The 57671-nt window shown below is 43.5% G+C and carries 56 protein-coding genes, 2 pseudogenes and 1 riboswitch (2 of these 59 only partly in view); of the genes and pseudogenes, 3 read left to right on the top strand and 55 right to left on the bottom strand.

The window, feature by feature from the left end; all coding sequences use genetic code 11:
- From V6B33_RS04845 to V6B33_RS05060, 45 genes and pseudogenes are all read right to left on the bottom strand, one after another.
- On the bottom strand, positions 1-84 hold the beginning of the coding sequence (locus V6B33_RS04845) for a DUF1028 domain-containing protein (RefSeq protein WP_334216619.1). It extends 753 nt beyond the left edge of the window; 84 of the gene's 837 nt are visible here — the first part of the coding sequence; the start codon lies at positions 82-84; its stop codon lies off the left edge, out of view.
- A gap of 15 nt (positions 85-99) precedes the next feature.
- Complete coding sequence (locus V6B33_RS04850; RefSeq protein WP_334216620.1) at positions 100-1209, bottom strand: aminopeptidase; 1110 nt, start codon at positions 1207-1209, stop codon at positions 100-102.
- A gap of 115 nt (positions 1210-1324) precedes the next feature.
- Positions 1325-1903 (bottom strand): ribosome hibernation-promoting factor, HPF/YfiA family, encoded by a 579-nt coding sequence (hpf, locus tag V6B33_RS04855; protein ID WP_334216621.1) that lies wholly within the window; start codon positions 1901-1903, stop codon positions 1325-1327.
- A gap of 284 nt (positions 1904-2187) precedes the next feature.
- Positions 2188-2748 (bottom strand): transposase, encoded by a 561-nt coding sequence (locus tag V6B33_RS04860; protein ID WP_334216622.1) that lies wholly within the window; start codon positions 2746-2748, stop codon positions 2188-2190.
- Positions 2749-3023: 275 nt separating this feature from the next.
- On the bottom strand, positions 3024-3788 hold the full coding sequence (locus tag V6B33_RS04865; protein ID WP_334216623.1) for an ABC transporter permease: 765 nt from the start codon (positions 3786-3788) through the stop codon (positions 3024-3026).
- Between the two features lie 89 nt (positions 3789-3877).
- Positions 3878-4273: a hypothetical protein gene (locus tag V6B33_RS04870; protein ID WP_334216624.1), complete on the bottom strand. Its 396-nt coding sequence runs from the start codon at positions 4271-4273 to the stop codon at positions 3878-3880.
- 8 nt (positions 4274-4281) lie between these two features.
- Positions 4282-4629, bottom strand: a complete 348-nt coding sequence (locus tag V6B33_RS04875) for a flagellar protein FliT (RefSeq protein WP_334216625.1) — start codon at positions 4627-4629, stop codon at positions 4282-4284.
- Positions 4629-5033: a flagellar export chaperone FliS gene (gene fliS, locus V6B33_RS04880; RefSeq protein WP_334216626.1), complete on the bottom strand. Its 405-nt coding sequence runs from the start codon at positions 5031-5033 to the stop codon at positions 4629-4631. Before fliS ends, V6B33_RS04875 begins: the two co-directional genes overlap by 1 nt.
- 46 nt (positions 5034-5079) lie before the next feature.
- Positions 5080-6612 carry a flagellar hook-associated protein 2 gene (locus V6B33_RS04885; RefSeq protein ID WP_334216627.1) on the bottom strand — a complete coding sequence of 511 codons (1533 nt, stop codon included), beginning with the start codon at positions 6610-6612 and terminating at the stop codon, positions 5080-5082.
- A 16-nt stretch (positions 6613-6628) separates the two neighbouring features.
- Positions 6629-6988: a flagellar protein FlaG gene (gene flaG, locus V6B33_RS04890; RefSeq protein WP_334216628.1), complete on the bottom strand. Its 360-nt coding sequence runs from the start codon at positions 6986-6988 to the stop codon at positions 6629-6631.
- Positions 6989-7552: 564 nt separating this feature from the next.
- Positions 7553-7882 carry a hypothetical protein gene (locus tag V6B33_RS04895; protein ID WP_334216629.1) on the bottom strand — a complete coding sequence of 110 codons (330 nt, stop codon included), beginning with the start codon at positions 7880-7882 and terminating at the stop codon, positions 7553-7555.
- 283 nt (positions 7883-8165) lie between these two features.
- Positions 8166-8279: pseudogene (locus V6B33_RS04900) on the bottom strand (flagellin); the annotation flags it as partial.
- Between the two features lie 341 nt (positions 8280-8620).
- Positions 8621-9898 carry a flagellin N-terminal helical domain-containing protein gene (locus tag V6B33_RS04905; protein ID WP_334216630.1) on the bottom strand — a complete coding sequence of 426 codons (1278 nt, stop codon included), beginning with the start codon at positions 9896-9898 and terminating at the stop codon, positions 8621-8623.
- Between the two features lie 155 nt (positions 9899-10053).
- Positions 10054-10275 (bottom strand): carbon storage regulator CsrA, encoded by a 222-nt coding sequence (gene csrA / locus V6B33_RS04910; RefSeq protein ID WP_334216631.1) that lies wholly within the window; start codon positions 10273-10275, stop codon positions 10054-10056.
- Positions 10276-10279: 4 nt separating this feature from the next.
- The gene (gene fliW / locus V6B33_RS04915) at positions 10280-10726 is read right to left on the bottom strand and encodes a flagellar assembly protein FliW (RefSeq protein ID WP_334216632.1); all 447 of its coding nucleotides are present in this window, start codon (positions 10724-10726) and stop codon (positions 10280-10282) included.
- Between the two features lie 17 nt (positions 10727-10743).
- Entirely contained in the window at positions 10744-11334 is a 591-nt protein-coding gene (locus tag V6B33_RS04920; protein WP_334216633.1) for a DUF6470 family protein, read from the bottom strand.
- A gap of 79 nt (positions 11335-11413) precedes the next feature.
- Entirely contained in the window at positions 11414-12319 is a 906-nt protein-coding gene (gene flgL, locus V6B33_RS04925; protein ID WP_334216634.1) for a flagellar hook-associated protein FlgL, read from the bottom strand.
- A gap of 15 nt (positions 12320-12334) precedes the next feature.
- Positions 12335-13891: a flagellar hook-associated protein FlgK gene (gene flgK, locus V6B33_RS04930; protein WP_334216635.1), complete on the bottom strand. Its 1557-nt coding sequence runs from the start codon at positions 13889-13891 to the stop codon at positions 12335-12337.
- 23 nt (positions 13892-13914) lie between these two features.
- Positions 13915-14409, bottom strand: a complete 495-nt coding sequence (locus tag V6B33_RS04935) for a flagellar protein FlgN (protein ID WP_334216636.1) — start codon at positions 14407-14409, stop codon at positions 13915-13917.
- Positions 14410-14421: 12 nt separating this feature from the next.
- Positions 14422-14685: a flagellar biosynthesis anti-sigma factor FlgM gene (gene flgM / locus V6B33_RS04940; protein ID WP_334216637.1), complete on the bottom strand. Its 264-nt coding sequence runs from the start codon at positions 14683-14685 to the stop codon at positions 14422-14424.
- 113 nt (positions 14686-14798) lie between these two features.
- A complete protein-coding gene (locus tag V6B33_RS04945) occupies positions 14799-15206 on the bottom strand; it encodes a TIGR03826 family flagellar region protein (RefSeq protein WP_334216638.1) in 408 nt (135 codons plus the stop codon).
- A gap of 62 nt (positions 15207-15268) precedes the next feature.
- Complete coding sequence (locus V6B33_RS04950; protein WP_334216639.1) at positions 15269-15970, bottom strand: ComF family protein; 702 nt, start codon at positions 15968-15970, stop codon at positions 15269-15271.
- Complete coding sequence (locus tag V6B33_RS04955; RefSeq protein WP_334216640.1) at positions 15963-17447, bottom strand: DEAD/DEAH box helicase; 1485 nt, start codon at positions 17445-17447, stop codon at positions 15963-15965. The genes V6B33_RS04950 and V6B33_RS04955 overlap by 8 nt, the downstream gene beginning before the upstream one ends.
- A 152-nt stretch (positions 17448-17599) precedes the next feature.
- Positions 17600-17836, bottom strand: coding sequence for a hypothetical protein (locus tag V6B33_RS04960; RefSeq protein WP_334216641.1), 237 nt, complete (start codon positions 17834-17836; stop codon positions 17600-17602).
- Between the two features lie 24 nt (positions 17837-17860).
- Positions 17861-18145 (bottom strand): annotated as a pseudogene (locus tag V6B33_RS22045) (transposase); the annotation flags it as partial.
- A complete protein-coding gene (locus V6B33_RS04965; RefSeq protein WP_334216642.1) occupies positions 18040-18438 on the bottom strand; it encodes a hypothetical protein in 399 nt (132 codons plus the stop codon). The gene V6B33_RS04965 and the pseudogene V6B33_RS22045, both read right to left, overlap by 106 nt.
- A gap of 2 nt (positions 18439-18440) precedes the next feature.
- Positions 18441-19289, bottom strand: a complete 849-nt coding sequence (locus tag V6B33_RS04970) for a DegV family protein (RefSeq protein WP_334216643.1) — start codon at positions 19287-19289, stop codon at positions 18441-18443.
- 245 nt (positions 19290-19534) lie between these two features.
- On the bottom strand, positions 19535-19846 hold the full coding sequence (locus V6B33_RS04975) for an STAS domain-containing protein (RefSeq protein WP_334216644.1): 312 nt from the start codon (positions 19844-19846) through the stop codon (positions 19535-19537).
- Positions 19847-19868: 22 nt separating this feature from the next.
- Positions 19869-21920, bottom strand: a complete 2052-nt coding sequence (locus V6B33_RS04980) for a FapA family protein (RefSeq protein WP_334216645.1) — start codon at positions 21918-21920, stop codon at positions 19869-19871.
- 14 nt (positions 21921-21934) lie between these two features.
- Entirely contained in the window at positions 21935-22771 is an 837-nt protein-coding gene (locus tag V6B33_RS04985; protein ID WP_334217060.1) for a PP2C family protein-serine/threonine phosphatase, read from the bottom strand.
- A gap of 6 nt (positions 22772-22777) precedes the next feature.
- Entirely contained in the window at positions 22778-23098 is a 321-nt protein-coding gene (locus tag V6B33_RS04990; protein WP_334216646.1) for an STAS domain-containing protein, read from the bottom strand.
- Between the two features lie 13 nt (positions 23099-23111).
- A complete protein-coding gene (locus tag V6B33_RS04995; protein WP_334216647.1) occupies positions 23112-24683 on the bottom strand; it encodes a methyl-accepting chemotaxis protein in 1572 nt (523 codons plus the stop codon).
- Positions 24680-25777, bottom strand: a complete 1098-nt coding sequence (locus V6B33_RS05000) for an alpha/beta hydrolase (RefSeq protein WP_334216648.1) — start codon at positions 25775-25777, stop codon at positions 24680-24682. Before V6B33_RS05000 ends, V6B33_RS04995 begins: the two co-directional genes overlap by 4 nt.
- 46 nt (positions 25778-25823) lie before the next feature.
- Positions 25824-26759, bottom strand: a complete 936-nt coding sequence (locus tag V6B33_RS05005) for an ATP-binding protein (protein WP_334216649.1) — start codon at positions 26757-26759, stop codon at positions 25824-25826.
- 12 nt (positions 26760-26771) lie between these two features.
- Positions 26772-27473, bottom strand: coding sequence for an SDR family oxidoreductase (locus V6B33_RS05010; RefSeq protein WP_334216650.1), 702 nt, complete (start codon positions 27471-27473; stop codon positions 26772-26774).
- Positions 27463-28296 (bottom strand): 6-carboxytetrahydropterin synthase, encoded by an 834-nt coding sequence (locus tag V6B33_RS05015; protein ID WP_334216651.1) that lies wholly within the window; start codon positions 28294-28296, stop codon positions 27463-27465. Before V6B33_RS05015 ends, V6B33_RS05010 begins: the two co-directional genes overlap by 11 nt.
- Positions 28297-28310: 14 nt before the next feature.
- Positions 28311-28880, bottom strand: coding sequence for a GTP cyclohydrolase I FolE (gene folE / locus V6B33_RS05020; RefSeq protein WP_334216652.1), 570 nt, complete (start codon positions 28878-28880; stop codon positions 28311-28313).
- Between the two features lie 113 nt (positions 28881-28993).
- Positions 28994-29079, bottom strand: a riboswitch (cyclic di-GMP riboswitch).
- A 7-nt stretch (positions 29080-29086) separates the two neighbouring features.
- Positions 29087-29449, bottom strand: coding sequence for a PilZ domain-containing protein (locus V6B33_RS05025; protein WP_334216653.1), 363 nt, complete (start codon positions 29447-29449; stop codon positions 29087-29089).
- Complete coding sequence (locus V6B33_RS05030) at positions 29446-31173, bottom strand: sensor domain-containing protein (RefSeq protein ID WP_334216654.1); 1728 nt, start codon at positions 31171-31173, stop codon at positions 29446-29448. Before V6B33_RS05030 ends, V6B33_RS05025 begins: the two co-directional genes overlap by 4 nt.
- 66 nt (positions 31174-31239) lie before the next feature.
- Positions 31240-34785 carry an EAL domain-containing protein gene (locus V6B33_RS05035; RefSeq protein WP_334216655.1) on the bottom strand — a complete coding sequence of 1182 codons (3546 nt, stop codon included), beginning with the start codon at positions 34783-34785 and terminating at the stop codon, positions 31240-31242.
- Positions 34786-34837: 52 nt separating this feature from the next.
- Entirely contained in the window at positions 34838-35083 is a 246-nt protein-coding gene (locus tag V6B33_RS05040) for a hypothetical protein (RefSeq protein ID WP_334216656.1), read from the bottom strand.
- Positions 35084-35470: 387 nt separating this feature from the next.
- Complete coding sequence (locus tag V6B33_RS05045) at positions 35471-37609, bottom strand: LuxR C-terminal-related transcriptional regulator (RefSeq protein WP_334216657.1); 2139 nt, start codon at positions 37607-37609, stop codon at positions 35471-35473.
- Positions 37594-37848, bottom strand: a complete 255-nt coding sequence (locus V6B33_RS05050; protein WP_334216658.1) for a hypothetical protein — start codon at positions 37846-37848, stop codon at positions 37594-37596. Before V6B33_RS05050 ends, V6B33_RS05045 begins: the two co-directional genes overlap by 16 nt.
- 13 nt (positions 37849-37861) lie before the next feature.
- Complete coding sequence (locus V6B33_RS05055) at positions 37862-39289, bottom strand: ATPase domain-containing protein (RefSeq protein ID WP_334216659.1); 1428 nt, start codon at positions 39287-39289, stop codon at positions 37862-37864.
- 382 nt (positions 39290-39671) lie between these two features.
- Complete coding sequence (locus V6B33_RS05060; RefSeq protein WP_334216660.1) at positions 39672-40574, bottom strand: DMT family transporter; 903 nt, start codon at positions 40572-40574, stop codon at positions 39672-39674.
- A 258-nt stretch (positions 40575-40832) separates the two neighbouring features.
- Here V6B33_RS05060 and V6B33_RS05065 point away from each other — a divergent pair, with 258 nt between their 5' ends.
- Together V6B33_RS05065 and murB are read left to right on the top strand one after the other, a co-directional pair.
- Positions 40833-42905, top strand: a complete 2073-nt coding sequence (locus V6B33_RS05065; RefSeq protein ID WP_334216661.1) for a bifunctional 2',3'-cyclic-nucleotide 2'-phosphodiesterase/3'-nucleotidase — start codon at positions 40833-40835, stop codon at positions 42903-42905.
- Between the two features lie 174 nt (positions 42906-43079).
- Positions 43080-44000 carry a UDP-N-acetylmuramate dehydrogenase gene (gene murB / locus V6B33_RS05070; RefSeq protein ID WP_334216662.1) on the top strand — a complete coding sequence of 307 codons (921 nt, stop codon included), beginning with the start codon at positions 43080-43082 and terminating at the stop codon, positions 43998-44000.
- Between the two features lie 107 nt (positions 44001-44107).
- Here murB and V6B33_RS05075 read toward each other — a convergent pair whose 3' ends face one another.
- From V6B33_RS05075 to V6B33_RS05105, 7 genes are all read right to left on the bottom strand, one after another.
- Positions 44108-44233: a hypothetical protein gene (locus V6B33_RS05075; RefSeq protein ID WP_334216663.1), complete on the bottom strand. Its 126-nt coding sequence runs from the start codon at positions 44231-44233 to the stop codon at positions 44108-44110.
- A gap of 83 nt (positions 44234-44316) precedes the next feature.
- Positions 44317-44778 carry a hypothetical protein gene (locus V6B33_RS05080; RefSeq protein WP_334216664.1) on the bottom strand — a complete coding sequence of 154 codons (462 nt, stop codon included), beginning with the start codon at positions 44776-44778 and terminating at the stop codon, positions 44317-44319.
- A gap of 102 nt (positions 44779-44880) precedes the next feature.
- On the bottom strand, positions 44881-45780 hold the full coding sequence (locus V6B33_RS05085) for a helix-turn-helix domain-containing protein (protein WP_334216665.1): 900 nt from the start codon (positions 45778-45780) through the stop codon (positions 44881-44883).
- A 164-nt stretch (positions 45781-45944) separates the two neighbouring features.
- The gene (locus tag V6B33_RS05090; protein ID WP_334216666.1) at positions 45945-46886 is read right to left on the bottom strand and encodes a helix-turn-helix transcriptional regulator; all 942 of its coding nucleotides are present in this window, start codon (positions 46884-46886) and stop codon (positions 45945-45947) included.
- A gap of 653 nt (positions 46887-47539) precedes the next feature.
- Positions 47540-48469 (bottom strand): manganese-dependent inorganic pyrophosphatase, encoded by a 930-nt coding sequence (locus V6B33_RS05095; RefSeq protein WP_334216667.1) that lies wholly within the window; start codon positions 48467-48469, stop codon positions 47540-47542.
- Between the two features lie 826 nt (positions 48470-49295).
- The gene (locus tag V6B33_RS05100) at positions 49296-50360 is read right to left on the bottom strand and encodes an SDR family oxidoreductase (RefSeq protein ID WP_334216668.1); all 1065 of its coding nucleotides are present in this window, start codon (positions 50358-50360) and stop codon (positions 49296-49298) included.
- Positions 50361-50566: 206 nt separating this feature from the next.
- Positions 50567-52567, bottom strand: a complete 2001-nt coding sequence (locus tag V6B33_RS05105; protein ID WP_334216669.1) for a penicillin-binding transpeptidase domain-containing protein — start codon at positions 52565-52567, stop codon at positions 50567-50569.
- A 480-nt stretch (positions 52568-53047) separates the two neighbouring features.
- On the opposite strand from V6B33_RS05105, the gene trhO reads away from it, so the two are divergent.
- Positions 53048-54013, top strand: a complete 966-nt coding sequence (gene trhO, locus V6B33_RS05110; RefSeq protein ID WP_334216670.1) for an oxygen-dependent tRNA uridine(34) hydroxylase TrhO — start codon at positions 53048-53050, stop codon at positions 54011-54013.
- A 76-nt stretch (positions 54014-54089) separates the two neighbouring features.
- On the opposite strand, the gene V6B33_RS05115 is transcribed toward trhO, so the two are convergent.
- The 3 genes from V6B33_RS05115 to V6B33_RS05125 all read right to left on the bottom strand — a co-directional run.
- Positions 54090-55619 carry an AbgT family transporter gene (locus V6B33_RS05115; protein WP_334216671.1) on the bottom strand — a complete coding sequence of 510 codons (1530 nt, stop codon included), beginning with the start codon at positions 55617-55619 and terminating at the stop codon, positions 54090-54092.
- 571 nt (positions 55620-56190) lie between these two features.
- Positions 56191-57501 (bottom strand): hypothetical protein, encoded by a 1311-nt coding sequence (locus V6B33_RS05120; protein WP_334216672.1) that lies wholly within the window; start codon positions 57499-57501, stop codon positions 56191-56193.
- 3 nt (positions 57502-57504) lie between these two features.
- A protein-coding gene (locus V6B33_RS05125; protein WP_334216673.1) for a M20 family metallo-hydrolase crosses the window boundary here: on the bottom strand, positions 57505-57671 show its 3' end. 1069 nt of this gene lie beyond the right edge of the window; 167 of the gene's 1236 nt are visible here — the last part of the coding sequence; the start codon falls outside the window, past its right edge — the gene reads right to left on this strand; the stop codon is at positions 57505-57507.

A 57671-nucleotide genomic window follows, 5' to 3' on the forward strand; every position in this document is an offset into this window, starting at 1 on the left:
CGAACCGACTCCAAGAAACTTAGATTGAACTGCGATTCCCCATTCCTTCTCTTCAGGGTCATATCCGACAATGGAATATGTCATGGTGATGTCCTCCTTTTAAGTAAGAGCGTTAGGATTCAACCCTTTCAGCTCTTCTATTACAAATAACCCATCCTTGCGAATCAAAACATCGTCAAAGTATATTTCTCCTCCGCCGTACTCAGGCCTCTGGATGCAGACCATATCCCAGTGGACACTGGAACGGTTTCCGTTATCCGCCCCTTCATATGCCTGCCCTGGAGTGAAATGGAAGCTGCCGCTTATTTTTTCATCAAACAAAATATCCAGCATTGGCTCCTTGATCTTCGGGTTCACGCCTATCGCGAACTCCCCGATAAAACGTGCACCTTCATCGGTATCGAGAATCTCATTGAGTTCCTTCGTTTTATCGGCAGCCGCCTTCACGATCTTCCCGTTTTCAAACGTCAAGGAAATGCTGTCAAACGAAAATCCGCGGTACAGCGTCGGGGTGTTGTACGTAATCGTCCCATTCACGCTATCCTTGACCGGTGCCGTATACACTTCCCCGTCCGGAATATTTCTCTCTCCGAAACACATCACTGCAGGAATGTCTTTTATGGAAAAAGTAAGATCCGTCCCTTCACCGGTGATCCGCACTTTATCGGTGCGGTCCATCAACTCTTTGAGCGGCTTCTGTGCTTCCTCCATCTGTTTGTAATCGACGGTGCACACTTCCAATAGATAATCAAAGAATGTGTCGTAGCTCATCTTGGCTTTTTGGGCGAGAGATGGATTTGGATAGTTTAATAGAACCCACTTCTTCTTTTCTACCAGGTAATCATTTGATTCTTTTACGAGAGGCATGAGAAGCTGCCACTGCTCGCCGGGTACCTCACTCATCTCCGCGTCGTTCGGGTCGCTCGAGATACTGATGAACGCATCTAAATCCCGATATCTCTCCATATTCCATTTATTCTGAAGGATCATTTGCTCGGCATTTGCATGTGTGGCGATAACACGCATCAATTCCTGATCACCAAATTCGAAATACGGAATGACACCCAAATCATACGCTTTTCTTATCAGCTCTTTTACCAGCGGCTTTGTGGTATATTCACCTGTAATCAGGAGTTTTTCTCCTTCTTTCATTTTCAATGAATGTGTAAGCAGCACTTCTGCCAATTTCCCTAATCGCGGATCTCTCAATCTGGTTCCCCCTCTTTAATGTCTACTCTGAAAATTCGACAAAAATTGGAAAAATCCTTCCCTTAATTGGAAAAATCCTGCAGCCCGGAAGACTGCAGGATCTATAATTATTTAATCAGTTCGTTTCAATCAAGCCGTATTTTCCGTCACGACGCTTGTACACAATGTTTGTCGCATTGGTTTCTGCATCCGTGAATACGAAAAAGCTGTGGCCCAGCAGATCCATCTGAAGGATCGCTTCCTCACTGTCCATCGGTTTCAGATTGAACTGTTTGGTACGCACTACTTCTGATTCGTTTTCTTCTTCTACTTCAACAGCAGCTGCACCGTTCGGAGAAACGTGGTTCAAATCCTCCTGGGCGGCGAAGAACTCTTTCGGACTGCCTTTTTCACGCATTTTTCGGTTCACTCTTGTTTTATGCTTGCGAATTTGGCGTTCCAATTTATCTAGTATCAGATCAATGGCCGCATACATATCCGTGTGTCGTTCCTCTGCTCGAAGGACCAGGTGCGGCATTGGAATAGTCACTTCAACTTTAGTATTTTTATCAGGGTACACTTTCAGATTAACATGTACATTTGCGTCAGGAGTTTCATTAAAGTAACGATCTAACTTGCCAATCTTTTTCTCCACGTGTTCGCGAATCGCTGGAGTTACCTCAATGTTCTCGCCTCGAATGTTGTAATTCAACATGTAAACTCCTCCTTTTAAAAATAAAGCTATGTTTATATATTTCTCTATTCCCTTAAATATTCCTGCTTAAACTTTCGAAATTTTTTGTCATTTTAGGGAGTTTTTTGTCGGAGGAGTTTATAGGGTGTCAAGAGTGTCGGGGTTTAAGGGATTGTGTGTGATTCAGTTGGTGATTTATGACACAAATTCAGCTGGTGATATTTGAGAGATATTAACCAACTGAATATTATAATTCATTCACCTGATGAAAATATGTCTTAATTCACCAGGTGAATAAAAATATCTTAATAATGTTCCGCTCGATTATCAAATTGATGGAGTTTGGTTTCTGTATAAAATTTATAGTGAGTTTTTGAGTTATTCACACAAGCAAGGATCCTGTCCTGATTAACATGGATATTGTTGCGATTTGTTATGAAGCTCCGGTAACTGGACCACTGGTAACTTTCTGGTTCATTTCCAATGCCGGCTCTAACCGGATTCAGGTGGATGTAGCAGCTCGTGTCAATCAATTGTTTATTGTTTTTTATCAGAGTTGACCGGTAAGGTCCTTCAAACAAATGACCTTGAAATCCGTTCTTCTTGTTAAAATACCTTGCGTAACGGTAATGGATTTGATGAATGATTTTACCAGGGGGATCGTTTTCCGTTTGGAGTAAAAGATGGATGTGATTCGTCATGAGGCAATAGGAGTGGAGTATAAAGGGGTACTTTTGCTTTGCATCCTCTAAATAGTTCAAGTACATTAATCTGTCACCTTTGTTCCTGAAAATATTATATTTACGATTCCCCCGTGCCGTAATATGATACGTGAATCCAGGGGACCATTCTCTTTTCTTGTACATGACAACACCCTTTCAATTGGTATGTTTACATTATTCGACAAAATTACGGAATTTCCTGCTTTGCAACTCTATTCCTATATCACCTGCTTCCGGCTGTTCAGCAGGTGAATAAATCAAATTATTCACCTGTTGAATTCCTCACTTTATTCACCAGGTGATTGCCCCTCCCCGCCGGATCCCCATAATACGAACACATAACTACCAAACTACCATTATCTTTGTAAAAAAAGGTGCCAGGCTCAAAGTCGAGGCTTTGAGCCTGACACCACCAATACCTACACTTCCACATCTCTCTTACTAAAAACATACACCGATGCCAAACAGAAGACCGCCAGATAGATTACATTCACGATTACGGAAAATCCAAATGTCATTCCTTCAAAAGGGGGTGTGGCGAAGAAGTACTGCTGCAGGTCGGTATTTGCCAGCAGAAAGTATTTTCCCCATTCCTGGCCGCGTTCGCTGAGGAGGATCATCATTGTATTGGATGTAAAGGTGAGAAAGATCGTGAGTCCGATGGCAAACGCGCTGCTTCTTGTGAGGACTGAGAGTGTAAATGCCAGCGAGCAGATGAGGATCATTTCGATGAACCTCAACACGTAAGCCCCGGCGACTACAAAGAAATTGACTGAAAAATCGAAGAAACTATCATAAAACCAAATAATGCCGAGCAGAGACGAAAAGAGAAAATGAGCAGTTGTCAATAGAAGCGCCCATACAAGGACTGTTACATACTTGGACAGTAGGATGGCCTTTCTTTTAATCGGGCGGATCAGAAGCAGCTTGATCGTGCCTCCTGAAAATTCATTCGATACGATGTCCCCTGCAATGATCAGGCAAAAAATTTGGATCACGAGTAATAGATTCGAGCTGATCCTCATAAATTCCCAGAATGAAAATTGGACGCCGTCAAAGAGGATATACACAAAGAAGGATGACACTATGTTAATGAACAGGATAATCCCGAGTGACATCCAAGTCCGGGTGAGCGATGCTTGTTTAATGGTTTCGTTGGTGACGAGGTTGATCAAGGTTTGCATGTTTATCATCTCACTAGTAATTATTCGTTACCTAATCATAGCATGAAAATTTCCCTAAAAAAAAAAGCCCCGAAACCGGGGGCTCTTCCTTAATGATTCAATAGTGGTTTCATGACTTGGTCTATTTCCAATTTCCAGGCAGAGAATGCAGGTGAAAGCTTGCCTTTCACGATTTCCTCTTTCATGTTGCTTTCCTGGAAGTGACCGTTCAGCTCCATTGCCTGATCGATGACCGTCTCGAACTTTTCCAATACAATGATGAACTCAGGACGATCCCTGAACATATCCTTGAAAACCTTGTTGCTCTCGGAAACCTGCCCCAATGCCTCGAACACATCCGACAGCACCCGGCCGCCTTCTGTCTTTTCGATGTCTGCGAAGCTCGCTGTGACATAATCCAGTGCCTCTTCGATCGTCTCAAGCATATCAATATACTGCTGAATCAGTTCATATTGTCTTTCGTCGATCTTTACTGCGTTTGTCAAAGAATCACCTATTTCTTTTTATCGTAGAACATACCGTCGTGCTGCATGTTTTCATATGGATTTGTATACTTTTGAGCCGATGTTTTCTTCTTTGTCAGCCCGTTCATATCACGCTTGATTTCTGTCCGGAGAAGGATGAGTTTGCGGTCAATCTCCTGATTCCAGGCCATCATTTGCTTGCCAAGCACCTGCTCGTCTTCCGTAAAAGGAGGCTGGATACTGCCAAGAAGACTTTGTCTTTCCTTCAACAGATTATCAATCTTTTCAATGACATAATCGCGATTGCCGGCCGCCACCTCATCAACTGCCTCTTTCAGATGTTTGGTGATGGAGTGGCAAAGCATGACCGTGCTCATTATGCCTGCCCGCCTTGACCGGCATGCTGTTTTTGACGGTTGAGCTGGATGACCTGTTTCCATGTGTCGCGGAACTCTGTGATCATCCCTTCAATTTCTTCTAAAATAGCCCCGTCGTTTTTAACATTTGCTTCTGTTAAACGGCGGTTGATGTAATCATAGAGTGACATGAGTTTCTGGGAGATTTCCAGGTCTGTATTGAGCGTGACCATCAGTTCGCTGACGATGGCCTGAGCTTTTTGAATGTTGGTATTCTTCATTTCAATATTTTTATCTTCAATGGCTTTTTTGGCGATATGAATAAACTTCAGGCTTCCGTTATAAAGCATAAGCGTTAGTTCACCGGGCGACGCAGTGGTCACCGAGTTGTTCTGATATGCTGCATACGGGTTGTTGATGGCCATATTGACACTCCTTTTGTACTGCCTTTTGTACTGCTTTTATCAAAAATCACATGCCCCCGCCGAATTGCTGCATAAGGTACATGGATTGCTGATTGGACCGCTGAATCGCTTGCTCCATGGCAGTGAACTGACGCCAGTAGCGGTCCTCGACTTGAATCATGCGGTCCTCGAACCGGTCGATCTGATTGTCCATATTGTTCAACAGGCGTCCCAATGAGAAAGTATTATTCGTGCTTGAGGTTTTCCCTGCCTTCTTCTCGACACTGTCCATCGTATCTTTCAAAGTGTCACGCAGACGGCGGGCGATTCCCTGTTCACCGGATGTCGCACCGTCTTTCGCGAAAATTTCATAGATGGCGTTCGGATCCTTCGAAATCGCTTCCCGGAGCTTGGCTTCATCGATGATCAATTTCCCTCTTTCCAGATAGTTGCTGGAGGTCTTGATCCCGATTTGAGATAACTGGTCCGTTCCCGATGTCCCGCCGGATACCGGTGTGTAAAGGTCCACCCTCATCTTATTCATAGCAGAGGAAAGAACCGAATCGTTGCGAAGAGTCCCGCTGCGTGCCTTCTCTTCCCAAAGTTCAATTTCCTTCTCTTCCATCGCCTCTTTTTGTTCAGCCGTCAAAGGCTTGAAATCCCGGTAATTCTTTTCGTTGAGTTCCCCGTTTACCTTTTCAATCAATTTATTGTATTCGTCTACGAATTTGACGATTTTTTCAAGGATTTTGTCAGTGTCAGGCTGTGAACTGAACGACACATTGGTATTCGAAGCATTTTTCAGCGTCAATTCGAACCCGTTGATGGTAAATGTATTGGACGCGCGTTCCGTTTGCATTCCGTTATAGGTAAAAACAGCGTTCTCACCAACGGAACCTCTTCCTGCAGTTGAAGCTGCGTCATTATCTCCATCAAGTTTCAAATGTGTGCTGAACAACGTGCCTTGAAGTTCAATCTCTGCTCCCGTATCGTTGCTTCCTGTGTTCTGACTCATCACAGACATCTGTTTCGTATGTGAATCATAGAACATGGTGACACCGGTCTGGTCGTTTATTTTCGAAATGAGACTCTCCAGGCTTTCTTCTGCCGGGTCAAACTTTATTTCCGTGAAATCAGCTGCCATCGTACCGTCTTCCTGAATGGCCCTGACCTTGATCGATTGTTCGCCGGTCAAACCGAAAGACTCACTCAGTTTCTTCTTCGGGTTAAACGCGCTGCCGTCAGACTGAGTAATCGCCGCTGAGCTATACATCGTTGCCGCAGTGGCTAATGATTCCACCTTAATCGTCCCGGAAAAATCACCGGTAGCATTTATATTCTTCACCGAAACTTCATTCGGGTCCGAAATCGAGACAGATTTCTGTGTATATGTACCTTGCTTCATGACGCCATCGAAAATCAAATTACTGAAATCAAACATCATTTTATTCATATCCCGGTAATCATCACGCTGCCACTCGAGATACTGCTTCTTCTGCTCTATTTTATCAAGGGGAATACGCTCCGCTTTCATTAAATCCTTTATGATCTGATCGGTGTCCATACCACTGGCAAGCCCGCCAATTCGCATATCTGCCATCAGGAATCACCTTCCTTTAAATCTTTTTATCTACCATCAATCCCACAAATTCAGTCATCGCTGCGTACATATCGAGGATCTTCTTTGCAGGGATCTCCCTTACTACTTCTTTAGTCTGCTCATCTACAATCGTTACATAGTATTCTTGCAATTTCTCATGAAATTCAAATTTGAGGTGTGTATTCGAAGCATGCAAAAACTCATTCATCCCCTGAACGACATCTTGCATTTTTTCTTTCGTGACAGGTTCTTTGTTGGTGTTCTCTTCTTGCTGCCGTTCCTGTCCCTGGATGTATTTTACTGCTTCATTTTGATTGTTTTCCAGTTTGATAAATGATTGTGTGTTTGGGATACTGCCTGTCACTTTTTCAATCATTGGTTGATCCTCCTTGAGGGGTATATGGGTTATATCGGAAGAGTTTGGGGAAAGTTTAGATTCAGTTAGAAGAAAGAGTATACTAACGTTTCAATAACAAAATACGCTGAGTAAGCTTCTATAAAGTTTTCATACACAAACTTAGCTGCTAATTAACACCACCCCTTAGTTCCTTAGTCGGGATTGATTTAAGAATTGCGTGTGAAACTTCTTATATGGGCATTGATGAGATGTCTAAGAAACGAATACCGAAGTGGAAATCCACACTCCGCTTCCATTGATATCAATGCTATATCCATGGAAAACACCCCTTTCTTGTTCTAATGGACAAAAGATTGCAACTGCTGTTCTAAAGAATGAACTTTCATTTTCAAATTATTTAAACGACTATTCAACTCATTAACTTCTATAGGAGTAAGTACATGTTCGAGGACATAAACAACGATTGTTCTCATTTCATGAAGTTCTCTGTCCATTGATCCTAAAATACGACCTTGGTCCTTACACCACTCCACCTGTTCTTTGAGAAATTTTTTCTGATCTTCGTAACTTTCCATTACCATTTTATTTACCAAGATTGTCAATTAGCTCAAGTGATTTCTCATGAATGAAAATTGCAATTGAATGATTATCTTTATAATTCGGATAAGTTTTTTCTAATTGTTTAAAAATCCAATTAACTCTATCTCCTGCTAATATATTTGCTCCTAGTGGTAGTGAAAAAGAACTGTTAAAAACAACAATTGACCATTTATAACCACTCAAATCATTTTTCCAAGGATCAATTTGCTGTAAAATAAATTCAATATTTATTCCTTGATGATTATAATTCTTCCCTTTGTAAAATCCTTCCTGATCTAATTTTCTTATTTTAATATCATTGAATAGTGCCATGTGTAACTACCTACCATTCATTATAAGATTTGGCTGTTTCCTAAAAGATTGTTGCTTTACGTCCATTATCTAGGCGTTCGAATGAAGTGTGCGCCCGTGCTCTTTTCGAACTCAAGCTTAAATAAATTATGGACATACGATCCGAAAATACCCAAGTTCCGGTATTTTCTTGTGTGTAAAGCAACAAAGTATGCGAAAAGAGCCTAAGATTTAGTCTGAAAATACCATATTATAGTAAAAGAGACCCTAGCAGAACTAGAGTCCCTTTAAAAATTATCTATTATTAACGAAGAAGTTGTAAAACTCCTTGAGGCTGCTGGTTTGCTTGAGCTAGCATAGCTTGAGCAGCTTGAGAAAGAATAGAATTCTTTGTTTGGTTCATCATTTCTTTCGCCATCGTGCGAACATTTACTTTCATAAATGACTAGACTATATCTTCACCCTCTGGTTTCCAGTAGGGGTTGGGCACTTCGGATTCACAATGCTGATGACCATTGTTTCACCTACGGATTTCATCACCATAGCTTTCGCCTTAGATGGTCTATCCTAGTCGTTGAACCTTCTCCACTTTTTCAAGACAGGAGCTTGGCTGCTGATTGCCCAATCTTTCCTTTTATCAAGCCATCACGCTTGTCGTTTCCAACTACGTTGTGGCAAGAAAAGCTCTAAGGGGTTTCCAGCAATTCACCCAATTATGATCTCTGACCGTTACCAGTCAGGACGACTGTGCTTGTTGCTCTAGGCAGCTAAAGCATAATCTACGTCACGGATACGAGATTCCGCTGCAGTTAGGTTTTCAGAAGATGTTCCTAGGTTGTTGATAGTATGATCTAAACGGTTTTGGTATGCACCTAGTTTAGAACGCTCACTAGAAACAGACTTAATTGCAGCATCAATAGTAGTAATTGCATTCTTAGCCCCATTTTGCGAAGTTAAATCTAATTGATCTACTCCAAGTGCAGCTGCTCGCATATCTGCAATACCAATATTCATTTCTTGACCTTCATTTGCACCAATTTGCATATTCAAAGTTCCGTTTGAATCTACATCAATTGTTACTGCAGCTACTAAGTCAGCAGTTAAGTCAAAAGATAAGCCTTCAGCAGTACCATCCATAATTGTTATATGATTACCTTCTGCTGTGTATACAGGAGTACCTGTTATAGTTAAGGATGCATCTACACCTTCAGTTTGTGTTCCCATTCCAGTGAAATCCCCTGCAGTTCCTCCAACTGCAATTGTCATATCTGTTGCTGAGCCCTTATTTGTTGAAGTAAACTCTAACTCGTCTGATGTATTTAATGCTACTGTTGCTCCAACATTTGCATTATTAATTTGATCAATAGCATCTTGAACAGTATCAGTAGAATTAAATGAGAATTTAGTTCCATTAACAACAATTTCAGATAAACCTGAGAATGTAGCTGTAGCTGATGTAAATCCACCAGTTGAACTTGTTGCCACAACATCTGAAGTTGCAGCTGTTGCAGCAGTAATTGCAACCTGGCCACCAACTTGAGTTTCACCAGTACCAGTAATATTAGTAATTTTAGCAGTATCTACAGCCGTACCAACTGAGAAAGACGTGCCAACATTTGCAGAACCGTTCAATAACTTCTTCGTGTTGAATTCTGTAGTGTTTCCTATACGATCAACTTCATTTGTAAGCTGGTCAATTTCTTTTTGAATCTCTGCACGATCATCAGCAGTATTTGTATCATTCGCTGATTGAACAGATAGTTCACGCATCCGTTGTAAGATACTATGTGTTTCGTTCAAAGCACCTTCAGCAGTTTGAATTAAAGAAATACCATCTTGAGCATTCTTAGAAGCCATATCCAACCCACGAATCTGTCCACGCATTTTTTCAGAGATCGCTAAACCAGCTGCGTCATCTCCAGCACGGTTAATACGAAGACCAGAAGATAACTTCTCCATAGATTTTGATTGTCCAGCAGCTGCACTGTTCAACTGACGATAAGTATTAAGAGCCGCAATATTATGATTAATTCTCATAACAATAATTTCCTCCTTGAAAGTAAGTCCACATCCTTGTGAACTGTTTAGTATTTGGTTTACAAAGAACAGAAAGGTCGGCCGCCCTTTTCTTCCTTGCTTACATGGTTAATATCGGTCGATTTTACCAGTGTTTAATAGGTTACTCGAAAAAATTATTGTTTTTTCGGCAAAATGTTGAAGAGGTTGTCGATTCCTTTGGAGGCATCGGCGTTTTCTTCCTGGATGGTCAGGTAGATTTCTTTTCGGTGGATTTCGAAGTTCTTCGGCGCATTGATGCCGAGCTTTACCTGATCTCCTTTTACCGATACCACACTGATTTCGATATCTTCACCTATTTGAATGGCTTCTCCGGTTTTTCTCGTTAATACCAGCATCGTCTCACTCCTTACCAGCTTGCTCTGGTTGAGCAAAGAGCAGATGTTTTGTTTGATAGTTCGAATCATTCAGGATCACTTGTTTGGCTTTGTTGTTTGCCAGATTGATCACGATCGGAGCTTGCAGGTTGGCAGTCGAGTCATGAAGGGTTTCCTTCATTGTAAGGATGGTCAGTACTTTTACATTTTTCTCGTCAGTGAATCCCAGTGTATCAACGCTGCCTTGATCTAGTTCGAAGTCAAACTCTTTCGTGAATAGAAACGGATCGGTCACCACGAATCCGAGCTGGGGGGTGGAAACCGATTGCAGGATATGAAACAAGTCATTTTCCGGCAGAGGAAGCAGGACGAATTTTTTCTCAACGGCAAATCCGGGGATTCCCTGCTCAAAATTCAATACACCGTCCTCTTTGACGTCAATCTCTCCATGGTATTTCGTTTTTATCTTCATGTTCTCATCCCTTTTATTTAGATTTCCTGTTCGTAATTAATTCCGACATGTTTTAAATTCACAAAATCAATTTGTAAATCGGCATATTTTTGAAGGCTGATATCCACTTGTGCTTTCGATATGTTGATGTTCGGCTTCACTATCTGTGTATTGTTGATGACTTTCTGCGGCTCAAAATTCACGTTCACGTCACCGGGATCGTATTGTATCTTTACGCTCCCGGCTGAGGGGATCCAGCCGATGTTGAAGTCATAGATCGGGTCTTCACTGTTTCGTTTTGCCTGCTCGGCAATAGCGTTTCCGCCGTTTTCGATCCTCATCAGTTCATCCCCGTCCTGTGCCATCCGGGCGAGGCAGGTCAGCCAATCCTCATGTCCCTGCCTCGCAAAGTCTTCGATTCGTCTGCGCACTGATTTCAAATCCATGTCTGCTCTTGCTTCGGTTTGGTCAATCGTCAGCTTCGATGGTCTAAGTTCAATTTCCATCTTCGCTTTCGGCTGCTGGATGTCCAGTGCCGGCGGGGGTGTTTCGACTTCTAGTTTTCCGGGAGTCGTTTTGATCCCGATGGATGGTGGTGTGGATTGCAATCGTATTTGCGGAAAGTTCATATCCTTTCACCTCTACTAAAAAAGGAGACCGCCTTTAAGGTGACTAAACACCTTAAAGGGTTGGTCCCCTTGCTTTTTTTTATCTTAAAAAGTCCATTAATGTTGGCTGAATGATTCTTGCGCCTACACCAAGTGCCGCACGGTGGACACTTTCCTGGGTCTTAAGGTAGGTGATGACTCGTTCGATGTCTGCATCTTCATTGTCGGAAAGGATGCGGTTCGCCACTACTTCCTGCTGTCCTAAACGGTCGTCGATCATTTCCAGGCGGTTGTAGCGGGCGCCGAGTTCGGAGCGCTCCGCCGACAGGGTTTTCATGACATCGTCCAGGTTCCCTAATTCAGTATCAAGGGCATCAGTGTCTCCTGATTCCAAGGCTTTTTGAATGTTATGGACCGTGTCAAAAAGCTCTTGGCTGAATACGTTGCCCGGATTCACATTTGCCTTTAAAGAAACTCCCTGTGAAACTTCTACATTATAAGAACCAATCACTGCACTAGTCAGGTTATCTGCTACTTGCGGTGCACTGCCGTCTGCTGGAGTTCCGTCTTTGATAGGAGAATTCCCTATGTCGGTTCCATGAAAAATATAGCGGCCGGCCACCTTCGTTTCGGCAACTCCTACCAGGTCCTTCTTGATCTGTTCAATTTCTACAGCGACGGCTTTTTTGTCTTCTTCACTTAATGTTCCGTTCATTCCTTGAAGCGTCAGTTCACGGACCCGCTGCAAGCCTTGATTCGCCTGGTCGATTCCTGCTTCGGAGTTGTCCATCCACAGGTACAGCTCGGAAAGATTCCGCTTATACTGTTCGATGCTCGTCAAGTTGGAACGGTAGAACATCCCTTTCATCGCGACGACCGGATCGTCGGAAGGTTTGGTGATTTTTTTGCCGGTGGCGAGCTGTTCCTGCAACTGTCCCATGCGTGCATAGGAGGAGCTGAGGTTTCTCATTGAGTTATTGGTTAGCATGCTTTGTGTTACGCGCATTTACAATTCACCTTCCTATCTTCCTACGGTTCCCATGCCGTTGATAATCTTGTCGAGCATTTCGTCCTGGAGAGTGATCATCCGCGCAGAGGCGTTGTAGGCGTGCTGGAATTTGATCATATTCGTCATTTCTTCATCGAGCGAGACACCGCTCACGGACATGCGGCGCTCTTCAACCGCTGACCTCAGGACTCCGGAATTCTGGGTTAGTCTGAGAGATTCCTGTGATTCTACTGCCATGGCACCGATGACGGATTCAAAGTGGGCTCTGAATGTTGCCGGTTTTTCACCGTATGAAAGTTCGACAGACGTGATGATATCAGCAAGCGCGCTGACGTTGGCCGAATCACCAAGTGTAGGATTGTCTGCACTTGCAGTAGCGATCATGTCCAGGTTGCTCAGTTCATCCGCAATCTGCATGCGCTGTGCAAATCCTGCTTTATCGACGTTATCCAAGTCTGCAGAAGCATCGGCAGCATCCTGGAAGAACTTCGGTGTTTCAACGGACGGATCTTCCATTTCCGCTGGCGATACTCCTTCCTGATGCTGTTCATTAAAGGCTTTCGCGAATTCATACGCCATGTTGTCGAGTTCGTTCAGCATCGTAATGTAAGAGCCTTGTGCTGCACCGTTCTTGTCAGAGTAGCCGTATGTATCGATGAGTGCTCTTAATTTCCCTTCACCTTGGGATAGGAAGTCATTCACATCGAGAGTCTGGCTCCCGATCGTGACAGTATCGACCGTATCCTGCGGCCCTTCCATGGAAAGCTTCAGTTCGTTCGCTCCGCTTTTCCCAACAAGATTCACGGCAAAATTGCCGTCCTTGCCGACCAGGTTGACGGTCACCTGACCTTCTGCAATCGGAGAAGCTGCTCCGCCGCTTGATTGATAGCTTGTCTGGATGGAAACATGTGACGATAATTCGTCGATTAAGCGGTCTCGCTCATCATACAGGTCGTTCGGTAAATAGCCATGAGGCTCGACATCGGCGATCTGTTTGTTGATTTTATCGATTTGGCTAGTCAGTGAATTTATTTGTTTTTCAGTAACGGAAAGTTCATTTTTTAAATCACCGCGCACACCTGTCAGTGACGTGGACAAGTAATTGAATGTATTCGCCACTGCAATTCCGCGTTCGCGGACAACGGAACGTGCACCTGCGTTCGTCGGGTTCACCGCAAGATCCTGGAGCGACTGCCAGAACATGTCCATCGTCTTGGACAAGCCTGACTCTGATGGTTCGTTCATGACTTCCTCCATTTTCTTCATCGCTTCCATTTTCGATTCCCAATAGCCAAGCTTGTTATTTTCACCGCGGTATTGAACATCCAGGAACGAATCACGCACACGCTGAATGGACCCTGCCTCAACACCAGTTCCCATTTGACCGGGAATATCAGGACGGTTCATCGAAGGAGCCGGATATGGAGTTGTCTGTTCAAAGTTCACACGCTGACGGCTGTAGCCCGGTGTGTTGGCGTTGGAAATATTGTGGCCTGTTGTATATAGGGCGCCTTGCTGTGTGTACATGCCGCGCTTGGCGGTTTCAAGGCCGTGGAAAGTAGATCGCATGGTGGTGCCTCCGTTTCAGAAAATTAGGCTTGCGAATCAAAGATTGATCGCTGTGCCGGTGCTTTTTTTTCGCCGTTCGGACGACCGTAAGTCGATTGCTGGTCCTGCGGCTGCATCGCGGATAGATTCATATTCACAAATTGAAGAGATTGATAGATCAGCTTCTGATTCAGCTCATTCCGTTCCTTCAACTGAGAAACCAGATCTGTCAATTGTATTTGCCAGTCCCGAAGCACTTCTTGATCTCCTGGCGGGCTGTACTCGATGCATTGTGATAGGGTAGGCGGCTCTTCCGTCAGCAGATCCATGGTTTTCAAATAATCGGCTGATTCCCGCTGGCGTTCGTTTTCGACCATGTTGATGGCAGTAATATGCTTCTGCTCGTCTTTCAACAGATGATCAAGCCCTTCCATATCGCCGCTTTTGATTACATCGGTCTTCTTTGCGGAAAGGTCGAACAAACTTTTATTCAGCTTATATAGTTTTCCAAGCGTTGCGACTAATGCAGATGCGGACATGCTTGCTCTCCCCTAGCTTTGATAGAAATTCTTTAATCCTTGTGCGATGGCTTTCGGATCGATCGTATAATTTCCGTTCTGTACCTGATCCTTCAATGCCTCCACCTTCGCCTGGCGTTCCTTCATGAGCTTTGACGTCTCCTGCATTTCCTTGGCAGTGGACGAAATCTCGATTTTATCAGAAGGCGCTTTCCCGGACTTCGCCGCTGAATCCAGCTTGTTCATATTGCGCTGGTACGGATTGATATTCTGGTTCCCAATATTATTGATCTTCATATTGTTTCCCTCGCTTTCATCACGTTCAAAGTGTCTCTATTTAAGTATATCGGATAGAACACTTCAATGTTTAGTGATCTTCACTGGTTAGTTCTTCCTAATTATGATCTGGTTCACTTGTCACGCATTGTGTAATAGGTCCGCTGCGTATTCAACTTCTCTTTCCATTCATTGTTCGCCTCGAACTGCTTCAAATCCTTTTTCAACCCATCACTGCATTCCTGACAAAGCTTGCCGCTGGTAATGATTTTCCCGCATTTATCACACGGATAACCCAGGTTGGGAAAAAGTTTCGTCTGGATGCGACCCTTTTTCACCCATTTGTACAATAATTCTTCTTCTACTCCAGTCGTATTTATCACGGTTTCCATCGTCGCGGCCCGGTTTTCTCTCTTTTTCAAAAATCGATACACCGTATCATACATGGTTTCTTCTTCTTTAAAACAGTTTTCACATACTTCCCGGATTTTATTTTTCATAAACAACGCATTACAGCGTGGACAATTCATGATATCTGACATCTTGATCTTCCTCCTGATGGTACTCATTCTTACCCTTTATATCGGAGGAAACAAGAAATCTTTTAGCCGCGGGCGAGCGTGAACGATGTGACTTGTTCGGCACCGGCTTCCTTCAAAAGTTTGGCTGCATGTCTCAGAGTTGTTCCCGTCGTGTAGATGTCATCGAAGAGAAGGATGGATTGGCCGTTGAAGTCTTTTTCGATTAGCGTGAAGATTTGCTTCTGCTGTAGCCTGTCGCGCCGGGATTTTTTGGATTGTTTTTCGGAATGGGATCTTGATAGCAGATGGGAATGTAAGATTTGTGCTTCTTCTAAAAGTGCTGCAGATTGATTGAACCCGCGTTCATATTGGCGTTCTTCGCTGAGCGGGATAGGGATGATGTGGTCGTAGTTATTGTTTTTGAGACAAGTTGCAAGTTGAAACCTGAATACTTTTGCCAGCATGTGATCACCCCGGTATTTGTAGCGTGCGAGGTATTCTTTGAGGAAGTCATTGTATTCGAAGAGGGAAGTGTTATGTTGGAGGATGCCTGTCCATTTTGGATTTTGTTCCCAGCGAAAACAGTCCAGACACACTCCCCCTTTCATCAGTTCTTCGGGAAGTTTCTCAAGTGAACGGGAGCAGCATGAACACCTTTTTCCCTCTATGGCTTGCAATCCCTTTTGACAATCTTCACAAAGATACTGTGGCTCACTGTAAAAAAATCCTTTCCATGAGATCACTTCCTTAATCGGATTCCCGCAGTACAGACAGAGATCACTCATCGATTAACCCCCTCTTTCGTGCTTCTCTGTTCATCATGAATATGTGCTGAAGGGCATTGATCATTTCCCTCGTTCGTCCGTAATGAAAATACACGACGTCCCCCTTCGGAAACTCGGCACTCCTGCCCGCCCTCCCGGCAATCTGGACGAGGGCACTTTCGGTAAAAATCTTCTCCTCGGCACCCAAAACGGCGACATCGATATTCGGGATGGTGACCCCTCTTTCTAAAATCGTGGTCGTGAGCAGGACCGGAGTTTCATTGTCTCTCAGCTTTTGAACTTTCTCTTTTCTGTCGGGGTCTTCTGCGTGGACGGATTGTATTGACGGATCCAGTTCCTGAAACAGCGGCAATGCGTTTTCCATTGCCTGTACGGACGGGAAGAAAATGAGGGTCTGTTTGCTTTGATGCAGCCTCTTCATCGTCCATTTTTTGAGTGGAGAGGGAATCCGGTTCTTCTTGAATGCCTTGTCCCAATTGCCGCACCAGGCAAAGCGCGGGGAAGGAATCGGATGCCGGTGAAAACGTGCTGGAATACGGACATGATGTTGTTTTCCCGAGTAACACCTTCCCTGTGTTTTCGTATCGGGAGTCGCTGTCAAACGGACCACTGCCGACTGGGGCTTGCGTGCCTTGTTTACCGCAAATTGGAGGGAAGAATCATACGAATAGGGGAAAGCATCGACTTCATCGATGATCATGAGATCAAAGGCATGTTGATAGCGGTAGAGTTGATGGGTCGTTGAAAGCACGAGTTGCCCGTAACTGTGGCGGTCTTCTGAGCCGCCATACAGGGTGGTGATGGAGGTTTTTGGTAAGACTTTTTGGAGGCGCGGGGAAAGTTCGAGGATGACGTCGGTCCTTGGTGCAGCGATACACACTCGTTTATTTTGAGTGAACGCATGGTGAATCCCTTGGAATAGGACTTCAGTTTTTCCGGCGCCGCAGACGGCCCAGACTAATAATTCATCATGATTGCGAACGGCTTCCACTACTCGATCGGACGCTTCCTGCTGGGCTTGGGACAGGGTTCCCTGCCAGTCGAATAACGTTTTTGAGTCGGTAATTGACGATGGACCGGTCCAGGTGAGCAGCGGTGTGCACTCGGATACCCTCCCCATCATGATGCAGTTTCTGCAGTAGGAGCAGGATTCTTTGCAGCGAAAGCAGTGGAAGGCGGCTAATAGGTGATTTTTGGTGTTGCCGCAGCGTCGGCATTGGTGGTTTTCGACTCCTTTTTGATAAGAGATGTAACCATTCGTATAGTGAATGTGGATCATTTCGAGTTCGAAGGGTAGTTCATCCAGCAGGAGAGCGCGGCCAGTGAGGAAGGATTGGAGTTGGGTGGAGTAAGGGAACTTAGAATCGAGCGGGACTGGAGGTGGTAATTCAATGTTCGATATTTTTTGGAGTTTAAATATGTCCTTTTCAAGAAGATGTTCAGGTACTAAGTAATTGTTTTGTAGTTTGAATCTCAAATGCAGACCTCCTTAAGGTATGGTATTTTCTATTTATTGCGGGACTGTGCCTGGCACAGAGTGGGTTTTTTGTTCCTGGCACAATCTGCGAGGTTTCTGCCAGGAACAAATTGAGGGAAATGTGCCTGGCACCAGGGAGTCTAAACAAAATTTCAAGTCGGTATCTCCCAATCTTTAATTCTCAATTTTGATTCTACATAGAATTGATATTTTTGTTGTGGATTTTCACCCAATGCTTGATAGACCTTTTCCTTATCCGTTAATTTATCGTTATTCTTTGTGATATAGGTCTTGTAATTACTCCATCGGTAATCTTCGGGTGCCTTTGAACTGCGTGACTTTACAGGATTCAAGTGGACATAACTGATTGTATCCAGCAGCTGCTTCATGTTTTTTATCACCTTAGAATAGTATCTATCCTGAAATACATGACCAACATAATTGTACTTTCTATTGAAGTATCTTGCGTAAATGGAGTGAATATAATGAATGATCTCGGTGGGGGAGTGGTTGATGGTTTCGATCACTAAGTGGATATGGTTAGGCATGAGACAAAAAGAGTGTAAGATGAATGGTGTTCGAAGTTTAGCTCTTAATAGAAGTGAAAAGTAATGATGGTAATCTTTGCTGTCCCTAAAAACATTATTTTTTCTATTCCCTCTGGCAGTAATATGATAAATTGCACCAGGATACCAAATTCGAGGTTGTCTTCCCATTGAATCTTCCTTTCTATTTTTACTGGAATAATAACTTCATTCGACAAACTTTTTAATTCCCCTGCTTTTTCTTGAAATAACTTGTACCAGGAACAGAATGGCTGTTTTGTTCCTGGCACAAGTCGGGTGATTTGTTCCTGGCACAAACAAGCTCTATTGTTCCTGGCACAATTCGGTCCATTTGTTCCTGGCACAAACACAGCCTTTTGTTCCTGGCACCCCACTAAATATTCACTAAAAAAAGCCAGGCACCAAAGCACCTGACCCACAACCACAATTATGTCATCTTCCTAGCCCAGCCCAGCCCCATCGAACCCTCACCCAAATGAGTCCCGATCACCGGACCAAAATAACTCACATCAAACTCTACATTCGGATATTTCTCAGAAAGCTCCTTCATCCACTCCACCGCTTCACCTTCGCGGTTTGCATGTATGATCGAAGCCCGATACGCCCCGCCATCCTTCACGGCGTCATCAAGCAACCCTTCTATCCGTTTCAATGCCTTCTTCCGAGTACGAATCTTCTCAAACGGCACGATCACCTTATCCACAAAATGCAGCAAAGGCTTTACCTGCAAAAGACTGCCAATGATTGCCTGTGCCTGTGATAACCGGCCGCCGCGCTGCAGGTGCGCGAGGTCGTCAACCATGAAGTATGCCTGGACGGACTTTTTCATTTCATCCAACACCTGAATGATTTCTTCCGCGCCTTTTCCTTCACGAGCAAGCTTGGCCGCCTCAAGCGCGTAGAATCCCTGGACCATACAACTGATTTCTGAATCATAAGGATAGACTTTGATTCCCTCGACCATTCCCTCAGCCTGTCCCGCTCCCTGGTAGGTGCCGCTGATGCCGCTTGATAAATGAATCGAAATCACCTCGTCATAGTCACGAGCCAATTTTTCAAACATCTCTGCGAATTCGCCTACCGGGGGCTGCGATGTGGTGGGAAGCTTGTCTTGTGTGACTACTTCTTCGTAGAAGTCGTTTGCCGTGATGTCGATTTCTTCCCTGTATGTTTCGCCGCCGAGGATGACGCTGAGCGGGATCATGTGTATGTGTAAAGAATCGCGCAATTCTTTCGGGATGTAGGCTGTGCTATCCGTTACAATTGCCGTTTTCATAGTCGTTACCCCTCTTATTCTTTATTTGCCGATCGGCAGTCCTGGGAGGGCTGCCGGCAACATGTCCTAATCTAACCTATGTATCTTTTTCATTTTATATGAAAGTAGATTGGTTTGCACCATTACGAGTGAAAATCACGTCCCTCAAAAGTAAAACAAACGTTTGTTTAAGTCCGGGAAACCTCGTCTTCATTGGGATTCCCTATCTTAATCAAACGTTTGTTTAAATTCCGGTGCCTCTAAAATCAGATAACTACACCTTCACCCAGAATATCAGGGATTTGCAGGAGTTCGAATACATCCCGCACTTCTTTTCGGATGTGGGAGATGGTGACTACTGTTCCTTTTTCACCGAGGGACCGGACCATATTTAGCAGAAGTCCCATGCCTGATGAGTCAACGAAAGGGACTTGCGCAAAGTTCACATCTACTTTTTTGTATTTTCCCATGAGCGGGAGGAGCTGTTCGTCGATGATTTCGGTGCTGTCGATGTCAAGGTCCCCTTCGATTTTCACTTCTAGATTCTCATTCTCTTCTTCTGTCGAAAATCTAATCATAGTTCATTCCTCCAACAACTAGTTAATTTAGTATGAGTTTTCCATCGGAGTCCAAGCGCGCACGGACGCCGTATGTTGTTTGATCAAAAGTGTGTTTTGTGCTGCCGACTCGTATGACAGTGCCTTCCATTGCTTTTTGAATGGAAATAGTTTGGTCGGCGGGCACGGAAATCAGCGTTGATGTTCCACTTTCTGCTCCAACCTCGTGGATTTCCACTCCCAGTCTACCGTACACTTCACCTCCACGGATTATGCCGCTGACTTTCAGCTTTCCTCCTGCGTGGATCTTGGTATTGATGCTTCCTTGCCCCAATATCAGGATATTGCCGCTGCAGTAGATTTTGCTGTTCAGAGCATTGGGGATTGTGATATAGGAATCGGGTTCGACAGGGATCAGGCTCAATTCGTGTAATTCCTTCATTTTCACAGCCAGTTCTTTAATTCTATCAAGCGATGTTACTTCATTGGTCAACGATAGAAACAAGTGGGTCAGTGATACACTGACTTGCCTCCAGTCATCATCTGGCAGGAATTCTTCTCCTTTTCTGACGACTTCCACATACTTCTTGGCATGTGTCTGGAAATCTTTAAATTTCTTTTCCAGCAAAATTCGGATAAGAGGCTGAAGTCCGCCGCGTGAAAAGTCACTTGATTTGAACGCAGGTGACAGGGTCAGCTGCTGAATGACGGCAATGATCCTTTCTATATCACGGTGAAGATTGCCCAGCAAATGTCCTAACTCTACTATTAACAGGTTGCTTTTCCCCGCAGACATTTCGGAGCTGATGATATTGCCGTACGTGACGACGGCGCCTGATGAAGTTACAGCTGCATTCGTGACCGTTTTATGGACAGTGACATCCCCTTCGGCTTCGACGAGCATTCTTTCTCCTACTTCACCGAAGATTTCAACGTCCCCTTTGAAGTGAATGTTTCCGGATGCAAGGTCAACATTCCCTTCATGGATTAGCTTCGGCAGAATCGCTAATTTGACAAGTCTGCCTCTCTCCTCCACAAGCGGGCGCCCGGACTCCGTAGCTACTACTTTATCGTCCACTAACGAGATACCGTTTCCTGCACGGAGGACGACGGGATGTGTCTGTTTCGCCGGCAGTGGTTCATTGGTGACCGTATACCCCATCTTTCCTGGTATGGGAGGATGAACGACGGCTACTACTTGCCCGCGCTCTACAGTTGGCAGGGTCTTTGTTTCACGGAAATCGACGCGTCCGTCTTTCGTTTCTTTCGGTCCTTCATTTATATCGTCCACATTTACCTTTAATTCAACCCATCCGTCTTTTCCGGGTTTTGCTTTGATTCCTTCCGCGATAACGAAAGATCCAGCCTCTTCTGTTTGCGTCGCCCGGACCATTTCATCCTGATGAAATCCGTGGATAACGCGCAGAGTCTCAAGCTTATTCATCAGATCTGAATAGTGCAGCGTATTATGAACTTCTTTCTTTTCTTCCATCTTCAGTTCAATGTGGGTATCCGGTTCAATGTCCGTGATGGATCTTGTAATCTTATATCCAGGTTCAACCTTAACTTCCACCCGTAATTTTTGACTGTCCATTTTGACCGACCAACGGGTTTCTTTTTCCTCGTTTTTCAGCTTGATTTCATAGATGTCCAGTTCTGAGACAATAATTGTCTTTTCCTTGACGAGCGTGTTGTTCTTGAATAATTGGATATTCTCTCCTATGGTGACCATTGGAAAATGAGCAGGTGATGCCTTGCATTGAATGCGGCCATTTTCCACCCATACTTTTCCTGCCAGCGTATCGAAGACAGGTGTTTTCTCCATCTCCCGTTCCGTTTCGGTTCCAGCTTCCGGGTCATCCATTATTTTCTCAAGAGCAGCTGCCACATCAAGATCAGTACCGGCGGCTTCCTTCGAAGTTGCATCAAGTTTTGTAAGCTTTACCACCGCCTGCTTGCCGAGAATACCCATAAATCCTCTTGATTCCTGCTGGACGATTTCAATGTTCACTTCCTGCTTGGTTGCGTCTAGAAGTTCTAATCCGATGGAAATCGCTTCGTTAATGTCCTTTCCTTTTGAAACAATCTTCTGCATGTGATCACCTCCGTCTACATGTTTAATACAGGTGAATTCAAACTTGAGATATCTGATTTTTCATCCGTTACCTTTAATATCACCATCGTGATGTCATCTTTCTGCGGAGCCCCTTCGGTAAATCGATGGATCGACTCCATTACACTTGATTCCAATTCTCCTGCAGCTTTTTCTTGGTTGGAAGATAGTGTTTCGACTAATCGTTCCAATTGGTACTGTTCGTTACGTTCATTTTGCGCTTCGACAATCCCGTCTGTGTAGAAGAAAATCGTGTCATTTTCTTCAAGTTTAATAGATTCTTCCTGGTAGACTTGATTCGGAAGACCGCCGACCATGATTCCTTTTGCTTTCGGAAGCTCTGTCACTTCTTTGGTCTTTCCGTTCACACGTAATGGAAGGTTGTGTCCTGCATTCGCATACGTGAGCATGCCGGTGTTAGGATCCCAGTCTGCACAGAAAAGTGTTACGAATGATTTCAGGGCACGCAGGTCCTTGTATATAGCTTGATTCATCGCAGTCAGATTATCACCCGGTCCTTTCGTGCTTTCTGCTGCACTCCTGAAAGCTCCGCGAGTCAAAATCATCAGCATCGCAGCCGGGATTCCCTTTCCCATGACGTCACCTATCACAATCCTGATTTTCCCGTTCAGAAGAGGATAGAAGTCATAATAATCGCCGCCAATCAGTCTTGCAGGGAGGGTCGACCCGATGACTTCCCCACCTTGAATAGATGGGATGTCTCCATTCAGAAGCGTAGATTGAATATTTCTGGCCAGGTTGATTTCACGCTGAAACGTCCGGTCTTCTTTCGTATGTTCATTTTTATCATGGGAGATTGATAGTTTATCCATAAACAATCAGATGACCTCCCCTTGCATGGCATCCAGGATCTGATATAGTCCCACCATTTCAAACACCTGATGAGTCAAGTCATTCACACCCTGCAGACGTACGATAAAGTGCTTCTCCTCCGATAGGTAAATTGCATTCATAATGGAGCCGATCCCGGTCGAATCGATGAAATCAAGTCCGCTGAAATCAAACACCAACACTTCGATATCCCCCATTTTCTCAAGATAGGGCTCAATGGAGGCATTGGTCGAGATGTCCAATATCCCATAAAGCTTTAGTATTGCAGTCGACTCTTTCACTTCTACTGTAATGATCAATTCGTTCATCTGGATCTCCCCCTTATAATTTAAATTTGCCCATATAATCAAGCAGCGAGTTAGATATATCCGAGAGCTCACTTGCCTGTTCATGCAGGGACTGTACAAGATCGGATAAAGTAATCGTTGTATCAGTAGTGGCAGCCGTGCGGTCTTTGGCGATTTGTTTCAGAGCGTCTACCCTTTCGAGAATTTCTTCAGTGCCTCCTGCATTCGGGAGAATAAGCAATGAAGCTGCTATCTCATCCAGGAACGCTGTGATTTCATTCAACTGCTCCCTCGACTTAATTGTCGCTTCCGTGGAGAGAGTGTACATTTTTTTAACGGATTCAGACGCTTCCGATTCAAGCAATACGGACAGACGCTGTGCTTTAATTGCTTGTTCATGCGTATCTGTTACAAGTGTGTTCAATTTATCCACCATCCGGTTGGTGCTTTCTGATAACACTTCAAGCTCACTTCCATCTTTGATCGAGCTCTTAACCGTCAAATCTCCTTCTTCCAAAGAAGTAATCTGTGTTTTGATTTTTTGCAGGTTCTCATAGATTCGATTGAAGAACCTTGCTGTTAACAGGAATAGCACGACAAGAGACGCAAGACCTGAGACGATTAAAATGATCGAGTGACGGTATAGCGGTCCGCTCATTTTTTCGTAGTCGAGTGCGATGTAGATGACGCGGTTTTCGTCTAATGGGATGAACATTTTGTACAGCTTCTTTCCTTTGACACTTTCGATAAAAGTTGCAGTCTCAATACTTGAACCTGCCAGCATTTTCTTGTCATTGAACGTTCCGTATGTGAAGTTCCCTGCCTCTACTTGCTTGAGAGGTGGATAGATTTGTTCTGCTAGAGTAGGATCGGCGAACACTTTAGGATTTAACACAGCGATCTCCTGAACAAATTCACCGTCCTTTACCAGTTCTTTAATTTCAGTTTCCGGCCCCACATTTTCTAAGTATTGATTAACTTCATTTGCCTCAATAAAAGGATTGATAATAAAATCAGTTCCTTCCTCATAAAAGTATGCGTATTTGAAAAACTTCGCTTTATCAGCATGGGAAGCCGATTGTGCAATGGGCAATACAAGGGTATACGGGTTTGTAAATGTTGCACCCGGTACTTTAGGAAGTTGTCCTGCCATCAAAAGATGGCCGATTTCATAATAACCAAACTCCTTGAAGCTGAATCCGATTTCCTCCTCTTCAGTGGACTGAATTGCCACAAAGTCATCTTTAGCCGCATTTTCTTTAATGATCGAAATCCCTGCCAATCCTAATTCTTCTTTTATTGAAGATAATTCTTGTTTTGTAATCTCACTCGCATTTTTTCCTTTTAATAGAGTACCGATATGTTTGGAGTGAGAAACGAGCGTTAAATCAATTTGACTTTCAATCGTGGTAGTTGCCAAGTCAGTCTGTTCTAAGCCCCTCATGACAGTGTTAGCAACTGCTTCAGCTTGGCTGTTGGATTGTTTATTGATTTGATCCTTCATTAAGTAAAGCTGCGCGATTCCTGATACAATGGCAATGATTAATAATAATGATAGGACTTTAATTAGAAATTGCCTTCTTAAAGTTATTTTTTCACCCTTCATCTCTGTTCCTCTTTCATTGTTAATTTTCCCGAAAACCAGGCTATAGTTGTTTTACGGATTTCATCTAACTTGTAATTGCATACATGACCTTCATGCTCATACTCCACAAGATGCTTTTCCGAAGATATATTATCAAATAACCGTGAAAATTCTTCATTAGTGATCATCATGTCCTTTTTTCCGTAAAAGACAAGCACAGGAGCATGGTAGTTAATGCTGTCGAATTTAGGGATGGATCTCTCTGTTTCCTCTTCATTTTTGTCATCGACAATGCAGGAACATTCCATGCGATTCATGAAATACCCCGGCATATTCATCCGCTCCAACTCCACAGCCGGGCTGACCACAACGGCTTTCGCCACATTCTTATTCGAACTTCCATACAACACCCAGGAAGCAGCCAGGCTCGTTCCGAACAGATAGACAGGAAGATCATATGTCTCACTTGCAAAATCGATGAGGTGATGTATGAAGCTTTCCCATCTCACCCTTGTTCCGATGACATCATTCAGCAAGAAGGTTTCTCCCTGACCAGGCCCGTCAAAACTCATTGTGATGAACCCTTTCTGCACAAACTCCATTTCATACTTATAGAGTTCTTCTTTGGATGAGTCGATTGGGTTGACGATGATGATGACGCCTTGTGGATTGTCCGGGACCCGGATTCTGCCTGAGCAGAAGCTTTGATCTTGAAGTACAAGTGTCTTGTATGTTGTTGGAATGTCTGATAAAGAGTCTGCTTTATTCATGAATTGCAGGCATTTTTTATACCAATGAATCTTTTCCCGTGAATACTTAGGATCGATCCAGTAATTGAGGTTGTAATAGAGAGCCGTTTGCCGATAGGCTTCTTCTGCCTCGGTATAGTTACGCTGCGACTCAAATTCTCCTGCTTTCCTTTCTTTTTCTTCCGCGAGTTTTGCCCATGTATTCTGCCATCCTTCAAGTGAATTCAAGTTGGCGCGGGCTTTTGTCAAGTCGTCCTTGTCCAATCCGTGGACAATCCACCTCTCCCAGAAGACATCGAATAGTCTTGCCGTTTTCAGCGTTCGCTTAATGGTTTTCAAGATAGTATCCGGGTCCATCGTTTTCACATTTGTTCACTCCTTTTTGTATAAGAACTGGTATAGGCTTCGGTTCCTATCCCGTTTGATTTAATTTCCCTGAAGGTTCCCCCCGATTGAAGGACAAAATGATCGTTGAACCTTCTGATGTTGTATATAAGGAAACCTGCTTCGACATTTTCATCATCAGTGTGAACCCCTGTCCCATCGATTTCTTTGTCGAGTAGCCTGCGAGCAGGGTCGTCTTTGGCAGTTCTTTGAGGGAAAATCCAGGCCCTCGGTCCTCTATAATAAAGCGAATCTCGTTTTGATCTTCATCTTCGACCAGCGTCATTTTTCCTTCTTCTCCGTGCTTGATCGTGTTGGTGATCGCTTCAGACAATACCAGGAGCCAGCTCATAATGGTGGAATCACTGTAGCCCATCGCTTCAAGGCTGTCTTTCGCCAGATGGCGGCAGCTCGGTATGTCGGCAAGCTTCTTAATCGTTCCTTGACAGAACACCCTGCCTTTTTTAAAACCGTTGAGTTCCTGTTCCGATATAAGAAGGAATTTCCCTTGTGTCGATGCCATGATGACATCGCGGTACACCTTCCACTTCTCCCATTCCGGATGTTTCTGCTCTGAAATGGGTTCTATTGTGGTGAAAATGTCCTTTTTATATATCTCATGTGCTTTCAACATCGCATTTTGAAGGTCAGATTTGACGTCCAGCTTTAAGATTTGTTCCCTGATATCCCGGCGTTGATCTGCCCATTTCAACATCAGCTCGCTTAAATAAAGGAAGAACTCGTGGTCCTCATCATTTTCTTCACATGCTGCACATGATAGTGAGGAATAGAAAATCTCATCGCCTGCTGCAGCTTCAAGTCCTGCGTAATGACATAGTTTCTTGGCGAGAAAACCCCTTTTCGTCCGGTAGTTCACCTCTCTGTAAGACAGCTCCAAGGGAAGAGACGGGGGCTTATTATTTTTTGTTGAGTCTTTAAATACCTTATCAATCAGCCGTCTCAATATCGCTCCCCCTTAAAGAATGCCGAGCGGCGGCATGATGGTGATTTCATCGACGTATGCGCCATCCGGCTGAGTGATCAATGCCAGCAAATGCTTGGCAACAACTTCAGCAGGAATCATTGCGCTCATATCCGGTCTCGGCTCGATGTTTTCCCAGAAGCTACTGCTGACGGCACCTGGAAGCACGGCTGTTACTTGTACTCCATGCTGTCTCAGTTCTGCCTGCATCACCTTGGTTAATCCAAGCAAGCCGAATTTTGAGGCGGAGTATCCTCCGCAACCGGGCAGCGCCGTTGTTCCGGCAATCGATACTAAATTGAGAATATGTCCTTTTCGCTCTTGCACCATGTGTTTCCCGATATATTTAGAAGTAAGAAATGACCCGCGCAAATTGGTTGAAATCATCTGATCAAACTCTTCGACAGAGGAATCAAGGATGCTTTCAAACACGCCTACTCCGGCACTGTTGATAAGTACATCAATACGGCCGAAATGCTCGATTGCCTTACGGACAAAATCTTGAATTGATTGTTCATCCGTCACGTCCAGAGGGACTTCAAGCAGGTTTCCTTTTCTTTCTTCTTGATTACTCCTGCTTCCCAGTACTAGATTCGCTCCCTCTTTCTCAAGCAGGAAAGCCGTTTCTCGGCCGATTCCTTTACTGGAACCTGTGATCACGATCGTTTTTCCAGTTAACCGTCCCTTATGCTCCATACTGCAGATCCTCTTCAGGTCCGTAATATTCGAAGTAATTCTTTTCCGTTTCATAAAGACCGATCTTATACAGGTTTGATAGTTTCGGAGACAACAGATCCCAGATGACAACCGCTACATTTTCAGACGTTGGATTCAAATGCTTAAACTCTTCTGTGTCTAAGTTAAGATGCTTATGATCGAATTTCTTCATGATTTCTTTCTCTACCACTTCATCAATGTCTGCAAGATTTGCAATCATTCCGGTTACCGGATCAGGCTTCCCGTTTACGGTGACTTCCAAATAATAATTATGGCCGTGTCCATATGGGTTGTTGCACTTTCCGAAGATCTCCCGATTTTCTTCGCTGCTCAGCTGCTCGCTATGCAGGCGGTGTGCGGTACAGAAATGATACTTGCGTGTTAATCGGACCATTTGTTCTTCCTCCTTTTCGGAATATAAAAAGTTGTTTTCATGCAGACGAATTTTGTGAAGCTCGCAGTGATCGATTTTTCCATCTAAAGAATTCCAAATATAAGTGACGATATTTTCGGTCGTAGGTATATTCTCTTCGAAATGATCGTTCTCTTTGTTTAAAAATTTCCCATCTAGATGTTCGGCGACGAAGGACTTCACTACTTTGTCAATGTCTGTGATGTTTACGACGATCCCGGATTCTCTGTTAAGCTTTCCTTTCACCATGACTTCCAGGGTGTAATCATGTCCGTGGCCATTCGGATTGCTGCAAGGACCGAAAACGTCCCGGTTCTTCTCTTCGCTCCACTCTTCAATCCGGTAGGAATGAAGTGCAGAGAAATATAATTTTCTAGATAGATATAACATAAATATCCCTCCTATTAATCTCTCGCCAGCGCCCGCTCAAACTCCTCAACCAGCGCATCATTGTTTTTGAAAGCACCCTTCTTGATCGTCGTAACTGTCGAACTTCCCGGCTTTTTCACCCCGCGTGCACACATGCACAGATGCTGTCCTTCCACGCTGACGATGACTCCTTCCGGCTGAAGGACATTCATGATGGCGTTGGCCATTTGCTGGGTCATCCGCTCCTGCACCTGCGGGCGTTTGGAGATCAGCTCTACCAGTCTCGCAAATTTGCTTAAACCGACGACCTGTCCATTCGGGATGTAGCCGATATGCGCTTTACCGAAGAAAGGGATGAGGTGATGTTCACAGAATGTGTAGTAATTGATGTCCTTTACTACGACCATTCCTTCATACTCTTCTTCGAATGTGGTCGTCAATGCGATTTCAGGATCGACACCGACTCCTTCAAATACTTCCCTGTACATTTTCGCTACGCGTTTCGGTGTATCGAGTAACCCTTCACGGTTTGTATCTTCACCAAGCAAATCCAGAATAGCTCTTACGTGATCCTCTAATAATCCTGTCTGCATTTCAATTGTCATAGTTAATTCCTCCTAGTTAATATATATAAAAAGACCCGCCAAAAAGATTGGCGGGTCTGCTTGAATAAGAGTAGCATTTTTCACCTACTCTTCCCTAAACGTCTCCAATCCTTTTCGGTAACCCGGCGATCGTAGCTGAAGCAGCCTTAGACCCGTAGCTTTGCGTCCTTATCTTTCAATAAGTTTGCCATTATCGAAGGTACACATTATGATTCGTTTTCTTTGACCAGAAGCTTAAGGTCTTCTGTAATCAATTCCTCAAGATTTTCCTCTTTCACGAACTCTACGCCATACAGGAAGCCTTCGCCGTTAAGCTTTTGCCAAACGAGGATGCCGGAAGCGACTATAATCCCTTGATAAAGAGTAAACTCCAATCGGACCGTCACCTTTTGCTCAACAGGTATATCAAATGAAGAGCTTAGTTTGCATCCATGAGGACTGATATCAACCAGTTCCCCTTCTCCTTTTCCTGTATTGATCCTGATATGCTCGACGCCGACAATGGATAGCGAGCATGGAATCGGCTGTGGAAACGTATAACGATACGATTCCTCCCTTTTAAAGATCATGGGCATATACTCCTACTATCGGTTATTTCTTCTTGTTTGTAAAGATGGTAATTATTTCTTCCTTTTTCTTTCGCTTTATACAATGCTTCATCGGCATATTTTATGATTTCTTTATAGCTTTGTTCATATGGAGGGTAAAAAGCGATGCCAATCGAGGAAGTCGTGGTGAAAACATGCTCTTCTATCTCCCATTCTTCCTGCAGGCAGCCCATGATCCGCTGAGCGATTGGCAGAATCTCATCTTCCGCTTTCAATTCAGGGATCAGAAGAACAAATTCGTCCCCGGCAAATCGTGCAAGCACATCTTCTTCCCTCAAGCAAGACTGTACCCTTTCCGCAAATTTGACCAGCAATTGATCGCCAATGTCATGGCCCATCGTGTCATTTACCTTTTTGAACCTATCCAGATCCATGAATAGAACAGCGAGTTTCGTTTGAGTACGTCTTGCTTCATCCATCGCTTCCTTCAGTCTGCTAATAAAGAGAGTTCGATTCGGAAGACCAGTCAAATGATCATACAAAGCAAGCTTTCTTAATTTATCTTCATACAGTTTACGCTCGGAGATGTCACGTCCTTCAGTAATGATGCGTACCATTTTCCCGCTTTCGTCAAATACAGGGGTCCCGACCGAATCAACCCAGACCCAATCCCCGTTTTTCTTGGCTGCCCTTATTTCGATTGACGCCGACTCTTCGGAATGAGTGATTTTATGGATGAGCAGATCGATTTTGTACATATCTTCCTGATGAAGGAAACATTTAATCGATTTATTCAGATAATGATCCGGATCGATGTTCAGGATGTGCTGATGGGAAGGGGATGCGTAAAGGACAGTACCCTCGAGATCAAGCACTTTAATTAAATCGGATGAATGTTCGGCAATCAGACGGTATTTCTCTTCACTTTCCTGAAGCTGATTCTGCACTTTCTGCTGGATGGAGACATCTTTATAAATGACGACTGCTCCGCTCCACTTGCCGGAATCATCGTAAGTCGGGGAATAGGATGCCAGAACATCGACTAGCTTCCCTCCTTTGCATACACGTCTTGCCGTATGGGACGGGATGCTTTCCCCCTCCCTTAAATGTGCCAGAATTTCTCTGATATCATCCCAATAACCCTCGGGGATGATCGTGATGCTCCTGTCATTGAACAGCTCTTCTTCCCTCCACCCCAACACTTCGGTGAACGCTTGATTTACATGGATAAAATCAGCATTTTCATCAATTGTATAGATAATGTCAGTCGTACTGTTCCACACAAGCTCCAGACGATTTTTCACAAACTCAATTTCTTTGTCTTTCATTCTGCGTTCCGTTATATTTCTCGCAATCGCGAGAATATGCGTACATTCTCCCGATTCTTTGAAAATAGGGGTCACCGTCGTTTCGAAATACATGGATTCTCTTGCAACATCAGAAGCTTCGCCGAATTGGAGACCAGGCATTTCCTCTTCATAGGTAAGCGGTCCTCCCTGTTGTATCGCTTCGTCGTACTTTGTGATCGCCAGCTTCGCAGTATGTTCATCGAGCACGTCAGACAAGTCCCCGCCAAAATCCTCATTCTTCAAGCCTGTAAATGTTTTCGCAGGATCATTGGCGAACATATATTGGTAGGAGCCATCCACTTTCACCTTTGATAGATACACCAGGTCAGAGATATTATTAAAAAATTTGAGAAAAAGATCAATATTCGTAATAACTTCCAAGATTGGAGTATTCATTTTCTTATTTCCCCTTAACTAACATATTTCAAATCAGATTACGAATGCATTGAACAATCAGGAATTCTACAAAGCTGGCAGAACGATTTTTACAGAGGTACCGATGTTCTCTTCGCTTTCGATTTCGATGCTCCCTTTATGCTGTTTGATGATGCGGAAGCAGAGCATCAGTCCCAATCCCGTCCCTTTTTCCTTGTTGCTATAAAAAGGTTCACCAAGCTTTTCGATTCGATCCTTACAAATCCCAATCCCATTATCGATAACCCTGAAAACGATGTTTCCTGCTGATCTGCTGGCCAACACCTTAATGAGCCCCCCATTTGGCAATGCCTCGATACTGTTCTTCACTAAGTTTATCAACACTTGTTTAATCTGGTTCAGGTCACAGTTCAGATGACCGACATCCTCTTTCACATCCACTTCTATCTGCACATTCATAAGATTGGCTTCCGAAGACAATAAAGTAATGACCTCTTTAATGAGCGTTTGTGGGTCTGTCACTTTCAGGTGGATTGGCTGTGGTTTTGCAAGAGACAGAAACTCCGCAACAATTTCTTCAATCCGCTCGAATTCTTCGAAAATAACACAGAAATAATCTTCCTTAATCAGCCCCTGCTGAAACAGTTGGATGAATCCCCTTATGGAAGTAATGGGGTTCCTGATTTCATGCGCCACTCCAGCTGCCAGTTCTCCAACTACAGAGAGTTTTTCGGAGTCCCAAAGAAGTTTCTCTGCTTTCTTTTTTTCGGTTATATCCCTGCCTACCGCCACAATCTGATCGACTTCTCCATCTGCCCCCATTATAGGTGTAACGGAAGTTTCAAGCAGCATCCATTCACCATTGGCATGGCCATAGCGGAATTCGACCTGGATCGGCTTCTTATGTGCAAGAATATACGTGAGGTTTTCAAACACATAAGGCTGGTCTTCTGGATGAAGGTAGTGGAATACGTTCAGCATTTCCGGCATCTTGCTGGCCCGATAACCTAGTACAGATTCATGAGAGGGAGAGGCATAGAGCAGATTGCCTTCCACGTCAATGACGCTGATCAAGTCAGACATATTCTCAGCGATCAGCTTGTACTTTTGTTCACTCTCGCGCAAAGCTTCTTCTACTTTCTTTTGCTCAGTCATATCGATACAGGAACAGATGACCTCTTCGACGATTCCACCTCTTTTAATGGCCCTGAGCTTTGCCACATAGTGAACATCATTGATGATACCTTCATAGGAGACATTCTCTTCGCCTTCCCACGCTTTTGCATAATGAGCGTGTTTTCTCGTAGCTTCCTTTTCATCCAGGATCTCAAACAGATCCTTCCCGACGACTTGGTCCGGTATCATGCCGAATCGGTATAAAAGCTCCCCTTCACAGAATGTATGGACATAACGGTCGCCGACTTTTTTGTATTTAAGGGTCAGCCCCTCCTGGAGGCGGATTGTTTCGTGCAATTCCCTTCTTGCTTCGAGGACGAGTTCTTCTGCCCACATCCGTTCATTCAGTTCCTGGGAGATTCCGCTCTTCTTGACAATCTGCTGGACTTCTTCCATCATTCCTTGCAGTTCAGTTGGTGGAAGCGGTCTGCAGAATAAGAAACCCTGCCCCTCATCGCAAAGATGCTGCTGCAAGAATACCAGTTGCTCCTGTGTCTCGATTCCTTCCGCTACAACATTTAGATTCAAGTGGTGGGCCATGGAAATAATCGTCTTGACGATCGTTTCATCGTTCGGATGGTTGTGAAGCTCCCTGACAAACGATTGATCGATTTTCAATGTATCCACCGGAAAACGTTTTAAATAGTTTAACGAACTGAAACCTGTTCCGAAATCATCGATGCTGATCTTAACCCCTAACATTTTCAGTTTCTGAAGCGTTTTGATTGCGCGGTTTAAATCGGCCGTCATGCTTTCCGTGATTTCAAGTTCCAAATATTTTGCAGGTAACCCGGTATTTATGAGGACATTCTCAACGATTTTGACCAAATTGGTCTGGGAGAATTGCCTCGGGGACAAATTGACGGATACTGTCGTCTTCATCCCTTGTTTATGCCACTCCATATTCTGCCGGCAGGCTTCGTATAAGGCCCATTCACCGATCGGGATGATGAGTCCGGAGTCTTCCGCGATCGGAATGAATGTTCCAGGTGAAATCATGCCCCATTCTTTGTGGTCCCACCTCATCAGCGCTTCAAATCCGAGGATCATCCCTGTCTTCAGGCTGAGTTTCGGCTGGTAATACAAAACTAGTTCTCGGCGGTCCAGAGCTTTATGAAGTTCAATTTCCATCTTCAGTGGATTCACTTTCTCATCCAACTGTGATGATGAAAAGAATTGAAACGTTTTGTTTACGCTTTTTTTTGCCTGATACATGGCAAAGTCTGCGTGTTTAATCAGTTCGTCCACTGTTTTTCCGTCTTCAGGAAAAAGACTGATTCCAATACTTGGCGAACAATAGAGTTCATAATGATTGATCATAAAGGGAGCTGCCAATGTTTCCTGTATAGCTTTCGCGGCTTCTTCCGTCGTATGGATATTCGCATTCGGCAAAATCATGATGAATTCGTCACCGCTTTGTCTGAAGAGAAGGTTTTCTGAACTGGATATTTCTTTTAACCGTAAAGCAACTTGTTTCAAGAGGAGGTCCCCGATATGGTGGCCCATGCTATCATTCACAATTTTGAAACGATCAAGATCGATGAACAGCACGGCAAGCTTTTCATTCAAAAAACCGGCGTGGTCTATTTCTTCCTGCAGACGGTTTTCCATTTTGTAACGGTTGGGCAGGCCGGTCAGGTAATCATGAAATGCACGGTGCATGATGTCCTGCTCATATTTTTTGCGATCCGAGATGTCTCGGTAGTTAACGACGATCCCTCTTACATTTTCATCTTCGAGCAAATTCGTTACATTCGCCTCACAATGAACGATCCGCCCGTCACGTGCAATCATCTGAAATTCTTCTTTTACCATCCCATTCGGATTCTGAAGGAGTTCCCCAAGCAGCCGCTTTGCCTTCTCTGCATCTTTCTCAGTCATATAATCAAAACAGCTGGTCCCGATGACTTCATCTACTTCATATCCAAGAACGTTGCAGATGGATGGGCTCTCGTAGGTGATGATCCCGTTTGCATCCAATAAGGCAAACACATCGACAGAATGCTGCAGGAGTGATTCGAATTTCGAGTTGTTTCTCCTGACAACCTGCTCAAGCTCCTTATTATCCGTTATATCCTTGGCTGTTCCATACGCGCCGATCACCTCGGTCTCATACTTAGCAGCGACCATCGTGATCGAAACATACCGGATTGTACCATCCATTCTCACTATGCGGAATTCTCGATTCTGGATCTCCCCCATCAACGCTCCTTGAAAGTATCCTTTTACTAGAGGCAGATCTTCATGATATATGTATGAAGAGAAATGAGAGTACAATAATTGATCTCTATCCGCACCAGTAAGAATCTCAAGTCCCGGATTTATGTCTACAAAGTAACCTTCTTCATCCAGGAGGAATAAAGCATCAGGGAAATTTTCGAATAACTGTTTATAGTAATTGCTTTTATTTATTTTCTCGATTTTTTCTCCTTTTTGAATCGTTATGAAATTTTTCATCTTCATCCCTCCGAATTACAGTGTCGTTTAAATATGTTAAATAGATTTTACATTAATCTTTTACGCCATGGGGTAAGGTGATGATCGTGATGCTGGGTCTTTTATACTGATAACAGAAAATTGTTTCATCGATAATCAGGAATTCCATCTCTATTAGTTGATTGATTATTTCTTTTCTTGTGGTTTCTTCCTCCAGCTGAGGAAGCAGTTTTTTTAATTCCATATCGTGTATTGAATTCATTTGAATGAATAGCAGCATGAGTTTAGAAGCAAGTAATGACTCCAGATGAGTATTCACTGGACAACAATACCTTTCTTGACGGCACTGTGCATGTACTCTTTCCTTTCAGGTGAAAGTGATTTTATGATTACTACTATTGTCACTTAATGTCGGTTTTGCGTATATCACCTTTGATTCTTATTTTTGTATGGATTATATATACGAATACAAGGACTATTATCCTACAAATGTCATTCATCACATTGAATTTAGATTTTTCTCCTCTGATGAAGTAGCTTAGCAAGGAATGGGAACTCCATTGAACCCTTGTTGCAATGGGGCAAACTGACAATTTGTCTAATGCTTCCTATACAGCGAATTCCTCCAACGGTAAAAATAGGAACCATTTCCTATTAAGATTTAGAGAATAGTCACAAAAAAAAGAACCCGCTTTACACGGGATCTTTAGTCTTCGGCAGGAGAATATCCTAGCTTATATACTTTAGCGATCGCTTGTGAGCGGTCTGTAACTCCAAGCTTTTGAAGAATCTTTGTCATATGATTTTTGACGGTATGATCACTTATGAATAATTCCGAGGCTATTTCCATATTACTATGCCCTTTTAACACCAGATTCAGTACATCGATTTCCCGAACGGACAGCTGGGTAATCTCTTTAAGGTCTTTTGCATCTACTCTTTTCATTATAGGCAAGCCGCCACTCTCATGCCTGGATAGTGAAATTTGACTTACCACAACGTCCTGATGGCTGACGTATTCGAAGAATTGATTCTTAAGTTCATCGGAAATATGCGGTAAGTCACCAAGCACATTAATGTTCTCTCCTTGTTCCACATAGGCATGGATGAGAGAAAGAATTTCACTGCCTTTGTTCGTTATACTTGTTTGGTCATTTCGCTTATAGAATTCGATCAAAGCAGACTTGATTGAAGCATCCCTTACAACCTCTTCCACAATCTCGCTATTGTATTCAACTAACAGACTTGCTTGCGAAAGGATTTTTTGCTGATCTTTGTAATATCGGTTCGTAAAGCCCTCGGCTATTTCTCTTATCCGCATGGTCCGTGTATGTTTTTCCGGGCCGAGTTGGGATAGAATCGACTGCAGCATCGTAAACACATATTCCGACGAAACGGAGCTTCGATCATTTTTATGAAGATGCATCGATATGCTGCCAGCCACAGCCAAGCTGGATAAGAAAGATTCATAGTTTTCCTGATTACTCTTAGGGTGACATCCTACGCATAGGACACCATAGAAATGATCATTAAAGACCAATGGAAATTCAAGTACCTTTTCCCCCCAGCTTGTCTGGTTAACCTCAGGTTGGGAAACGTCCAGATGATCCGTTCTCTGATTGGACACCCTGTATGCTACATCGCTTCCATAATCATTGATTTTTTCTGCTGTAAGACCTCTCGAAACGATTTCCACTTTCGAGTTGTGATCTATCGGTTTTGAAACGATGCATGCAAATGGACCTCGAATGACGTTGATACTGATGTCCACAAGGATATAGAGAACACGTTTTATGTCTTCAACTGAGGTAATGACCCTGAAAATTTCATTGAACGTCGACAGCTCCATTAAATGATTTTGAAGATCTGTACGCAAATTTTTCGTAGTCAAGACAATACTCAAGATAGAGGCATTCAATTTGGCGTGCTCACGTGATCCCTTCTCTTCAAGCTCGTTTTCATAACTTCCTCCGAAATAGGCACCTTTTACCTGATGATCGCCAAAGACTGGTATGCAGAACAGACTTTTTATTTTCATCCCGAATTTTTTAAAAAGGAGGTACCTGGGATCCATGGATGCGTTTTTCCAAAACTGAAATTGTTCGATGGCAATAGTATGACCAAGGAACCCTTCTCCCAGGACAAACGCATGATCTCTCATCCATTCCGTATTTAACCCTTCAATGTACTCTACACAATAATCTCCGTTTCCTTCCTTGCCTTCCAGTGCAAGTCCGATAAAGTCGATATTGCTGTTCGTTGAGAGGATGTCCTTTACCAATGTATCCGCGATGACACCGTCCTGCCTGATTAATTCAAGACTTTGCTGGATAACCCCGAATTTCTTATTGTTCCTTGACTTCTCATCATGCAAAGTCAAATAATCTGACATGATGTCTGATGCTTTTTTGACCAATTCCATCTTTTCGTGTTTTTCTTCATCCGTGTTTTCAGAAACAGCCTCCAGTGCATTCGCAACTTTTAATGGCTCTTCTATAAGTGTTTCCATATTAACTTGAACGAAATTTCTTGAAGACTCTTCGAAAATATATCCTGCAAACAAATAATACGTCAGCTTGTTATTCACATTGATAGGTGAAAGAATGTACTTGGCCCCTGAGATCGAATCCAAGAGCATAGCCGTTTTTATCGTTCCCAACGGTTCCATTGCTTTAACGACTGCTTCCCTTGCCTTATGTCTCGCAAAGATCATCTTTGAAAAATCGTCCCTGAAAGAAATATCGGTCACCCGTTTCCCCTCTTGATCGATTAAGACCATCGTCAGATTTGCCAGACTTGCATATGCTTCCTGGATATCCTGCAGAAATGCTACATTCCGTTCCATGCAGAGCCCTCATTTATATCAACCCAAACGGGCTGTATATACCGGTAAATGGACTGTGCACCAGTGCCGATTACTTCAAGGATTGTATTCTCGACGAGGGCGTCGAGAACGGGGCGCAAATCCTCAAGGTTACGGCCTAATCGTACCGCCAGCCCTTCCAATGTCTCAAACGTATACGGATTTTCCTGAAAAAACAGAGTACATTCTATTTGCAATGAATTTAATTCAAAAGACACCATTTTAGGTCTCCTCCTAGACAAGCCTTATATAAGGCTTTGAATGAATGTTTTCAACAATTAAAGGATGTGACATATTTCCATAAGGAGACTTATTCACTTGGAAGTATTGATAATTTCCATCCACCCACGTCTGGAAAACACCATTACTTGTTCTTTCTAAGAAACTTGCCGTTTCTATGCCCATTTCTTTAAAGTTACACAGTGCAAGCATCGAGATGCCCGCAGCACTTGTATGTGCTACTTCTTCTGCAAAAAAGCTGTTCATAAACTCCTTGCCTCTTTGCGACACGAGCGTGTTCAGATCATAGTAAACAAACCAGTTTTCCCCTCTTTCAAGACTTTCAATGATGATTGGAGCCATTTTTTCTTTGATGAAACCTTTAAACTCATCATCGTTTAAATGATTCACATGAATGACGGCGGATTCATAGCCTTCAGGGACCGGTCTGTTGTAATGTTCGAAGAAATAAATTTTCTTCAGTCTGACTAATTCCTTCATATCAATTCCGTACAGTTTGTATAGATCCTCCACTTCAGAAATGGTCGTCAAGCTCGACATCAGGAAGATGCAGTTTTCACCTGCATTGATCCTGCTCGCTCCTATGGAAGCAGTCAAGTATTTATAATTCGCTTTACTGTTCGTATCCAGTATGAACGTGGACCCTTTAGGAATACCCCCGCACACTAACCGATCCAGCGAAGGAATGCCGGTCGTCAATGCTTTCTGGTCCTCAGTGATCATAATATCTTCAAGCATCGAAAGAGCCGGTATCAAATAAACACCAGACTCATTTAAACGGTAAATATGTTCACCTTCTATAATCCTGCATCCCCTCATCTTAAGTACTTCCAGGGTCCGCTTTCTGTAAATTTCAATATGAGCCTGCAGGGAAAGCCGGATGACGCCGTCGACCACATAGCTCACAAACGGGATTTCTTCTTTATGTAAGGACGTCTGCTCATGAATTAAGAGAGTCGTTAAATTATATTTTCGCAGGATGTTTCTTAGTGTATAGATGATTTTCCGTTTCTCAACCTGATCGTTAATCCCAAAATGAAATAAATTCAAACTGTCAATCACGACGCGCTTGCAATTGATTTCTTTCACTAGCTGGTCAAACAGTCCGTTCGGATGCTTCATCTGTTCCACCAAGATTTCCGGTGACATGCAAACAACGCGCAGCTTACTTTCTTTTTCAAGCGCTTTGAGATCCCAGCCGAACGATTTCATATCTTTATAAATTTGATCGGGGAATTCTTCAAACGTGATATAGATGCCGTTCTCATTGTGAAGGTTGGCGCCCTCATACAAAAACTGCATACCTAAGATCGTCTTCCCTGTTCCCGGAGCTCCGTCAAGCAAGACGGTGGAACCAACAGGAAATCCGCCATTTAAAATCGTATCCAGACCTTCAATACCAGTTGACGTATAGTTATTCACTTATTTCTTTACCTCCATGATAATCAATTGTACATATCATATTTTACGATAATTTATCGACCGCAGTTGGAATTTAGAGGAATTACACTTATTTGGAAATATTCTGGATGGAGCTGTTAAAGAACGGAAAGTAACAATGGGTCCCAAGCATGGATGGAAGTTCATCGAGTCAATGTACAATTAGTTAATATATGTAGAAATTATAGTTTAGCAGATAGTGGATGAAATTGCTGAGGAGTGAGTATCGCTTTTCTAGTACCATTATACTAAAAGTAGATGCGTTTGGGTAGCTATTGACGAATTTAATCAAACGTTTGTTTAACCTCTGGAAACCCTGTATCTACAAGGTTTCCCATTCTTAATCAAACGTTTGTTTAAATCTTCAACGTGTCCCCACGGTAAGAGATGAAACGGTCTTTTTCGATTTTCTCGATGATAAAAACACACCTGCAAAAATGATGAGAAGTCCAAGCAGAAGATTATGCGTTACAGGCTCTCCCAGCAGCACCAACCCCCAGATCATCGCCGTCCCCGGTATTAAATAGGTGACGGTAGACGCGAACTCCGGGCTGCCTTTCGTCATGATGTAAAAATACAGAAGCGTGGCGATTCCTGAACCGAAGCAGCCCAGTCCGATGATGCCAAGCAGAACCTCGACTGACATCAGGCTGCCGATTGAAATCTGCTGGGTCACAAGCGTACCGATCAGTCCGATCGCAGCCCCAATCAGCAATTGGAACGTGGATATTGTGACGACAGTTGTTCCCGCCAGATATTTTTTCGCAAAATGGGAAGAAAATGCATAGCTCATGGTCGCCAGGATCATCGTCCCCACCCCGACGAAATCAGAAGTGAATATGCCGCTCACTTCAAAATTCATCAAAACTAAAATCCCAAGGAAACCGACCAATATGCCGATCCATTGAAAACTCGTCAATACGACAGAAAACAACAGAAACCCGATGAGACCGGTCCAGATCGGGGTCGTCGCATTCAAGATCGACGCTGTATTACTGTTAATCTGAGTTTCACTCAACGCGATCAGCGTCCACGGAAGTGCCGCGTTCCCGATGCCGACCACAATCAGCTTCCAAATCGGAAGTGGCTTCTTCTCCCCTTTTCGCCTCTGCATGAAAAAAATCGGAAGCAGGACGAGCGCCCCGGCGATACAGCGCAGGAAGACCGTTCCCCAGACCCCGGCAGGCTCGACCAGCCATTTTATAAATACAAAGGACATCCCCCAGATCAGGCTGAGTCCAATCAGCGCCATATATAATCGAGCCATATTGTTTCCTCCCCTCTTCCTTCATTAATATATGAAGTACTTGTGCAATTTAATAGATAATTAGATGTTATAACATAATTTTAATAGTATTATCCTATCTTATTTTCCCGTGAAAAGTAACCCCTTATTTCTTTTGGTATCACACTTCACGAAACCTTTACACTTTTCAGAAAAACACTACTATTCAACCATTCTATTTTTACATTTAAGTGCTACTATGTAAGTGTTTGCAATTAAATACATAATTTAGGGGAGATCATGTTGAAGAAAAACAAGAAAACAGTAGCCGTAACTGCTTTAGCCCTGGGACTTCTCATCCCTCAAGCCGCTCCTTCCATTACGTATGCTGATGTAATGGATCAGGATCTGGTCAAGCTTCGTATTTTAGAAACAACAGATATCCATGTAAACCTTGCTAATTATGATTACTATCAAGATAAAGAAACAAACAGCTATGGTCTTGTGAAAACAGCCACTCTTATAAAAAATGCCCGTCAAGAAGTAACTAACAGCCTATTATTCGATAACGGTGATCTGATTCAGGGGAACCCATTGGGTGATTACATTGCAAAGGTTGACCCACTTCAAGATGGCGAGACTCACCCCGTTTATAAGGCTATGAATCTGCTTGATTATGATGCTGCCAATATCGGAAATCATGAGTTCAACTATGGGTTGGATTTTCTAGAGACTTCTTTGAAAGGTTCTAACTTTCCATATGTAAATGCCAATGTTTATAAAGATGATGGCAATGGCGATCCGGCGGATGATGAGAACTACTTTGACCCATATACTATTCTTGACCGTGAAGTCGTCGATGAAGATGGTGAAACCCATATAATTAAAGTCGGTGTCATCGGCTTCACCCCTCCACAAATCATGCAGTGGGACAAAGCAAATCTTGAAGGCAAAGTTGTTGCAAAAGATATAGTGGAAACAGCCAATACATTCATACCTGAGATGAAAGAGAAAGGAGCTGACATCATTGTCGCGATCCCTCACTCGGGAATCGGAAATGTAACAGATGAAGGCATTGAAGAGAATGCTACTTTTTCCCTTTCAAAAGTCGACGGAATTGATGCAATCCTCTTCGGGCACTCACATGGTGTCTTCCCTTCTGAGTCATATGGAGGATTAGAGGGCGTCGATGTCAATAAAGGAACGATTAACGGAGTTGCTTCCGTCATGCCCGGTTATTGGGGAAGCCACCTTGGACTAGTAGACCTTGAGCTGGAACTAAATGACGGAGAGTGGTCAGTCGTCAACTCCCAGTCTTCCACCCGTGCGATCGCTGATAAAGATGGAAACCCATTAGTAAACCGGGATGAGGAAGTGTACGATGCGATTGAAGACGACCACAATCACACCATCGACTGGGTAAGAAGCGCAGTCGGAAAAACAACGGCTCCGATCAACAGTTATTTCGCTCAGGTAAAAGATGATCCTTCCATTCAAATCGTGACGAACGCGCAAAAATGGTATGTAGAAAATTACATAAAGGGCACGGAATACGAAGGACTGCCAGTGTTATCTGCCGGCGCTCCTTTCAAGGCAGGGACACGTGGCGATGCCTCTTACTACACAGACATCCCTGCCGGCGAGCTTGCGATTAAAAACGTAGCCGACCTTTATTTATATCCCAATACACTTCAAGCCGTGTTAATAGATGGAGCCCAGGTTAAAGAATGGCTTGAAATGTCTGCTGGACAATTCAACCAAATCGATACTTCAACTTCTGAGGAACAATCTCTGGTAAATGGGGATTTCCGTTCCTATAACTTTGACGTCATTGACGGTGTGAACTATGAAGTTGATGTCACGAAACCCGTTCGTTACGACACGGATGGCAAACTCATTAACGAGAATTCCCACAGAATCAAAAATCTTACGTACAACGGCCAGCCGATCGATCCCGATCAAAAGTTTATCGTTGCAACGAATAACTACCGTGCAAGCGGCGGCGGACACTTCCCGGGTATCGACGGAACGAACATCATCATCCAGTCACCTGATGAAAACCGCAATGTGATCATCGATTACATCATGGAAAAAGGAACGATCAACCCTGAAGCTGACGGAAACTGGAATTTCGCTGCTATCAAGGGAAATATAAATGTCGTATTCGAGACTTCTCCTGAGGCTCAGAAGTATATCCATGATTCAAGAACCTATAAGTATATCAGCACAGAAGACAGTGGCTTCGCAAAGTATTCCATTAAGTTCAAGCAAAGCGACGCGACAAATCCGGGACAGGAAAAGAAGGAATCAAAAGGCAACTTTTTGACGAACTTCATTTCTTCTATTGCCCAAACATTTGATTTCATTAAATGATCATCCTGAACCTCCTTTATGGGGGTTCTTTTTCAATCCATCTAAAACACTACCTTTTTCGCTGTTTTCACTCTCCCAGCCGAAACCATTTAACTTTCATGGGTTTTCATCATATAATGGAGGGTAGAATGAATGGATAACCAGAGAAAAATATTTTTATGGGACTGATCATAAATGTACAATAAGGAAACGGTTTATAAAGAATTATTGAATGTAATGCATGAAGACAATATCAAACGCGATGAATTGCTTAGAAATCATTTATATACGAAGCTTGGCGGGAAAGCGGATTTCTTCCTTACGCCGACAACGTATGAGGAAGTTCAGAATATCGTGAAGCTTTCCAACAAGGTGGACGTACCGTTTACACTGCTCGGGAACGGTTCGAACCTGATTGTCAAAGACGGGGGGATCCGCGGTATCGTTCTTCATCTCGCGAATTTCGATGAAATCAATACAAACGACCAGCAAATCGTCGCACAGAGCGGTGCTGCGATCATTGATGTGTCGAGAAGAGCGCTGGCTGAACGTCTGTCCGGTCTTGAGTTTGCATGTGGAATACCGGGAACGGTCGGCGGCGCCTTGTTTATGAATGCCGGGGCTTACGGCGGGGAAATCAAGGATGTACTCGACTACTGCTATGTTGTGGACCGTCACGGTGAATTGATAAAAAGGACGGCTGCAGATCTTGAACTCGATTACCGTCACAGCAATATTTCGGAAAATGGCGATATCGTCCTTGAAGCGACCTTCAGCTTGAAGCCTGCTGAATACGATGATATTAAAGCAATCATGGATGATCTGACACATAAAAGGGAATCCAAGCAGCCGCTTGAATATCCTTCTTGCGGCAGCGTTTTCAAACGTCCTCCGGGTTACTTTGCAGGAAAACTGATCCAGGACAGCGAGCTGCAGGGTACGAATTTTGGCGGTGCCGAGGTTTCCACCAAGCATGCAGGATTCATTGTGAATAAAAACAATGCATCGGCCAAAGATTATATATCACTGATCGAGCATGTACAGAAAACAGTGAAGGAGAAGTTTGATGTGGAGCTTGAGCGTGAAGTGCGGATTATCGGTGAGGATTTGGAATAAATGATGGGAAGTCAGGTCCATACCGGGCCTGGCTTTTTTATGCAGCAGTCATTCAAACAAAAAACAGCCTAATAAAATTAGACTGCCGGAAGTTTATAGTAGGGACATTATCTTTTTTTACGAACAGGTGCAGGCTTGGGTTTACGGAATTGGCGGACATTCGTGTTTTGAACTTGCTGGACTTTAGCATCCAGCTCTAACATTTCCCGAGCTTTCACGTATAATAGTGACAAAGCCTATCCCTCCTTTGTAAAATAATCTTATTATTCTCTACATACCCTGACTTTTCGTTATAAAACCTGAAAATTTAAAATAATCAAAAATCGTAATTCCATAAAATTTTCCATTCCCCTTTTTCCTGTGCAACATAGCAAACCTGACTGATAGTCATCTCCCCAAACTGACTCTCAAACAGTAAATCCACCTTGGCCGACCTCACATCTTTGAACACCGGGCCATCCTTACTGAAGGGAAACTTCTTTAATGTCTCAATTTTACCCACCTCCACCTCGAAGGTGTCCACCCCCATGTGACCGAGGAACACATGGTTCTTTGTTTGGATATAGCTTGATTTTCCAAATTTCTTCTTCATCTCTGAATGAAACATCTCCCACGAATTCCCGAAATCTCCCTTCTGTTCATAATCATAAAATTCCTCGATGACCTGCTCCGGAGATCTCTCCCCACCGCCACCAATTACGCTGATAAAGAGGAAAATAAGAATGATGCCGCCGATGCCCATAAGCAAAAGAGGAAGTGGATTTTTCCTTCTCCTCATCCCTTCACCCCTGTCTGATGCGTATACATACATTTTTATGTTGGACATCTTGCCGGTATGTGATATTTCAAAGGGGGAATGTGAAAAACCTTCATGTACAAGTCATGAAGGCTGCATTTCTTTCTTTATTATTATCTCTTCTTTTTTCTTGATCAGATAAGTTAAATATTTTTTATCCCTCAGCATTTCAAAAATCAAGAAGGATTGATCCAGGTACTCCAGCGCTTTATCGTAGGATTCTTCCAATTCATAATTATAACCGATATGATAATGCAATTGTCCAAGTCCATACAGGTGTTCTTCTTCAAGACACCATTTGATTGCTTCTTCACAGCGTTCGATTGACTCCCTGTACTTTCCCAGACGGGTCAACACTCTGGCGATATTATAAAGCAAACGGGTTTTAATGGATTTATCGTTCAGCTTGATATTTGTTTTCAATCCCTTTTTCACCCTGTTATAAATGTCAAATGATTGATTATAATTTTCCCCTGAAAATTCAAGAGCACCAATACTCAGCAGGATTTCCATCTCCCTTTCTGACAATGCCTTCTTTTGGTCATATGTCAGATGAAAGGCTTTATAGAACGTTGAAATTGCCTCTTCTCTTTTCTTTTCGACCTCGAATATGTAGATTCCTTTATGCCACAAAAGAAGTTGAAGGTTCTCATTGTCTTTGATGAATATCGGGTTCTTCTCTTCAGCCTTTACCATCTCCATCAGTTCTTCAAATTTCAACTTGACCCTCAGCTTCTTTAATTGCCGATCAACTTCTTGAATATAATCGAGACGCGGTGTCATACCGATTTCAAAGAAATAGTTCACGTCCACCCCAAGCTTTTTCGAAATTTGATAAAGAGCTGTAGCATTTGGATAGATATCCCCTTTTTCAATCCGGCTGATCAGTGCCTGCGTACAAATACCCTCACCCAGTTCCCCTTGGGTCAATCCGACAACCTTGCGGAGTTCTTTAATTTTTTTACCGATTAGAGAGTAATCCACATATTCACTTCCCTGCATATTCTCTTCTGAAAAATATTAATATATTTATATCTTATCAGAAATCAAGATGATTATTTAGAAAAATCAGCTTAAATCCCTGTACAGGAGCCCAGATGTCAACTACATGTTATTTCAATATATGTTTTAATGAATTTAACGACAAATTACAATACCTGTTGACGGCACTTCTCTTTGTGGGGAGTGCTCTTTTTTAAATTTTTTTCTATTTTGAGAATCAATTCTCCCTTCTTTGAGGTGATGAATGAAGCCAGCTTTTGATTATATTGCAGCTCAAATAGCATTGCTGCTTTTTCCAGGTAAGGCAATGCCTCTTGGTAACGCTCTTGCAACTCATGATTGTAACCTATATGATAATTCAATTGAGCAAATCCATATAAGTGTTCCTCTTCAATTATCCATCTAATCGCTTCTTGACAATGTTCTGTCGACTCTTCATACCTTCCCATTCTGGTAAAAACCCGGGCAATATTATAAAGGAGCCTGGTCTTGATCGCTTTATCACTTAGCTGTGAAGTAAGGTAAATCCCTTTCCTTACGCCTTCATAAATTTCTAACGCCTTATCATAATTATTGCGGCTGAATTCGATGATTCCCATACTGATTGAGATTGACATTTCTCGCTCCGACATTACTTTCTTTTTATCGTAAGTCAGCATCAATGCTTTTTTCAGAATAGCGAATGCCCTCTCACTGTCTTTATTAACCTCGTTTACATATATACCGCGGTGCCATAATAGTAGCTGTCGATTATAGTTATCATTAATAAACAATGGATTTTTCTCTTCTACTTTAACAATCTCTAGAATTTCCTCGTAAAACAGCTTAATCCTCAACTTCCGGAGCTGTCTCTCCACTTCTTTAATATAATCCAATCGTGGCGTTGTACCTATTTCAAAGAAATAATTGACATCGACCCCAAGTTTTTTCGATATTTGGTAAAGAGCAGTCGCGCTTGGATATATATCACCTTTTTCTATTCTGCTAATAAGCGCCTGAGTACAGACCCCCTCGGCTAATCCACCCTGTGTCAGCCCGACATCCCTTCTCAACTCTTTAATTTTTTTACCTATAACAGAATAATCCACTACGCGAACCTCCTTGCACCTAAAATATTAATATATTTATATTTTATCAGAAAACGGGCTGATTTCTTACGATAATTCATTCATTTTAGTATCTGACTTACGCAGAACCGGAATACAAGTATTTTTAATCTATGTTTTAATATACCTAACGACAAATTACAATACCTGTTGACGGCACTTCTCTTTATGGGAAGTGCTCTTTTTTATGGTAAACATGAACGGTTGCTCTAAATGTCCACGCGCTAGAATATTAATATTTTAATATTCCTGAAGCAAACTGCTTTTTTTAAGAGATTCTTACCCAATCAGTCTATTTAAAAGCCCGAGAACAGAAATCCACTCATTTTCTATCTATGATTTAATATACGTAACGACAAATTACAATACCTGTTGACAGCACTTCTCTTTTTGGGAAGTGCTCTTTTTTTGGTTGAAATCTTTACATGTACCAGGTACATTTCTTGTGATTTGTACCTGGTACAATCGGAGTTGATTGTGCCATTTGAGGAATTTGCACCTGGAACAAATTAAGAGAATTGTGTCTGGAACAATCGTATTGGTTTGTGCCAGGCACAACAAAAATCTCCAGCCACCCGCAGTATATCCAAAAAACAAAAAAGAAGCAGCCCTATAGACCGCTCCCTTTCAAATATTCATCCCTTCATCGCATCCGTCAGCACAGGCACGATCTGCTTCTTGCGTGAAACTACGCCCTTCAACAATGCTGTGTTGTTTTCAAGCTTCACATTGAATGCTTTTTCCACTTCTGCTGTTTTGCTTCCAAGTGCGAGTGCTTTTGAGTCGTTTTCAAGGATGTCCGTCACGACTAACAGGAACAAATCCAGTCCTTTTTCCTTGATCAACGTTTCCATCGCAGCTTCCAGTTCCGCTTGACGGCCGAAGACATCATTCGTATCGACGACGTTCACTTGAGCAACTTCCACTTTCGCCGTACCCATGGAGAATTCCTTGGCATCAAGGGTCACGAGCTCAGCGATTGATTTCGAGCTCATATCCGCACCGGCTTTCAGCATTTCAAGGCCGTATTCCTGGGCGTCTACGCCGGCGATCTCTGCCAGTTCCTTTGCTGCTGTCACATCTTCATCTGTGCAGGTTGGTGATTTGAATAACAGGGAATCGGAGATGATTGCTGACAGCATCAATCCAGCCATTTCCTTCGTTACGTCCACACCTTTTTCCTTGTAGATCTTATTTAAAATTGTTGCCGTACATCCAACCGGCTCTGCACGGTAGTACAACGGATCTGCCGTTTCGAAGTTCGCGATGCGGTGGTGGTCGATGACTTCAAGGACGCGGACCTCTTCAATGTCCTCCGCACTCTGCTGGCGTTCATTGTGATCGACAAGAATGACCGTATCCGTTTCATTTGCTACCGTTTCGACTAAACGCGGTGCTTCTACCTTGAAGTAGTCCAGTGCGTATTGCGTTTCACCGTTTACGTCCCCCAAGCGGACAGGCTCAACGTCCATTCCGATCTTTGATTTTAAGTCAGCATAAACCAGGGCTGAAGTGATTGTATCCGTATCAGGATTTTTGTGACCGAAAATTAGTGTTTTACTCATGTTCATTCTCCTTACTCTATGTATTTTAATGCTGGGATTATCTCTTTTACATTTTTCTATAGTACCATATTTCCCTGCTTTTTTCGTCAGTTTATTGATGATTGGAGGCAAAAAAATAGAGGTATTACTTTATATTTAATCTTATGGGATGACAACGCAAAATACAAATAACAGGAAGAAATTTACCATTTAGTGAGAGGACTTCCTTCTAAAATCTGTGATACAAATTAAAGATAAGGAGGTGAAGATAATGGAACAGGCTTTAAAGGCAGTCAGAGAATTGCAGGATCAAATTGCTAACGTTCAGGACCAAGTGACAAAAGTCCAGGATTAAGTGACAAGTGTTCAAAATCAAGTTACGAGTGTACAAGGTCAATTGACAACATTTGAGGCAAATGTAAATGAACGATTTGAAAGGCTGGAAGGTCGCATGGACAAGCTGGAGAACCGTATGGATGGATTAGAAGCCGTATGGATAAAATTGATAACCGCATGGAGAAGCTTGAAACAAAAATGGACATCGTTGATGAAAATCAGCGCAATAGCCAGGACAACATCATGACCCTCGTGAAAGAGAATTGGGAACATTAGAAAGACCTTCAAAAAGTGAAGCGGCGAGTGGGGATGGATTTGATTTGACTTCTTTACTACATACTCCAGTTGGTGCCTCTTATTCCTTCAAATTACTATCTCATAAAGAAATCCCGCCATCGAGCTCGCTTATGGCGGGATTTTCCGGTTATTGTTCGTTAATTCATTTTTATTACACTTAATTCAACCAGTCAAAAAGAAAAAGCAGAGGACCATTCACCTGCTTTTTTCCACCCTATAAAATTGCTTTTCTAGTATCACCGTACCCCGCCAGAATAATCATTCCGATCATCTCCTCAGTCATATCCAGATGAGCAACGCCAGTCCCCCGGAGCAATTCCTGCGTATTCCGGTCGTCGAATGACAGGTTTCCGGCAAGATAGTCTTTGAATACGTCGACAAGGCTGTTCAAACGGATTTCTTCTTCGTCCAGCTGCTCATCAGCATGTTCCACGACAGACAAGCTATGGAAATCCAGTGCTTCCTTTAACAATTGAAGCAGTTCATAGTTGGTCGGCGGTTCCGGATTGGTAATATGATAGATTTTATCCGCATCAGCCTTCTGCGGTGCCAGGCTCAGGATATCGGCGACATAATCGACGGGAACCAGATTGGAAGTGCCGTTCTTTGCAGCCACCAATCGGTATGTTCGATCTCCCCCGCTTCTCCTTGCTGTCTTTCTTTTAAAGACAGCAAGTGCACGCATGAAACCGTAAAGTGTGAACTGGGAATCCGCCTCGCCTGTCTTCGAATCCCCCACTATGATGGCGGGTCTGAAGATGGAGACGTTCATCCTGTCCCGGTAAGAGAAGACGAGGTGCTCGGATTTCACTTTGCTTTCTTCATAAGGGTTGTTGAATTCTCCGTTTGAAGGATATAGTTCCTCTGCCCCGTGAGTCAGTTTCCCGACTGTGTATGCTGTACTCACATAGTAGAAATGTTTTGCCTGCAAGCGGCTGGCAAGGTCGAGAATGTGTTTCGTCCCGTCGTAGTTGGCTGCAAATAATTCGTCTCTTAAATCGAGATCGAATTTTACCAGCGCCGCCAAATGGTAGACGGCATCTATTTTATTTGTCAGCCACTCGATGTCTTCCGGCGGCAGACCGGCCATCGGATACGTAATATCGCCTTGGAAAATATGGATTCTGCGCTGGTCGGACGATGAAAATGAGTCGCGGAGGTTCTCTGCTTTTTCTATGTTCCGCACTAAAATAAAGACTTCATTCTGTTTATCTTGTAAAAGGTTCTTGATGAGTTTTCCGCCAAGAAAACCTGTGGATCCAGTCAAAAATAGGTTCAAACTAATCACTCCTGTTGTGAAGTCGCCACATTTATTCACCCTATCATAGCATAGTTTGGAGGTTGGATGAGCTTTGAGTGGGGTGTAGAAATTACCAGTGGATTTGTTCGTTATCCATAAAACTCCAATAAATCCTCTCTCGCGGTGCACCAACATCAAATAAACCTGCCGGACACCACCCGGCAGGCTAAATTCTTATTCTCTAACTAGTAACTCTGATAAAATTTCTTCGCGACTTGAACCGTATGCGTACTTCCGCCGCGGTCCTCGACTCCTTCTAATAGCATTGCCAGAATGAACTCCGGATTTTTCTGATCGTAGGAAACAAATAATCCATTTTCCTTCCCGGTCGTACCTTGCTCAGCTTTGATCTCGGCCGTTCCGGTTTTACCTGCAATTTCTTTCCCGGCTACCTGGGCTTTACCGGCGATTCCTTCGGTGACAACCTTTCGGAGGTTCGTCCTCATCAACTGCGATTGTTCCGGACTTAACAGATTGTCTTTCCAGGTTCCCTGTTCTTCTTCTTTCAATAAAACGGGCTTCATCATGGTGCCGTCGTTGATAATGCCGCCGTAGGCACTGGCAAGATGGACGACACTCATCAGCACTTCCCCCTGTCCGAAGGCTGAGTCGGCGAGTTGAATTTCCTTAGAAATTTTTCCATCATTAGAGATCTGTGATTTTTCAATCGGATAGGACATCGGGATTTCTTCGCCGAATCCAAAATCTTTTAGACCTTGGATAAAGGTATCGGCACCCATTTCAAGTCCGACACGTGCGAAATAGATGTTATCTGAGAATTTCATGGCGCTTTCGAGATCAACGACACTGTCGTTATCGAACACACGCACGACTTCGTAACCGCCCCATGACTCGTCTTTCTGCCATCTCTTACCCTTGATTTCAAAGGTTTTATTCGGAGCGAGCTTGCCGGATTTCAATCCGACGGCTGCGGTGATTCCCTTCATTGCCGAACCAGGGGAATACGTTTGGTAGAAACGATTACGCAGCGGTTTGTCGGGATTGTTATAGATTTTATCGTACTTATCAGGAGCGATTCCCAGGACAAACTCGTTCGGGTCATAGGAAGGGACGCTGACGAGTGCCAATGCCTCTCCTGTTTCAGGATCGACCGCTGCTGCCGTTCCGACTTCATCTTTCATTTGCTCGTAAAGTTTCTTTTGCATCTCTGCATCTACGGTCAACGTGACGTTTTCACCGTTCTTCACTTCCTGTTCGGCTATCGTCACTTCTTCCCCCGCCTCTTTCGTGAGGTAAATCCGCTGTCCGCTTTGGCCCCGGAGCTTTTCTTCATACACTTCCTCCGCCCCGCTGATGCCAAGCAGGGATTGTGCAGTATACCCTTTATCTTTTAACTTCTCCAGCTTTTCCGCATTGATTTTACCGATATAGCCGGTAAGGTGGGCTGCAGCTTTTCCATATGGATATTGACGTGCTTCCACCCGCTTGGAATAGAGCCCGGGAAGCTCGATGATTTTCAGTGCAAGCGGACGCTCTGAAATCGGAAGCTTCTTGATCGGCACAAAATATTCGGGCTGCACCCAGCTTTGGTTCAATTCTTTCTGGATGGCTTCCGGAGAAACCCCCACCAGTGAGGATAGTTTGTCTAAATCACTATCGTTAAATTCTTTTGGCACGATTCCAATATCAAACGACTCGCCGTTGATGGCCAGTGGATTTTCATTCCGGTCGTAAATCTCACCTCGTTTGGCCGTGATGCTTTCCACCCCGACCTTATCACCTTGTTCCATCTCAGGCAGGATAAATGACGGCTTCCAATCCACATACCAATTTTCTTTATCCTCTTTTTCTTCCTTTGTAAGCGTGATGGTTTCTTCATAAGAAACTTCACCCGCAAGTGTATTCATGGAGATGGTGACAGGAAATTCAGCTTTCTTTTCCTTATCCCATTCCTTTTCTTCCTTAGGCTTCTTGAATTCGACTTTAAGTTCTTTAACAGCCAGATCTTCGTAAATATCGGCTGGTCTTTTCACAGCATCTTCTTTTTTATATGTATCTTTTGCAGAAGATGACAGATACGTCTCATACATCTTTTCAAATTTCTTATCGTTCCATAGATCGACATACTCTTTCAACCGGTCATCCGGCTGTGCCTTTTCCTGACAGCCTGCAACGACAAGTCCCACTATAACCAAGAGACCAAGCATGAAAAATTTCTTCCCCATATGTAGGACAACTCCCTTTATATACTTTTCATTCTCTATTTCTAATTATTTCAAATTCGGGAACCATTTTCAATTTTAATATCTTAATTCTTTACTTTGATTACCCCACCAAAGCTGAAATTTTCAGGAAATCATGTATTCTATAAGAATATTCCTTTTATGATGAAAATAAAGAAAAAGGTTCTGAGCAGCCGGAATACACGAAGACTCCTGCGGGACCAGTGGCCAATTTGAGACCCGCAGGAAGGTACGAGCGAGGAGGCTCACGGGTCACCCGCGGAAAGCGAAGTGTATTCCGGCTGCGGGCTAAATAGCAGTGGTTACCAATTTCCACCTCTTTTTCCTTCCACTCCTCTTACTTCTTTCAGTAAATCTGGTGCATTCCATATAAAATTTGTTATAATATGATGTCGTAAGAGTAATAAGGAAAAGATCCTAAGATTATATCTTGCAAATATAAATCGATAGGTGGAAATGAATATGAGTCACAAACCTTACAGAGTCCTTCTGTACTACAACTATGTAACAATTGAAAACCCCGAGGAAAAGACTGCCCTGCATAAGGAATTATGCCTGGAGCTTGGCCTGATGGGGCGTATCCTGATTTCCTCTGAAGGAATCAACGGAACGTGCTCAGGTACGATTGAGCAGACGGATGCGTATATGGAGGCAATGAAAAATGATCCTCATTTTTCTGATACGGTCTTCAAAATTGACGAAGCAGACGAACATGCTTTCAAGAAATTAAAAGTGAAACACCGTCCGGAACTTGTGACCCTTCGTCTTGAAGATGATGTGGATCCGCATGAAATTACCGGTCAATATTTGGCGCCGAAGGATTTCTTTGAACAAATCCAAAGTGAAGACACGATCCTTCTTGATGCGCGTAATGACTATGAATATGACCTTGGTCATTTCCGCGGAGCGATCAGACCTGATATCCGTAATTTCCGTGACCTTCCGGATTGGGTGCGTGAAAATAAAGAATTACTGGCAGATAAAAAGATCATTACCTACTGCACAGGCGGTATCCGTTGTGAAAAATTCTCAGGCTGGTTATTGAAAGAAGGCTTCGAGGATGTTGCTCAGCTTCATGGAGGAATTGTCACGTATGGACAAGATCCTGAAGTGCAAGGTGATCTATGGGACGGACAGCTTTATGTATTTGATGAGCGCATCGCCGTGCCGGTTAACCAAAAAGAGCATGTCGTAGTAGGGAAAGACTATTATGACGGAGAGCCATGTGAACGCTATGTGAACTGTGCCCACCCGCCATGTAATAAGAAAATTCTATGCTCAGAAGAAAATGAGCATAAATATATGAGAAGCTGTTCTGACGAGTGCCGCAGAAGCAAGGAAAACCGTTACATCATTGAACACGGTTTGACTGAGGAAGAAGTGGCAGAGCGTTTGGCAGTGATTGAGGCTGAAAAGCAAACCGTATAAAGAGGAAAGAACTGGTTCTGAGTGAACCAGTTCTTTTTGTGTTTATCAATAGCTTCTTTTTAATGTGAAAAGAGCCTTACAAATACACACCCACACCAGGACCGAATGGAATTCCCAACAAAGCAAATGCCAATAGCAGGATGATCCAAACAGATAAGAAGGCAATGGTATACGGAAGCATGAGTGAGATGAGTGTCCCGAGCCCTGCCTTTTTATCGTATTCCTTCATGAAAGCGAGTATGACGATGATATATGGGTTCATCGGTGTAATGATATTGGTTGATGAGTCTGCAATTCTGTAGGCAGCCTGTACGAAGGCTGGATTATATCCGAGTGCCGCGAACATCGGGATAAAGATCGGTGCTTCGAGTGCCCATTGTGCAGATCCGCTGAAGATCAATAAATTCAACAATGCGGTCAGAAGTACAAACCCGATGATGGCCGCCAAACCGGTCATGTTGATCGATTCCAGGAAATTGGCTCCGCTCACAGCCACCCATGTCCCGAGGTTGGTCCAGTTGAAATAAGCGATGAACTGGGCAGCAGCAAAGATCAGTACGATATAACCGCCCATATCTTTAATGGCTTCAGTCATGAACTTCGGCACATCGCGGCTCGATTGGATCTTCTTGACCGTCACTCCGTAAGTAACCCCGATCACGATGAAAAAGAAGAGGATGATCGGGATGATCCCATCCAAAAATGTGGAAGGAATCATGCCCCCATCTTCGTTCCTCAATGGTGAATTCGGCCAGGCAATGGCTGCAGCCAAAATGGCGATATACGCCAGGCCTGCGATTGCGGCATTCCGGAGGCCCTTCCCTTCAAGCGGACTTTCCTTTTCCAATGTCTTATCTACGTTCCCCTTATATGTACCTAACCGGGGTTCAATGATTTTCTCAGTTACAAGGGCACCGACAATGGTCAGGATCACGACGGACGCCATCATGAAATACCAGTTATCCACCGGTGTCACGGTCACGTCAAAAGCTTTCGCCGCTTCTGTCGATATCCCCGCCAATAAGGCATCTGTCCCTGTAATGATGAAGTTTGCCGTGAAACCTGCCCCTACACCTGAGAAGCCTGCGGCCAGACCCGCCAGTGGATGTCGACCGATTGTATAGAAGACCATCGCTGCCAGCGGCGGAATGATGACAAAAGCTGCATCAGAGGCTAAGTTCCCCATGATCCCTACCATGATGACAGCATACGTCACCAATCCTTTCGGCGCGTTCAGCACCGTTTTCTTGATGGCTGTTTCCAATAAACCCACTTTCTCCGCGAGTCCAATTCCAAGCATCATGGCCAGAACAAGACCGAGTGGGGCAAATCCGGTAAAGTTGTCCAGCATCGAAGTGAGAATATATTGAAGTCCCTCTCCGGATACCAGACTCTTGATGGCTAATTCTTCTCCATTTTTCGGATGGATGACCGTTACGCCCAGACTGGAAATAAACCAGGAAAACAATACGATAAATAAGGATAAGTACACAAACAGCATGAATGGATCGGGAAGTTTATTCCCTACCTTTTCAATGCCGTTTAAGAAGCGAAGGAGTCCCTTCTGCTTTGGTGGTGAATCAGGTTCTAATCCAGGGTTTGTCATGGTTACACTCCTTTTTGTTTTATTAAGGAATAATTCCTTTTTACTTCCGTTAATAACTATTTCGAGATGAATGCAATAATCCCTTCAATTTTTTTAATATTTATAAGAAAATTTTTAATTTACAGACTTAGGGAAGAAAAAAAGAGGTTGGGACAAAACAAGAAAACAACTATCTAAAGACGAACAATTTCAGTGTTGACTTTAAATACCGCTAATGATTTCCGTGCAAGACTCCGCTTTCCGCGGGTAGCCCGTGAGCCTCCTTTAAATTCGAGGAGGAATTGTCCAGCTGCAGGGCTTAGAGGCACATGACATAAGTCAAATCGACCAAGAAGGCAAAGAACGCATTCGTGGCCGATTCTCCTTATGCCACACGCCTCTGAGCAAAGCCCTTCCGCTTTTCTGATAGGAGTCTGCGTCTTGCACTCCAATCAACCGCTGGAACAAATTAATAAGAGCGACGATCTTTAACAGAACCTATTAAAAAATCCGAACTAATTCAAATTCTAATGAAAGAATTTGAATTAAAGTTCGGATTAACTAAAGCTCATTTGGCCCAGACTACATGTTTCTATTTATCCAATTCAAACCGATAAAGTTTTCTCGGTCGGCCTCTGCCGCCGCCCTGCTCTTCTCCGCAGATTCTTACAATGCCGACTCTTTCTAATTCAGTCAATATTCTGCGGCCGTTTCGTTCTGTACTTTTCAACCAGCGGGATAAATCAACCGATGTCATTTCTTCTTTTTCATAATGCTTGGATAGGGACAAGATTTTTGAAACAGTGGCACCGCTGATATTTGCTTCTTTTAAAAGACCGGCCCACTTTTCATCCCATTTATGCCTGGTGTAGGTGATGGTGGAGGCGGGCAGTATCTCGGTCACGGATCTATCTTCGTTGACGCTGACCACGATGGACGTGTCATGTTTCCTGGCATGCTGGAACGCCAGGCGGACATGATGCTCAGCTTCAAGAACATTGACACCGAATCCGATGCCGATTCGGATATCCAGGTCCACATGCCTTTTTACATCCCCTGTCAGACTTAAGAACACGGACTCTTTCGCATTCAGCTCCAGTTCACCTCTCGTCGTATAAATAAAGAACAGTCCATCTCCAAGCTGTACCATCGACCCGTTCACTTCACGCGCTATCTCTAATAAATCGCGCTTAAGATCCAACTCCTGGTGCTTCATTTTAAACGAGTAATGGGACTCATCCAAGGTTTGGGTCGAATAAATCACTTCGATTCCCACGATGGCAATTTGCGATTTTCGGTACTTGCTTGCCTGCGCACGTTCCATTAAATACTGCAGGATCATCCGGATGGACAAATTGGTCGGAATCACCCGATAACACGGTACACCGGATTCGAGCAATTGTCTCTGCACACTCTGGATACATGTGATGGCAGCCTCTATTTCTCCTTTTTCGTAAAGGGAACGATGGTAGTCCACAAGTTCTTGGGCACTGCGGTATCCTTCATACGGGTAACTGGATACCTTCAGATTCTTAAACGAATGAAATTGGAAGGCAGTTTCAATTTCCTGACGGGATATCGTGTCAATGCTGATTTTATGTAAAAGAGCACCTTCTTTCATTTGAGCTTCCAACAATGCCCCGAAGAAGCTCGAACCGTGCAAAGGTGGAAAGCTTCCTTCCGACTCCTTCACCCAGCCTTTCTTCAAGGCAAAGAAAAATGGGGACTGACCGGAAAAAAACCATTGATCGACCAAGCTTCGGTTTTCCTTTATAATTCCCTCTATTTCATTCACCTCATGATAAGGAAAGGTCAACAAGTCAATATTTTCAAAGGCAGAAGCCACATATTTGATCCGCTCAATGGAATCATCAGGGCCGATCACGCCAATTCTGATTTTCAACAATTAATCACCTGCTTCTTGTTTCAACACTTCAGCTAGAATGTCCACTCCAATAGATAAGTCTTCTAATGAAGTAAATTCGTCCGGATGGTGGCTGATTCCTTTTTCACAAGGAATGAACACTAATGCAGACGGCCACTTGGCAGCCATATTCATGACGTCGTGCCCCG

Origin of the sequence: Mangrovibacillus sp. Mu-81, from assembly GCF_036867415.1 — a bacterium.
GTDB lineage: Bacteria > Bacillota > Bacilli > Bacillales > Bacillaceae_B > Rossellomorea.

Coding starts and splice junctions, on each gene's coding strand:
- hpf (WP_334216621.1), bottom strand. CDS start 1,903: ATGTTGAATTACAACATTCGAGGCGAGAACATTGAGGTAACTCCAGCG.
- V6B33_RS04860 (WP_334216622.1), bottom strand. CDS start 2,748: ATGTACAAGAAAAGAGAATGGTCCCCTGGATTCACGTATCATATTACG.
- V6B33_RS04865 (WP_334216623.1), bottom strand. CDS start 3,788: ATGCAAACCTTGATCAACCTCGTCACCAACGAAACCATTAAACAAGCA.
- V6B33_RS04875 (WP_334216625.1), bottom strand. CDS start 4,629: ATGAGCACGGTCATGCTTTGCCACTCCATCACCAAACATCTGAAAGAG.
- fliS (WP_334216626.1), bottom strand. CDS start 5,033: ATGGCCATCAACAACCCGTATGCAGCATATCAGAACAACTCGGTGACC.
- V6B33_RS04885 (WP_334216627.1), bottom strand. CDS start 6,612: ATGGCAGATATGCGAATTGGCGGGCTTGCCAGTGGTATGGACACCGAT.
- flaG (WP_334216628.1), bottom strand. CDS start 6,988: ATGATTGAAAAAGTGACAGGCAGTATCCCAAACACACAATCATTTATC.
- V6B33_RS04895 (WP_334216629.1), bottom strand. CDS start 7,882: ATGGCACTATTCAATGATATTAAAATAAGAAAATTAGATCAGGAAGGA.
- V6B33_RS04905 (WP_334216630.1), bottom strand. CDS start 9,898: ATGAGAATTAATCATAATATTGCGGCTCTTAATACTTATCGTCAGTTG.
- csrA (WP_334216631.1), bottom strand. CDS start 10,275: ATGCTGGTATTAACGAGAAAAACCGGAGAAGCCATTCAAATAGGTGAA.
- fliW (WP_334216632.1), bottom strand. CDS start 10,726: ATGAAGATAAAAACGAAATACCATGGAGAGATTGACGTCAAAGAGGAC.
- V6B33_RS04920 (WP_334216633.1), bottom strand. CDS start 11,334: ATGAACTTTCCGCAAATACGATTGCAATCCACACCACCATCCATCGGG.
- flgL (WP_334216634.1), bottom strand. CDS start 12,319: ATGCGCGTAACACAAAGCATGCTAACCAATAACTCAATGAGAAACCTC.
- flgK (WP_334216635.1), bottom strand. CDS start 13,891: ATGCGATCTACTTTCCACGGCCTTGAAACCGCCAAGCGCGGCATGTAC.
- V6B33_RS04935 (WP_334216636.1), bottom strand. CDS start 14,409: ATGTCCGCATCTGCATTAGTCGCAACGCTTGGAAAACTATATAAGCTG.
- flgM (WP_334216637.1), bottom strand. CDS start 14,685: ATGAAGATCAATAATATTGGGAACCAGAATATCAATCCGTACCAGCGC.
- V6B33_RS04945 (WP_334216638.1), bottom strand. CDS start 15,206: ATGTCAGATATCATGAATTGTCCACGCTGTAATGCGTTGTTTATGAAA.
- V6B33_RS04950 (WP_334216639.1), bottom strand. CDS start 15,970: ATGAGTGATCTCTGTCTGTACTGCGGGAATCCGATTAAGGAAGTGATC.
- V6B33_RS04960 (WP_334216641.1), bottom strand. CDS start 17,836: ATGAAGCAGCTGCTGGATACAATCAGTTATGTCCACTTGAATCCTGTA.
- V6B33_RS04970 (WP_334216643.1), bottom strand. CDS start 19,289: ATGAAAACGGCAATTGTAACGGATAGCACAGCCTACATCCCGAAAGAA.
- V6B33_RS04975 (WP_334216644.1), bottom strand. CDS start 19,846: ATGATTAGATTTTCGACAGAAGAAGAGAATGAGAATCTAGAAGTGAAA.
- V6B33_RS04980 (WP_334216645.1), bottom strand. CDS start 21,920: ATGCAGAAGATTGTTTCAAAAGGAAAGGACATTAACGAAGCGATTTCC.
- V6B33_RS04985 (WP_334217060.1), bottom strand. CDS start 22,771: ATGGATAAACTATCAATCTCCCATGATAAAAATGAACATACGAAAGAA.
- V6B33_RS04990 (WP_334216646.1), bottom strand. CDS start 23,098: ATGAACGAATTGATCATTACAGTAGAAGTGAAAGAGTCGACTGCAATA.
- V6B33_RS04995 (WP_334216647.1), bottom strand. CDS start 24,683: ATGAAGGGTGAAAAAATAACTTTAAGAAGGCAATTTCTAATTAAAGTC.
- V6B33_RS05010 (WP_334216650.1), bottom strand. CDS start 27,473: ATGGAGCATAAGGGACGGTTAACTGGAAAAACGATCGTGATCACAGGT.
- V6B33_RS05015 (WP_334216651.1), bottom strand. CDS start 28,296: ATGTTATATCTATCTAGAAAATTATATTTCTCTGCACTTCATTCCTAC.
- folE (WP_334216652.1), bottom strand. CDS start 28,880: ATGACAATTGAAATGCAGACAGGATTATTAGAGGATCACGTAAGAGCT.
- V6B33_RS05025 (WP_334216653.1), bottom strand. CDS start 29,449: ATGATCTTTAAAAGGGAGGAATCGTATCGTTATACGTTTCCACAGCCG.
- V6B33_RS05030 (WP_334216654.1), bottom strand. CDS start 31,173: ATGAATACTCCAATCTTGGAAGTTATTACGAATATTGATCTTTTTCTC.
- V6B33_RS05035 (WP_334216655.1), bottom strand. CDS start 34,785: ATGAAAAATTTCATAACGATTCAAAAAGGAGAAAAAATCGAGAAAATA.
- V6B33_RS05045 (WP_334216657.1), bottom strand. CDS start 37,609: ATGGAACGGAATGTAGCATTTCTGCAGGATATCCAGGAAGCATATGCA.
- V6B33_RS05050 (WP_334216658.1), bottom strand. CDS start 37,848: ATGGTGTCTTTTGAATTAAATTCATTGCAAATAGAATGTACTCTGTTT.
- V6B33_RS05060 (WP_334216660.1), bottom strand. CDS start 40,574: ATGGCTCGATTATATATGGCGCTGATTGGACTCAGCCTGATCTGGGGG.
- V6B33_RS05065 (WP_334216661.1), top strand. CDS start 40,833: ATGTTGAAGAAAAACAAGAAAACAGTAGCCGTAACTGCTTTAGCCCTG.
- murB (WP_334216662.1), top strand. CDS start 43,080: ATGTACAATAAGGAAACGGTTTATAAAGAATTATTGAATGTAATGCAT.
- V6B33_RS05080 (WP_334216664.1), bottom strand. CDS start 44,778: ATGAGGAGAAGGAAAAATCCACTTCCTCTTTTGCTTATGGGCATCGGC.
- V6B33_RS05095 (WP_334216667.1), bottom strand. CDS start 48,469: ATGAGTAAAACACTAATTTTCGGTCACAAAAATCCTGATACGGATACA.
- V6B33_RS05105 (WP_334216669.1), bottom strand. CDS start 52,567: ATGGGGAAGAAATTTTTCATGCTTGGTCTCTTGGTTATAGTGGGACTT.
- trhO (WP_334216670.1), top strand. CDS start 53,048: ATGAGTCACAAACCTTACAGAGTCCTTCTGTACTACAACTATGTAACA.
- V6B33_RS05115 (WP_334216671.1), bottom strand. CDS start 55,619: ATGACAAACCCTGGATTAGAACCTGATTCACCACCAAAGCAGAAGGGA.